The 57,671-nt window shown below is 28.3% G+C and carries 53 protein-coding genes and 1 other annotated feature (1 of these 54 running past the window's edge); of the genes, 13 read left to right on the forward strand and 40 right to left on the reverse strand.

Translation table 11 applies throughout. The features are described from left to right. Positions 1 to 139: 139 nt before the first annotated feature. Positions 140 to 2,779 carry a valine--tRNA ligase gene (locus tag ACQ3F0_RS10450; RefSeq protein WP_428865183.1) on the reverse strand — a complete coding sequence of 880 codons (2,640 nt, stop codon included), beginning with the start codon at positions 2,777 to 2,779 and terminating at the stop codon, positions 140 to 142. A gap of 88 nt (positions 2,780 to 2,867) precedes the next feature. After that, positions 2,868 to 3,076, reverse strand: a binding site (T-box leader). 266 nt (positions 3,077 to 3,342) lie between these two features. Here ACQ3F0_RS10450 and ACQ3F0_RS10455 point away from each other — a divergent pair. Beyond that, positions 3,343 to 3,873, forward strand: coding sequence for a serine/threonine protein kinase (locus ACQ3F0_RS10455; RefSeq protein WP_428865184.1), 531 nt, complete (start codon positions 3,343 to 3,345; stop codon positions 3,871 to 3,873). A gap of 41 nt (positions 3,874 to 3,914) precedes the next feature. Here ACQ3F0_RS10455 and ACQ3F0_RS10460 read toward each other — a convergent pair whose 3' ends face one another. The 3 genes from ACQ3F0_RS10460 to ACQ3F0_RS10470 form a co-directional block, all read right to left on the reverse strand. Next, entirely contained in the window at positions 3,915 to 5,033 is a 1,119-nt protein-coding gene (locus ACQ3F0_RS10460) for a DUF3810 domain-containing protein (RefSeq protein ID WP_428865185.1), read from the reverse strand. Positions 5,034 to 5,139: 106 nt separating this feature from the next. Continuing rightward, positions 5,140 to 5,691 (reverse strand): DUF3298 and DUF4163 domain-containing protein, encoded by a 552-nt coding sequence (locus ACQ3F0_RS10465; RefSeq protein WP_428865186.1) that lies wholly within the window; start codon positions 5,689 to 5,691, stop codon positions 5,140 to 5,142. A gap of 1 nt (position 5,692) precedes the next feature. Then, complete coding sequence (locus ACQ3F0_RS10470) at positions 5,693 to 5,914, reverse strand: hypothetical protein (protein WP_428865187.1); 222 nt, start codon at positions 5,912 to 5,914, stop codon at positions 5,693 to 5,695. Positions 5,915 to 6,191: 277 nt separating this feature from the next. Here ACQ3F0_RS10470 and ACQ3F0_RS10475 point away from each other — a divergent pair, with 277 nt between their 5' ends. From ACQ3F0_RS10475 to ACQ3F0_RS10490, 4 genes are all read left to right on the forward strand, one after another. Further along, positions 6,192 to 7,205 carry an ABC transporter substrate-binding protein gene (locus ACQ3F0_RS10475; protein WP_428865188.1) on the forward strand — a complete coding sequence of 338 codons (1,014 nt, stop codon included), beginning with the start codon at positions 6,192 to 6,194 and terminating at the stop codon, positions 7,203 to 7,205. 224 nt (positions 7,206 to 7,429) lie between these two features. Further along, entirely contained in the window at positions 7,430 to 8,203 is a 774-nt protein-coding gene (locus ACQ3F0_RS10480; RefSeq protein ID WP_428865189.1) for an ABC transporter ATP-binding protein, read from the forward strand. Then, positions 8,190 to 8,987: an ABC transporter permease gene (locus ACQ3F0_RS10485; RefSeq protein WP_428865418.1), complete on the forward strand. Its 798-nt coding sequence runs from the start codon at positions 8,190 to 8,192 to the stop codon at positions 8,985 to 8,987. The genes ACQ3F0_RS10480 and ACQ3F0_RS10485 overlap by 14 nt, the downstream gene beginning before the upstream one ends. A gap of 155 nt (positions 8,988 to 9,142) precedes the next feature. After that, positions 9,143 to 9,514: a tetratricopeptide repeat protein gene (locus tag ACQ3F0_RS10490; RefSeq protein ID WP_428865190.1), complete on the forward strand. Its 372-nt coding sequence runs from the start codon at positions 9,143 to 9,145 to the stop codon at positions 9,512 to 9,514. On the opposite strand, the gene ACQ3F0_RS10495 is transcribed toward ACQ3F0_RS10490, so the two are convergent. The 5 genes from ACQ3F0_RS10495 to ACQ3F0_RS10515 all read right to left on the reverse strand — a co-directional run bounded on the left by ACQ3F0_RS10495 (position 9,515) and on the right by ACQ3F0_RS10515 (position 14,993). After that, positions 9,515 to 10,690 (reverse strand): transglutaminase domain-containing protein, encoded by a 1,176-nt coding sequence (locus ACQ3F0_RS10495; RefSeq protein ID WP_428865191.1) that lies wholly within the window; start codon positions 10,688 to 10,690, stop codon positions 9,515 to 9,517. Then, positions 10,683 to 11,519 carry a recombination regulator RecX gene (recX, locus tag ACQ3F0_RS10500; protein ID WP_428865192.1) on the reverse strand — a complete coding sequence of 279 codons (837 nt, stop codon included), beginning with the start codon at positions 11,517 to 11,519 and terminating at the stop codon, positions 10,683 to 10,685. The genes ACQ3F0_RS10495 and recX overlap by 8 nt, the downstream gene beginning before the upstream one ends. Positions 11,520 to 11,523: 4 nt before the next feature. After that, positions 11,524 to 12,768 (reverse strand): M16 family metallopeptidase, encoded by a 1,245-nt coding sequence (locus ACQ3F0_RS10505; protein WP_428865193.1) that lies wholly within the window; start codon positions 12,766 to 12,768, stop codon positions 11,524 to 11,526. A gap of 98 nt (positions 12,769 to 12,866) precedes the next feature. Further along, positions 12,867 to 14,447 (reverse strand): glycoside hydrolase family 57 protein, encoded by a 1,581-nt coding sequence (locus ACQ3F0_RS10510; RefSeq protein WP_428865194.1) that lies wholly within the window; start codon positions 14,445 to 14,447, stop codon positions 12,867 to 12,869. 21 nt (positions 14,448 to 14,468) lie between these two features. Then, positions 14,469 to 14,993, reverse strand: a complete 525-nt coding sequence (locus ACQ3F0_RS10515; protein ID WP_428865195.1) for a DUF4912 domain-containing protein — start codon at positions 14,991 to 14,993, stop codon at positions 14,469 to 14,471. 242 nt (positions 14,994 to 15,235) lie between these two features. Here ACQ3F0_RS10515 and ACQ3F0_RS10520 point away from each other — a divergent pair, with 242 nt between their 5' ends. Continuing rightward, positions 15,236 to 15,931, forward strand: a complete 696-nt coding sequence (locus ACQ3F0_RS10520; RefSeq protein WP_428865196.1) for a L,D-transpeptidase family protein — start codon at positions 15,236 to 15,238, stop codon at positions 15,929 to 15,931. Between the two features lie 56 nt (positions 15,932 to 15,987). Here ACQ3F0_RS10520 and ACQ3F0_RS10525 read toward each other — a convergent pair whose 3' ends face one another. Both ACQ3F0_RS10525 and ACQ3F0_RS10530 read right to left on the reverse strand, forming a co-directional pair. Continuing rightward, positions 15,988 to 16,401 carry a hypothetical protein gene (locus tag ACQ3F0_RS10525; protein ID WP_428865197.1) on the reverse strand — a complete coding sequence of 138 codons (414 nt, stop codon included), beginning with the start codon at positions 16,399 to 16,401 and terminating at the stop codon, positions 15,988 to 15,990. Between the two features lie 19 nt (positions 16,402 to 16,420). Further along, positions 16,421 to 18,781, reverse strand: coding sequence for an AAA family ATPase (locus tag ACQ3F0_RS10530; protein ID WP_428865198.1), 2,361 nt, complete (start codon positions 18,779 to 18,781; stop codon positions 16,421 to 16,423). A gap of 280 nt (positions 18,782 to 19,061) precedes the next feature. Between ACQ3F0_RS10530 and ACQ3F0_RS10535 the strand changes: the two genes are divergently transcribed. After that, positions 19,062 to 19,904 (forward strand): PHP domain-containing protein, encoded by an 843-nt coding sequence (locus tag ACQ3F0_RS10535; RefSeq protein ID WP_428865199.1) that lies wholly within the window; start codon positions 19,062 to 19,064, stop codon positions 19,902 to 19,904. A gap of 108 nt (positions 19,905 to 20,012) precedes the next feature. On the opposite strand, the gene ACQ3F0_RS10540 is transcribed toward ACQ3F0_RS10535, so the two are convergent. From ACQ3F0_RS10540 to ACQ3F0_RS10570, 7 genes are all read right to left on the reverse strand, one after another. Beyond that, on the reverse strand, positions 20,013 to 20,156 hold the full coding sequence (locus tag ACQ3F0_RS10540) for a hypothetical protein (RefSeq protein WP_428865200.1): 144 nt from the start codon (positions 20,154 to 20,156) through the stop codon (positions 20,013 to 20,015). Positions 20,157 to 20,262: 106 nt separating this feature from the next. After that, positions 20,263 to 21,678: an aminopeptidase gene (locus tag ACQ3F0_RS10545; RefSeq protein ID WP_428865201.1), complete on the reverse strand. Its 1,416-nt coding sequence runs from the start codon at positions 21,676 to 21,678 to the stop codon at positions 20,263 to 20,265. Positions 21,679 to 21,715: 37 nt separating this feature from the next. Continuing rightward, positions 21,716 to 22,657 (reverse strand): magnesium transporter CorA family protein, encoded by a 942-nt coding sequence (locus tag ACQ3F0_RS10550; RefSeq protein ID WP_428865202.1) that lies wholly within the window; start codon positions 22,655 to 22,657, stop codon positions 21,716 to 21,718. Between the two features lie 134 nt (positions 22,658 to 22,791). Further along, positions 22,792 to 23,340, reverse strand: a complete 549-nt coding sequence (locus tag ACQ3F0_RS10555) for a 5-formyltetrahydrofolate cyclo-ligase (RefSeq protein ID WP_428865203.1) — start codon at positions 23,338 to 23,340, stop codon at positions 22,792 to 22,794. Continuing rightward, a complete protein-coding gene (gene hprK, locus ACQ3F0_RS10560; protein ID WP_428865204.1) occupies positions 23,324 to 24,247 on the reverse strand; it encodes an HPr(Ser) kinase/phosphatase in 924 nt (307 codons plus the stop codon). The genes ACQ3F0_RS10555 and hprK overlap by 17 nt, the downstream gene beginning before the upstream one ends. A gap of 210 nt (positions 24,248 to 24,457) precedes the next feature. Next, the gene (locus ACQ3F0_RS10565) at positions 24,458 to 25,006 is read right to left on the reverse strand and encodes a flavodoxin family protein (protein ID WP_428865205.1); all 549 of its coding nucleotides are present in this window, start codon (positions 25,004 to 25,006) and stop codon (positions 24,458 to 24,460) included. 28 nt (positions 25,007 to 25,034) lie between these two features. After that, positions 25,035 to 26,216: an FprA family A-type flavoprotein gene (locus ACQ3F0_RS10570; RefSeq protein ID WP_428865206.1), complete on the reverse strand. Its 1,182-nt coding sequence runs from the start codon at positions 26,214 to 26,216 to the stop codon at positions 25,035 to 25,037. Positions 26,217 to 26,501: 285 nt separating this feature from the next. Between ACQ3F0_RS10570 and ACQ3F0_RS10575 the strand changes: the two genes are divergently transcribed. After that, positions 26,502 to 27,338, forward strand: coding sequence for an SDR family oxidoreductase (locus tag ACQ3F0_RS10575; protein ID WP_428865207.1), 837 nt, complete (start codon positions 26,502 to 26,504; stop codon positions 27,336 to 27,338). A 513-nt stretch (positions 27,339 to 27,851) separates the two neighbouring features. Here the strand turns inward: ACQ3F0_RS10575 and def are convergent. From def to ACQ3F0_RS10650, 15 genes are all read right to left on the reverse strand, one after another. Beyond that, complete coding sequence (gene def / locus ACQ3F0_RS10580; protein ID WP_428865208.1) at positions 27,852 to 28,322, reverse strand: peptide deformylase; 471 nt, start codon at positions 28,320 to 28,322, stop codon at positions 27,852 to 27,854. A 202-nt stretch (positions 28,323 to 28,524) separates the two neighbouring features. Beyond that, positions 28,525 to 29,205 carry a V-type ATP synthase subunit D gene (locus ACQ3F0_RS10585; protein ID WP_428865209.1) on the reverse strand — a complete coding sequence of 227 codons (681 nt, stop codon included), beginning with the start codon at positions 29,203 to 29,205 and terminating at the stop codon, positions 28,525 to 28,527. 2 nt (positions 29,206 to 29,207) lie between these two features. Next, positions 29,208 to 30,590, reverse strand: coding sequence for a V-type ATP synthase subunit B (locus ACQ3F0_RS10590; RefSeq protein ID WP_428865210.1), 1,383 nt, complete (start codon positions 30,588 to 30,590; stop codon positions 29,208 to 29,210). Next, entirely contained in the window at positions 30,583 to 32,358 is a 1,776-nt protein-coding gene (locus ACQ3F0_RS10595) for a V-type ATP synthase subunit A (RefSeq protein WP_428865211.1), read from the reverse strand. Before ACQ3F0_RS10595 ends, ACQ3F0_RS10590 begins: the two co-directional genes overlap by 8 nt. A gap of 18 nt (positions 32,359 to 32,376) precedes the next feature. Next, complete coding sequence (locus ACQ3F0_RS10600) at positions 32,377 to 32,685, reverse strand: V-type ATP synthase subunit F (protein WP_428865212.1); 309 nt, start codon at positions 32,683 to 32,685, stop codon at positions 32,377 to 32,379. Next, positions 32,678 to 33,679, reverse strand: a complete 1,002-nt coding sequence (locus tag ACQ3F0_RS10605; RefSeq protein ID WP_428865213.1) for a V-type ATP synthase subunit C — start codon at positions 33,677 to 33,679, stop codon at positions 32,678 to 32,680. The genes ACQ3F0_RS10600 and ACQ3F0_RS10605 overlap by 8 nt, the downstream gene beginning before the upstream one ends. A gap of 13 nt (positions 33,680 to 33,692) precedes the next feature. Beyond that, a complete protein-coding gene (locus ACQ3F0_RS10610) occupies positions 33,693 to 34,289 on the reverse strand; it encodes a V-type ATP synthase subunit E (protein WP_428865214.1) in 597 nt (198 codons plus the stop codon). 18 nt (positions 34,290 to 34,307) lie between these two features. Further along, entirely contained in the window at positions 34,308 to 34,796 is a 489-nt protein-coding gene (locus tag ACQ3F0_RS10615; RefSeq protein ID WP_428865215.1) for a V-type ATP synthase subunit K, read from the reverse strand. 37 nt (positions 34,797 to 34,833) lie between these two features. Next, entirely contained in the window at positions 34,834 to 36,780 is a 1,947-nt protein-coding gene (locus tag ACQ3F0_RS10620) for a V-type ATP synthase subunit I (RefSeq protein WP_428865216.1), read from the reverse strand. Continuing rightward, the gene (locus tag ACQ3F0_RS10625; RefSeq protein WP_428865217.1) at positions 36,767 to 37,093 is read right to left on the reverse strand and encodes an ATPase; all 327 of its coding nucleotides are present in this window, start codon (positions 37,091 to 37,093) and stop codon (positions 36,767 to 36,769) included. The genes ACQ3F0_RS10620 and ACQ3F0_RS10625 overlap by 14 nt, the downstream gene beginning before the upstream one ends. Positions 37,094 to 37,386: 293 nt before the next feature. After that, entirely contained in the window at positions 37,387 to 39,120 is a 1,734-nt protein-coding gene (locus ACQ3F0_RS10630) for a B12-binding domain-containing radical SAM protein (RefSeq protein ID WP_428865218.1), read from the reverse strand. Further along, positions 39,117 to 39,629 (reverse strand): class I SAM-dependent methyltransferase, encoded by a 513-nt coding sequence (locus ACQ3F0_RS10635; protein WP_428865219.1) that lies wholly within the window; start codon positions 39,627 to 39,629, stop codon positions 39,117 to 39,119. Before ACQ3F0_RS10635 ends, ACQ3F0_RS10630 begins: the two co-directional genes overlap by 4 nt. A 276-nt stretch (positions 39,630 to 39,905) precedes the next feature. Then, positions 39,906 to 40,616: a zinc dependent phospholipase C family protein gene (locus tag ACQ3F0_RS10640; protein WP_428865220.1), complete on the reverse strand. Its 711-nt coding sequence runs from the start codon at positions 40,614 to 40,616 to the stop codon at positions 39,906 to 39,908. Between the two features lie 68 nt (positions 40,617 to 40,684). Then, complete coding sequence (locus ACQ3F0_RS10645) at positions 40,685 to 42,007, reverse strand: PQQ-dependent sugar dehydrogenase family protein (protein WP_428865221.1); 1,323 nt, start codon at positions 42,005 to 42,007, stop codon at positions 40,685 to 40,687. A gap of 358 nt (positions 42,008 to 42,365) precedes the next feature. Continuing rightward, positions 42,366 to 42,920, reverse strand: a complete 555-nt coding sequence (locus ACQ3F0_RS10650) for a ferritin family protein (RefSeq protein ID WP_428865222.1) — start codon at positions 42,918 to 42,920, stop codon at positions 42,366 to 42,368. A 351-nt stretch (positions 42,921 to 43,271) separates the two neighbouring features. Between ACQ3F0_RS10650 and ACQ3F0_RS10655 the strand changes: the two genes are divergently transcribed. The 3 genes from ACQ3F0_RS10655 to spoVB all read left to right on the forward strand — a co-directional run bounded on the left by ACQ3F0_RS10655 (position 43,272) and on the right by spoVB (position 47,749). Beyond that, positions 43,272 to 44,519 carry a dicarboxylate/amino acid:cation symporter gene (locus tag ACQ3F0_RS10655; protein ID WP_428865223.1) on the forward strand — a complete coding sequence of 416 codons (1,248 nt, stop codon included), beginning with the start codon at positions 43,272 to 43,274 and terminating at the stop codon, positions 44,517 to 44,519. A 143-nt stretch (positions 44,520 to 44,662) separates the two neighbouring features. Further along, the gene (locus ACQ3F0_RS10660) at positions 44,663 to 45,838 is read left to right on the forward strand and encodes a LysM peptidoglycan-binding domain-containing protein (RefSeq protein ID WP_428865224.1); all 1,176 of its coding nucleotides are present in this window, start codon (positions 44,663 to 44,665) and stop codon (positions 45,836 to 45,838) included. A 387-nt stretch (positions 45,839 to 46,225) separates the two neighbouring features. Beyond that, complete coding sequence (gene spoVB, locus ACQ3F0_RS10665) at positions 46,226 to 47,749, forward strand: stage V sporulation protein B (protein ID WP_428865225.1); 1,524 nt, start codon at positions 46,226 to 46,228, stop codon at positions 47,747 to 47,749. Between the two features lie 33 nt (positions 47,750 to 47,782). Here the strand turns inward: spoVB and ACQ3F0_RS10670 are convergent, their stop codons facing one another. The 5 genes from ACQ3F0_RS10670 to ACQ3F0_RS10690 all read right to left on the reverse strand — a co-directional run bounded on the left by ACQ3F0_RS10670 (position 47,783) and on the right by ACQ3F0_RS10690 (position 54,850). Then, complete coding sequence (locus ACQ3F0_RS10670) at positions 47,783 to 49,387, reverse strand: putative polysaccharide biosynthesis protein (protein ID WP_428865226.1); 1,605 nt, start codon at positions 49,385 to 49,387, stop codon at positions 47,783 to 47,785. A gap of 12 nt (positions 49,388 to 49,399) precedes the next feature. Further along, positions 49,400 to 50,362 (reverse strand): RluA family pseudouridine synthase, encoded by a 963-nt coding sequence (locus tag ACQ3F0_RS10675; RefSeq protein ID WP_428865227.1) that lies wholly within the window; start codon positions 50,360 to 50,362, stop codon positions 49,400 to 49,402. Positions 50,363 to 50,626: 264 nt separating this feature from the next. After that, the gene (locus ACQ3F0_RS10680) at positions 50,627 to 51,805 is read right to left on the reverse strand and encodes a M20 metallopeptidase family protein (protein ID WP_428865228.1); all 1,179 of its coding nucleotides are present in this window, start codon (positions 51,803 to 51,805) and stop codon (positions 50,627 to 50,629) included. A gap of 349 nt (positions 51,806 to 52,154) precedes the next feature. Beyond that, complete coding sequence (locus tag ACQ3F0_RS10685; protein ID WP_428865230.1) at positions 52,155 to 52,454, reverse strand: hypothetical protein; 300 nt, start codon at positions 52,452 to 52,454, stop codon at positions 52,155 to 52,157. Between the two features lie 188 nt (positions 52,455 to 52,642). Further along, a complete protein-coding gene (locus tag ACQ3F0_RS10690) occupies positions 52,643 to 54,850 on the reverse strand; it encodes an ATP-dependent helicase (RefSeq protein WP_428865231.1) in 2,208 nt (735 codons plus the stop codon). A gap of 248 nt (positions 54,851 to 55,098) precedes the next feature. On the opposite strand from ACQ3F0_RS10690, the gene ACQ3F0_RS10695 reads away from it, so the two are divergent. Continuing rightward, the gene (locus ACQ3F0_RS10695) at positions 55,099 to 56,574 is read left to right on the forward strand and encodes a nicotinate phosphoribosyltransferase (protein ID WP_428865232.1); all 1,476 of its coding nucleotides are present in this window, start codon (positions 55,099 to 55,101) and stop codon (positions 56,572 to 56,574) included. Between the two features lie 118 nt (positions 56,575 to 56,692). On the opposite strand, the gene ACQ3F0_RS10700 is transcribed toward ACQ3F0_RS10695, so the two are convergent. Further along, positions 56,693 to 56,908, reverse strand: a complete 216-nt coding sequence (locus tag ACQ3F0_RS10700) for a hypothetical protein (protein WP_428865233.1) — start codon at positions 56,906 to 56,908, stop codon at positions 56,693 to 56,695. A 282-nt stretch (positions 56,909 to 57,190) separates the two neighbouring features. Here ACQ3F0_RS10700 and ACQ3F0_RS10705 point away from each other — a divergent pair, with 282 nt between their 5' ends. Then, positions 57,191 to 57,541, forward strand: coding sequence for a hypothetical protein (locus tag ACQ3F0_RS10705; protein ID WP_428865234.1), 351 nt, complete (start codon positions 57,191 to 57,193; stop codon positions 57,539 to 57,541). Positions 57,542 to 57,563: 22 nt separating this feature from the next. On the opposite strand, the gene ACQ3F0_RS10710 is transcribed toward ACQ3F0_RS10705, so the two are convergent. Further along, a protein-coding gene (locus ACQ3F0_RS10710) for a serine hydrolase (RefSeq protein WP_428865236.1) crosses the window boundary here: on the reverse strand, positions 57,564 to 57,671 show its 3' end. Its footprint extends 1,137 nt past the window's final position; the window shows 108 of its 1,245 coding nt (coding positions 1,138-1,245); the start codon falls outside the window, past its right edge; its stop codon occupies positions 57,564 to 57,566.

Here is a 57,671-nt window from a genome sequence, read left to right on the forward strand (position 1 = left end):
TATAATCTTCACAAGCTTTAATCTTTAATGCTTTACTATACTTAAGTTTTCTTCCCATAAAAAAACACCTCCAAAGTAGATTTGTAATTTAATTAATTACAGTGTCTACCTTGGAAGTATCATATCATTTAGGCTTTTTTTACTTAAGTGCTTCTATTCTTTCCAAAACAGAATTATACATTTCTCTATATTTTTCTCCCTTTTCTTTTTCTGCATTTACTACAGCTTCAGGAGCTTTACCAACAAATCTTTCATTTGAAAGTTTCTTTTCAACTCTATCTATTTCTTTTTGTAATTTTTCTTTTTCTTTATTTAATCTTTGAAGTTCTTTTTCAACATCGATTAAATCAAGAAGTGGCATAAATAATTCTGCACCTTTTGTTACAGCAGATACAGCATTTTCAGGAGCTGATTCTTTAGAAGCAATAAACTCTACTTCTGAAGCAGAAGCTAGTGTTTTAAAGTATGCACTTCCAGCCTCAAATCCGTCTTTTCCTTCTGTTGCATATATATATATTTTTGCTTTTCTAGAAGGTGGAACATTCATTTCAGCTTTTACATTTCTTAAAGCTTTAATAGCTTCAATAACATAATTCATATGTTCAACAACTTCTGCATTGTCAAACTCATCCTCTGTTTCAGGCCACTTTGAAATTGTAATACTTTCACTTGTGTTTGGAAGATTACTAAAGATTTCTTCTGTTATATAAGGCATTGCTGGATGTAATAATTGAAGTCCTGTTTTTAGTACTTTATTTAATACATTAAGCGCTACCCCTTTAGCTTTTTCATCTTCTCCATATAAAACTGGTTTTGCAAGTTCTATATACCAGTCACAGAACTCAGTCCACATAAAATCATATACCTTTTGAGATGCAATACCCAATTCATATTTATCTATATTATCAGTGATTTCACCAACAACAGTATTAAGTCTAGACAATATCCATTTATCAGCTAAAGTATATTCTTTACATTCTTCATATTTTTCCATTAAGTCAGTATCAAGATTCATCATTACAAATCTTGAAGCATTCCAAATCTTATTAGCAAAGTTTCTTGCTGATTCAACTTTTTCTTCAAAGTATCTAATATCATTTCCTGGAGCATTACCTGTAAGAAGCATAAATCTCAATGCATCAGCACCGTATTTGTCAATTACTTCAAGTGGATCCACACCATTGCCTAATGATTTAGACATTTTTCTTCCTTCACTATCTCTAACAATACCGTGAATATAAACAGTATGGAAAGGAATTTGTTTCATGTTGTGTAATGATGAGAATATCATTCTTGCAACCCAGAAGAAAATAATATCATATCCAGTAACAAGTACATCAGTAGGATAGAAATATTTTAAATCTTCTGTTTGTTCTGGCCATCCAAGAGTTGAGAAAGGCCATAGAGCAGAACTAAACCATGTATCTAAAACATCATTATCTTGTTTTAAATCTGAACTTCCACATTTAGTACATTTTGTAGGCTCATCTACCTGTACAATTAATTCTCCACAATCTTGACAATACCAAACTGGAATTCTATGTCCCCACCATAATTGCCTTGAAATACACCAATCTTGTATGTTTTCCATCCAGTTATAATACGTCTTTGAGAATCTCTCAGGTACAAATTTCACTTCACCACTTCTAACAACTTCTAATGCTGGTTCTGCAAGAGGTTTCATTTTTACGTACCATTGTGGAGAAGTAATCGGTTCAAGTACTATTCCACATCTGTCGTGAGTTCCAACATTATGATTGTGTTCTTTAATCTTTACTAATACTCCCTCTTTTTCAAGATCTTCAACAATAGCCTTTCTAGCTTCATATCTATCCATGCCTGAATATCTTCCATAACCTTTAACTATAGTTGCATCATTATTCATGATATTAATTTCTTCTAACCCATGTCTTTTACCAACTTGATAATCATTAGGGTCATGTGCTGGTGTTATTTTAACAGCACCTGTTCCAAAATCCATTCCAACATAATCATCAGCAATAATAGGTATTTTTCTACCTACTAAAGGCAATACAAGCATCTTACCAATTAAATCTTTATATCTTTCATCTTCTGGGTTAACTGCAACTGCTGTATCTCCAAGCATTGTTTCTGGTCTTGTAGTTGCAATTTCTAGATATCCACTACCATCTTCTAATGGATAATTAACATGCCAAAAGCTTCCTTCTTTTTCTTCGTACTCAATTTCTGCATCTGAAATTGCTGTTTGACAATTTGGGCACCAGTTAACTATTCTATTTCCTTTATAAATTAGACCTTCATTATACAATTTTACAAAAACTTCTCTAACAGCAGCACTTAAATTATCATCCATAGTAAATCTTTCTCTTGTATAGTCTGCTGAAATTCCTAAACTTTTATATTGAGTTTTTATTCTCTCTCTATATTTATCTGACCATTGCCAAACCTTTTCTAAAAACCCATCTCTACCTAATTCTTTTTTGTAAATGCCTTCATTTAGTAATTCTTTCTCTACTTTTACTTCAGTAGCAATACTCGCATGGTCTTCCCCTGGTAACCAAAGAGTTGAGAATCCTTGCATTCTTTTCACTCTAATCAAATAATCTTGTAATGTTCCATCTAATGCGTGGCCCAAATGTAATTGACCAGTGATATTTGGTGGTGGCATCATGATAGTATAAGGCTTTTTAGTTTCATCAACCTCTGGTGTAAAATACCCTTTTTCTTCCCAATTTTTATATATTCTTTTTTCAAATTCTTTAGGGTCATAGTTCTTTGCAATATTTACTTCTGACATTATATTTCCTCCTTCATTTATGTTCTTTAGTGCATCCCACATTATGTCCTGTTAAATAAAATAGGACATAATAAAAAGCTGACATCCAATAAAGGACGACAGCGCGCGTTACCACCTTAGTTCTGGAAAATCCAGCTCTCAATAAATTAACGATTTTAACCGTCTTTGCTTACTATTATTTCAGCAAAGAAACTCCAAAGCTACCTTCAAGACATTTTGTATAGAAAATCTTTCAGCCGATGGATTTTCTTCTCTAAATACTCTTATATCTTTACTCCTCTTTATCTTTGTTTTTGTATATTCATTTAGTTTTTATAATGTTTATCTATATATTATAACTTTATTTTGTTCTCTGTCAAGCAGTTTTAAAAGAATTTATTATATCACAAAAATATTTATATTGAATATTTTGATAATATAGGCTTTTTTTAGTTATATATTGAAAGAAATGAGTTATTAATTAAAATAATTACTTCCACAATTTATGACTTACAACAAATAATACTTCACAGTATACTCAATACTCAGATAAATTTTTATATTAAAAAGAATGAGGTTAAAACATGAATTATGAATACCTTAATAATAAATTATTGCAAGAATACACATTAATCCATCATAGTAAAAAAGAAAAAATTTACCTTTTACCAGATAAAAAAGTTTTAAAAATAACTAAAAACCTTAAAGACTGTAGAAGAGAATATTTAGTTTTAAGATATGCATACAGGTGTCCATTGTTTCCAAAAGTATATGAATATAGATCAGGATATTTAATAAGAGATCATGTTGATGGAATTTGCATCATAGATTATTTAAAGAAAAACACTTTTGATAAAGAATTAGCATTATCCCTAATTAATATTTATGATACTTTTATTAAACTTAAGTTCACCCGGCTTGATACTGGTGTTTCCCATATTTTTATTACTAAAGATAAGCAAATAAGATTGATTGGTCTAAAAAGTAGTTGCTGGTATAATGAAAACTATCCTAAGCATATGTTAAATGGGTTACACAGATTAAAAGTCTCAAAGCGCTTTTTTAGAATATTAAAAGATGAAAGACCGGAATTATATGATATATGGAAAAAATAGCTGATATCTTTGAATTTATATAATAAAGATATCAGCTACTCTTATTCTCTTCGCTCTGCTAATAATAAATCAACCATTCTACCATAGCTACTAACACCATTTTCTTGCCCATTGGATTTTAGATATGAATCATTAATTTTAGTAGATGCTTTTTCTACTTTTCCTTCATATTGCCCCCAGAATTGGTTTAAGTATATTAAGTCTCTTTTAACTCCATCTGAATAATTCTCTTTCAATAATGAATATTTATCATAATCTGTTTGCCTTAATGCTTTCATAGAATAAATTAATGCCAGTAATGAACCTGAATATTTAAAATCAAAATCTGGATGATACATACAAGTTAAATAAGCAATATAATTTGCTTCATCTTCTCTTGCAAATCCTCTTTGATGTGCCATCTCATGAAGAACAGTTGCTGGTAACATAAAATCTGTTGCTGCAACATTCACATTAGCTTCCCCAGTAAAAGGAAAATAAACCCCAGTTATACCTGTATAACACATCTTTTCAGAAAGTAAAACACGTTTTGGTTTACCATATTTACCACCAATTACTTGAAACTTTTCTGAAGCTAAATCGTACCCAATATTTGATCTTTTAAAAACATCTTTATATCCTTCTTGAAGCTCCATTATCCCACGTTCATCTTCATATACATTATCTCTTAAATTATTAGTTTGAATAATTAAGTCAGAACACAAATCATACAACTCCTCTACGGAAGAAGGTTGTACTTTATATCCTGTAATTATTGAAAAAGGAAGCCTATTATAATTGAATCCCCATAGAATCAAGAATAAAAAATAAATAACTGAAATTATACAAAACACATTAATTATATATAATTTTAAACTCTCAATAAGATTTTCTTTTTTTACAGAAATATTATAGAAAAATTTTATAATCATTATAATTAGAAAACCAATAAAACAATATAGAGCTACTTCTGCTAAAGAAAATGGTAAAATTCCTGTAATAAGACTTAGTGCTTGCCTCATAGGTCTATTAATGCCATTTGAATATATTCGCTCTACAAAACCCCGATTTTCCCCTGCTAGTTTATTCAATATAATACCTAAAGGCATAAGAATAATTAAACATATTCTAATAACATTCTTTTTAGAATGTAATACTTTTGCTATAAATGTCGAACTCATTTTACCAACTCTTTTCTAATGAAATATCACATAAATAAATGGTAGTGTTTAAATAAATACTACCATTTATTTATCTTACTTTCAATCACACTAAATTTATCAGCTTTTATTTAAGTATATCGTTTATTTCTTCAAATTCTACTTCTAATAGTAAAGCTCCAGCTGCATAAGGAGTATACTCACCCTCTTGATAAAAAATAACTATCCTTGAATCAGTTAAATAATATCCTTGTTCTTCCTCTATTCCTTTATACTCATCAAATAATTTAAATTCTAACTCATCTACCTTTTTATTTAGAATTTCATTTAAAGCACTTATATAATTTCCATCTTCTTTGAATAAATGCTCTAACGTAATAAGCTCTCCAGTTTTCATATCAAATGTAATACCATCTAAATAGTTACTAGGATGTGCCGCTCCTTCCATAAAATTAGAGGATAAAATCTTTATACTTAAAATATCATTTGATTTTTGTGTTATTTCATAAGTTACAGTCAGTGTTTGTTTAAAATCTTCCTCATCTTCTCCTTCTGTTCCAATACTCTCGTCTTTTAAAGAAAATCTTTCTTCTATAATGTTTTTAATCTTGTCAGCTACTTGCTTATCCGATAAGTTTAAAACTTCTGGATAACTTATCTCAAATTCATAGTTTCCCATATTACCTTTTTCTTTTTTTTTCTATAATCTCATAACATATCTCTTCTGATACTTCTAATTCTTCTTTTATTTCACCTGTCTGATCGTCTTTTACTTCTAATTTTTCATTTGTATTTTGTTTTTCTACTTCGATTTCTGCTTTATTATCATTACCGCATCCAGTAAACAACAATGAAGCTACCATAATTAAACTTAAAAATATTATTACTGATTTTTTTCTCATACTATACCCCTTTTGATTATTTATTTTATTCATACTTACATAATATCTAAATTTAATTACTTATACATCAAACTAAAGTATTAGATAAAAAAGTTTTCAATTTCTAACATGTTGAATTCATCTTAATCACCCATGCTAATTAAAAAATTAAAGGGACTATTATTAAAAATATAACGGTGTAAACACAAATCAAAATAAAATATGCATTAACAAAAAAAATATCACCTCATATATTATATAGTAAACTAAATTATTAGTATCTACGGAGGTATACTTAATGAAGAAAAAAGTTAAAATTTTAGCTTTATTCCTTACTGTTTTATTTTCACTCTCTTTACTTACATCTTGTAACAATAAGCAAAATACTCAACTTCAGACTATAAACCTTAATGAAGTTGTGCGCTCAGTTTTCTATGCACCTATGTATGTTGCTCTTAATAAAGGATTCTTTGAAGATGAAGGTATGACTATAGAATTATCAACTGGACAAGGTGCAGATAAAACCATGCAGCAAGTTTTAAGTGGTGCTTGTGATATAGGTTTTTGTGGACCAGAACAAGTTATTTATATCCATAATCAAGGACGTTCAGATTACCCTGTTTTATTTGCTCAACTAACTAAAACAGATGGATCATTTTTAGTTGGACGTACTGATGAAAAAGATTTTGAGTGGGAAAGTTTAAAAGGCAAAACTATAATCGGAGGAAGACCTGGCGGTGTTCCTGAAATGACACTTGAATATGTTCTTAGGAATCATGGAATTACTCCTCATGAAGATGTAGAAATCATTACAAATCTTGCTTTTACGGCAACAGCTGGGGCATTTAAAGCAGGTACAGGAGATTATGTTACACTATTTGAGCCAACTGCGAGTATGTTAGAATTTGAAGGCACTGGTTATATAGTAGACTCTATTGGAGAAAAAGCTGGTTCTATTCCTTATACATGTTATTTTTCAACCAAATCTTACATGGATTCCAATCCAGGCGTAATTCAACGTTTTACTGATGCAATTTATAGAGGTCAGATTTGGGTAGATACTCATACAGACGAAGAAGTAGCAAAAGAAATTCAACCATTTTTCCCAGGAAGCGACTTAACGGTCTTAACAAATGTTGTTAAAAACTACAGATCAATAGATGCTTATGCAAGTGATCCTATAATGAATGAAGATGATCTAACAAGACTTATGGATATCATTCAAAGTTATGACCAGGGTCTAATACCAAGTAGACCACCTTTTGATGATATGGTTAATACCACTTTTGCCGAAAAAACAACGAGCAAATAAGCGCTGTTCGTAAAAGAAATAAAATCAAACTAGTGACGGTTGACAATGTTCAGTTGACAGTAAATGATACCTTTCGCGTTAGCAAAAGTACCTTTTTCCAGTTAGTAACGCTAACAAAGTCTTAGTGAAAAATTTTGTAAAAAAAATTATCCTTCACTGTCAACTGTCAACTGTCAACTATAAATTACATATTACATACACTGTAATTATAAGGAGTTGATTTTATGAAAGAACTTAATGTTTCACATATATATATGAATTACCATACCATAAAGGCTCAAACTGAAGCACTGAAAGATATCTCATTTTCAGTTTCTCAAGGAGAATTTATTAGTATTGTAGGGCCATCTGGGTGTGGAAAATCTACACTTTTAAATATCATTGCTGGTTTATTACCACCATCTAGCGGACAGGTTGTTATAGATAATATAGAATCTAAAAATATTTCATCTGAAATGGGATATATGTTTCAAAAAGATCATTTATTTGAATGGCTAACTGTTTGGAAAAATGTTCTTCTGGGGTTAAAAATTCAAAATAATATAAATAAAGAAAATAAAGATATATTAAAAAAACTACTCCAAAACTATAATTTATGGGAATTTAAAGATCACTATCCATCACAATTATCAGGTGGAATGAGACAAAGAGTTGCGCTCATTAGAACTTTGGCTTTAAATCCTAATATTCTATTGTTAGACGAGCCTTTTTCAGCATTAGACTATCAAAGTAGATTAAAAGCTAGTGATGAAATATACAAAATCATCAAAAAAGAAAACAAAACAGCTTTAATGGTAACTCACGATATAGCTGAAGCAGTATCTATGTCAAATAGAGTTATCGTACTATCTAAACGTCCTGCTTGTGTAAAAGTAATAATACAAATAAACTTTGAAAATAACTTTCCAACACCATTAAAAAGACGGTCATCGAACCAATTTAAAACATATTTTAATTCTATTTGGAAGGAGTTAGATGAAATTGATGAAAATAAGTGAAGAACATAAAGTATTTCTAAAAAAAGTGAAGAAAAGAAAAAGAATGATTACTATTACAAGACTAGTTATTTTAATTGCTTTTTTTATGATTTGGGAAATAGCTGGAAACCTTAGGTGGATAGATCCCTTCCTTACAAGTACTCCATCAAGAATGGTTAAGAGTTTACTTCAAATTTATGGAGAAGGAACTCTCTTTAAACATATAGGAATTACTTGTTTCGAAACTATCCTAGGTTTTATATCTGGAACTATTCTCGGAACACTTATAGCTATACTTCTATGGTGGTCTGATTTTGCATCAAAAGTCCTTGACCCTTATTTAGTTGTACTAAACGCATTACCTAAAGTTGCTTTAGCACCTATTATCATCTTTTGGGTTGGAAATGGCTTGAAAGCAATAGTAATAATTACTTTACTCATTTCAATTGTAGTTACAATAATAAATATCCTAAATGGTTTTAAAGAAGTAGATAAAGATAAAATAACACTTCTGAAAACATTTGGAGCTAGTAAAAAACAGATACTGAATAACTTAATTATTCCAGCTTCTGTACCGACTATAATTTCTTCTCTTAAAATTAATGTTGGTTTATCCTGGGTAGGTGTTATCATGGGAGAATTCTTAGTTGCCAAAAATGGATTAGGTTTTCTTATAATCTACGGTGGTCAGGTTTCTCAATTAGATATGGTAATGATGAGTATCATTGTACTAGCTGTCTTAGCTTTTGTAATGTATGAAGGAATTTCTTTTTTTGAGAAAAAAATTAATACAAAGTATTATTAGCATATAATATTAATACATGTCCAAAACTCTTATTCATGGTGAGTTTTAGACATGTATTTCATCTTAAAAATTTTGAAAAATTTTCAAATTCAAGAATATTATGTCCAATTTTTGTCTATTATTTTAAATAGGTAAATATTTATGGTGGTGATATAATGAAAAATTTTGAAAAAGGTAATTTGTTTTATAATAATAAAAAATATTATGAGGCTATTGAAAATTATAAAAAGGCTTTAATTCAAAGCGAAAATAATACTACAATCTTATATAACATTGGTGTATGTTTTATTAAATTAGAAAAATATTTTGATGCAATCGAATTTTTTAAAAAAGCTATCACTTCTAATAACAATTTAAACTTAAATTATAACAGCAAGTATTTCTATAATTTAGGATTTTGCTATTCAAAATTAAATAATAATAAAAAAGCTTTAATTTATTTTAATACTGCTTGGGCATTAGATAATTTTGATAATGATTGTAAAGAAGCAATTGATCTAATATTGAGAAAGTATCCAAAAACTTAATTACCACTCTCCTGCAATTTCTGCTCCTCTATGGTCCAAATTAAATAACGGAGAATCAAAATAGTTTCCCCCTTTATAGAAGGTTGGATCAACATTTATCCACTGATTTTTAACAGGGTCATATATTTGGTTCCATGCATGACTAACCCATTTCCCATCACTTTTACCATCACCTGTAATTATTCTAACCTTTATGTCATTTGCTATACTCATTGTAGCAAATAAGCATGCGTAATCAAAACACACTCCTTCTCTTGTATAGAATGTATTAACTGTACCAGATTCTACGTTAAATTCATTTCTTAAGATTTTTTCCGCTTTATCATAATCATATTCAATATTTGAACCAATCCATTCATATATTGCTTTGGATTTATCAACAGAATTATCATATTTGTTTGCAAGTTTTTTTGCAAAGGTATCAATCTCGTCATTAGATCTGACACCTTCCTCTAAAGTAATTCCATTGTAATAGACTATAACCTTTTTATTACCAGATACTTCATTACTTTCTTCCACCCTGATTTTAAACGAATTATTTATAATAATAGGAATCTTCTGTACTAGCTCAGTCTGTGAAATAGGATAAACCACTTTACTGTTTACATAGTTATAAATCTTTGATTTTTCCACAGCTTTAGTAAATTTATCATTCACTTTAAAATATACTCCAAGATTTAAAGCTACTACAAATATTAAAATCAAACAAATAGTCGTTGGTATTTGAAACAAAGCACCTGCAAATCTCTTTGTAGCTTCACCTTTTTTCTTTAGAAACATTTGAATTCCATCTAATACTAAATAAACTGTAAAAGAATTTATTAATTTTAATATTATGTCAATTATTATATAACAGATAAAAATTATTATAGGCATAATAATAATATATATAGTTATTGGTCTTTCTTCAATGAAACTAAGTATTGCTCTAGGAGTTTTTTCATAAATAACACTATATATTCCTTCCAGTTTCATAATATATATATTCTTTGTTATATTAGCCCCTAGTATAATGCCTATTAAAAATGCAATATTGCTCCAAAAGTCCTCTACTTGATTTTTTAAATCATTGGAAGAAAAACTTGTAAAAATACCTTTTAATATAGGAAATATTGCTACTATCATAAGTATAATATCTATTGGATTTTCCAAAAATTCTATTGTTATTTTACTCATATTCATCACCAATTACTTTTTTTATGACTCTTTTTATCTCATCCCAATCATAACCTTTTCGTAACAAAAACTGTGATAATTTTATATAAATCTTTTTATTATCAGTTTCATTTTTTAACAATTGTCTATATTTTTTTTCTGCTATTTGCAACAATTGATGATTAAAACCCTCGTCATCCATACTTTCATTATTATCATTATTAACAGTATCAATTAGCGGAGGTAGTATTTCATTAATTATATCAAATGAATACCCTTTAGTTGCAAGGTAACTTCCTACTTTGCTATATAGTACTCTTTTGCCATATTTATTATTAATTCCTTTTAATTTCTTCTGAGCCACTTTTTTTGCTCCATGGATTTCAATATCAGTATTTATTATTTTTAGTTTATTTTCAATTACTTTTTCTTTTATTCCTTTTTTAATTAAATCATGCTTTATTTTATTTTTTCCAAATTTTTTAATTTTATCATTAATATACATATTACAGTACTTTTCATCATCTACGAAACCATACCCTTTTAGGAATTTAATTACTCTTTCAATGGTTTCATCATTATATTCACTTCTTAATAATTTATCCCTAATATCCTTTTCTGTTTTATATGCTCTTTCAATGCTTTTCATTGCACTTATTTTTGCTTTAAGGTAATTATCTTCGTTAATTACCTCTTCTAAATATTCAGCATCAATTTCTTTATCTTTTTCTAATTTATATTTGTAAATTAATTCCTCATTACAAGAAAAAGCATATTCATCGTTTATATAAACATTTACTCTCTTGTTATTTCTTTTTCCATATTCCATTCTTGTAATTTTGTTCTTCATTCAATCATTCCTTTTTTGACGAAATAATATGTAATGTTGGATTACAAAGTACTTTTGCAGCTATGCTTTGGATATCTTCTACATTAATCTCTTCCAAATTTTTATCATAGTTCTCATATTCAGAAACATTTCTTTCATCTAATACTAACGATAATAAATAATCCCCTAGTTCGATAGTATCCTCTAATGTAGAAGTTAGTGATGTTTTAAAAATTTTCTTCATTAATTCAATATCATCTTTTGTATATTTAATTTTCTTATTTTTAATATCTTCGAAACTTTTCTCTATTATGTCCATTGCTTCATCCATATTTTCTTCATTAACAGATGTGTAAAAATATATAAGTTTAATATTCTTACTGTTATCAATATCTGAATAAATATCATAAACTAAACCTCTATCTTCTCTAAGTTTCCTAAATAAAATAGAATTTTGACTTTCGCCTAATTTATAACAAAGAATCCTCAATGCTAGTTCTTCTTGATATGTTAACCCGTGAAATGTAAACAGATACGCTATATTAACATGTTCACAATCTCTTTTATAAGTTTTTTTAATTAATGGAATATTATCTTCTACTAAAATCTTTTCTTTCAACATTTTTTTATCTTTCCAAGGTAAAAAATGTGTTTCTACCAATTCTTTTATATATTGATGTTCAAAGTTAGAAATAACTATCATAACTGAATTTGAAGGTACATAGTACTTTTTATAAAACTCAATTATTTGACTTCTTGTTAATTTGTTAATATCACTTTTTTTTCCTAAAGTATCATACTTTAAATTGCTCTTTTCAAAAGCTAATTCTATTGCTTTTTGAATGCATAAGTACTCTAAATCATCTTTTTTGGAACCAATTTCAGAAATGACAACAGATTTTTCTTTTTCAATTTCTTTACTATCAAATACTGAATTTAATACCATATCTGAAAGTAATTCTATTGATTTACTTATCTCTGTATTTAATGCATTTATAGTGTATACTGTACTATTATATTCAGTATATGCATTATATTCTCCTCCAATAAGTTCTAGTTCTCTGTTTAATACTTCATTATTTCTTTTATTCGTCCCTTTAAATAACATATGCTCAATAAAGTGAGTAATTCCCTTTTCAGCCTTCTCTTCTAATAGCGCTCCTACTTTTATTCCTAAGTTTAAAGAAAATAATTCTGTGTCTCTTTTAACAGAAATAAGTTTTAACCCATTTCCCAATATTTGTTCATTTATATCTAAAGTTTTTTTCATGTTTTCTCCCCTAATAACAAAGTTTATTCTTAAATATTTTAACACAAGGGTGACATTAAAAAAAGAAATTCAATATTTTGAATTTCTTTTAAAACTTCCTAACTGGAATATAGCGAATAATCAATATTAGCAAAAATATTGTCTGTCTTTTCTATCTGTATTAACCATTCATTATTTATATTATTATTATTTATCTCTTTATATAATCTATCAAATCTCCCTATATGAGTTGTTACTCTGTTAGTAGCATACTGAAAACTTGTATTGTTACTTATAATAAATGACCAATCTGATGCTTCTGCCAGCATTAGTTCTCTAGCAGCTTGATTTAAAGCTCTCTTTTGAATTTCAGTTGGATTTTCAAAAAAATTTGCAAGTTCTATCATTGCTTCTCCACATCTATGTAGTTCTTTTACAATCCAATCATTAGAAGGATTCAACCATACTGAAAAATCTCCATTTTTACCCCAACTTGATGGTGTAGGCAGAGAATATTGCACTAATGGATTCTCTTTAAGGTACTCTGAAGGAGTAACTAACTTTACTTCATTTCCTTTTTCATATTTTAATTTTAATATTTCTCTTATAAAATCAGGACCTTCAAACCACCAGTGACCAAATAATTCCGTATCGTATGGACATGTTATGATTGGTTTAGCCTCCATATGTTTATAAACATTATCTATTTGTGTATTTCTACTATTTACAAAATGTCTAGCATGCTCTTTCACCCTATCTATGGCATTTTTTCTATTGTAGATATCCTTTTCTTCAGTATTACCAGTAATTTTATAATATTTCATACCAGTATCAACTCTAATTCCGTTTTGATTTATATATGGCGCTACGTAAGTCATATCTAATTCATGTCCAATATCTCTATAAAACTCACGATAATTAATATCTGCAGGATATCCAACAATATTACTCCATACTTGCTGAGAAGCTTCAATATCTCTCCCAAACAAACTAACTCCTGTTGGTGTCACTATTGGTGCATATGTTCCATATCTAGGTTTAGGAGATGCGTTCAAAATTGCAATATTTTCAGCAATAAAATATTCTAGTCCATATTCTTTTATAATAGAATCTATATAATATGTATATGCACATTCTGGAAGCCAAATTCCCTTGGGAGGATGACCAATGTATTCAGTATAAGATTTCACTGCAGTAGCTATTTGAGCTTTTACTGTCTCCTTATTAATCATGAGTAATGGCAATAATCCATGAGTTGCTGAACACGTTATTATTTCTAAAACACCTATTTTATCAAATTTTTTAAAGGCATTCATTAATCTATTATCATATTTTGTGTATGTTCTAAGTAAATTATTAAATCTCTCGTAATAAAATTTAGCTATTTCATTTAAGCCTTCATTATTTTCTGTTCTCCTAATTTCTTTCTCTGCTAGTTCTATGGATTTATTTAAATATTTAATAAACCTGTTATTTATATATTCATCTTCTAACATCTCCATCAGAGTTGGTGAAATAGACATTGTAATTTTAAAGCTCACACCTTCTTTTAGTAAGTCATCAAACACCATAATTAGAGGTAAATAAGATTCATTCATTGCCTCAAAAAGCCATCTTTCCTCTAATTCATCTTCAACATTAGGATTTCTCACAAAAGGCATATGACTATGTAAAATTATAGAAATATATCCTTTACACATAACAATTACTCCTTTACATTATTATCTAGATGAAGTATTTTCATAAACTTTAAAAATATTTCTATAATATTCATCAAAATAATCAGTTTTATGAATATCTTTTTTAAAAATCAAGTCAGATTGATTCTTATTGTTAGTAAAACTAGATGGTATGATAATGTCTTCACCATTTATATTTGAAGTATCCATAAAATATAAAGATTCATTATCTGCCGTTCTTTCTCTAGGTGTAGAGATTATATTAGATTCTGCTAATTCTATAAATTTACCACTAGCTAGTATCCTTCCAAATTTTACATAAACCTCTATATTGTCTTCTAAAAGATTAATATAATAGCTCTCTTCATTTTTATTAATATTAATAGTTTTTATTTCATCAGATACACCATCATTAATTTTATAAACTTTTATTATTGGTTTTGAATTTTCCCAAGCATTATTTCCATAAGCATTCTGAAATTCTTCCTGTGTTTCTGGTGAGATGTTGTAATAGCAAAATACTATTCTAGGGCTTTGTATTAATAATTTCACTGATAACTTTTTCATATTCTCTATTCTTATCTCTTCCACCTTCTTAATCAAATCATTTTATAAATAATCACATTTCATCAAGAAACAATTCCTATATTAATCTTAATTGTATAAAAATCTCTATAAATTATTATACATTAAAACAAAATTCATGTCATTTGATTAAGTAAATAACATGAATTTTCTACCTTATTTATCAATTAATAATTTAATAAAAATTTTATTTGTGGAAAAAATAATCACAGGAGTTGATTTATATGAGGCCAAATAAAATTCTTAACAAAATTCTTATTTTTGCTGTTATTGTTGGTATTATGACAGGTGAATTCACTAAGGTATATGGATATAAAATCAAAGAAGATTATGATCCTCAAAAACCAACAACAATAATATGTGATATCTGCGATGATATAATGTATGTTTTCCAAGATAACAAAGTTATTAGAAGCTATTCGATTTCGGGCGGTAAACCTTCTACACCATCTCCTATTGGAACTTGGACAATAATCAGTAAAGGTACTTGGGGCGAAGGATTTGGTGGTCGTTGGATGGGATTCAATGTTCCTTGGGGAAAATACGGTATACATGGCACTATATATCCAAATTCTGTTGGTTGGAATTCTTCACATGGTTGTATTAGGATGCATAATAAAGATGTTGCTGAACTGTATAAGATAACTAAACATGGTACCAAAGTAATCATTTGGGGTGGTCCATATGGCAATTTTGGTTCATATTTAAGAACAATTAAACCTGGTATGCGTGGTTCAGATATCTATGAGTTACAAGTGATACTTAAAGAAAAGGGCTATTATAACGCTAATCCTGACGGACTTTACGGTGACTACTTCAAAAATACAATTCATAAATTTCAAAAAGACAATAACTTAAAAGTAACTGATTCAATCGGATGGAGTTTTTATGAAAAATTAGGAGTGGATTTAATAGAATAATTTGCTATGCAAATTATTCTATTATTTTTCAGTATATAATATCAAATGAAGCGTTCCTAAGAGGCATTTATTCTTATCCACTCCCATAAATCTGGATTATTTTCAAGACATTGTGGACCCATAATACTTCCTTTTAGTCCATGTTCTCTCATAGCACTAAAAGTTAAAGGACTTGCAACATCACTCGGAAATCTTTTTAAAACCTTCAACATCATAAATTTCTTTTTTGGAGACTTTCCCTTAATCTTTATATATTTTTCAGCTTTATCAATAACCATTTCCATGGGTAATTCAATATCATCAACTATGCATTTAAATAATATTTGTTTGAATGGAACTCCTGAATAAATATAAACTATATCTCCTACTACAACTTTACTACTCATTGGCCATGGTGTTACCTCTTCTTCAGTAAAAGCACCTATAACATCATAGTATTTAGGATTTGCAGGATAAACCCAATTTCTCATCTTTATCACCTCTTAAAATTTACTTTAGAATCTTATTATACTTTTGCAGTTTTAAAATAATTCTCTCTTTTATAATCTCCATTGTATCCTTATTATGAACTTTAAAAGATGCATCAAATAAAATATCAATACAATCCTCAATTGTTTTAACCGTATATATATGGAACAGTCCTTTATCGACTGCCTCAACAACTCTATCTTCTAATACAAGATCATTAATATTTGACTGTGGTATTACAACTCCATGTGTTCCATCTAATCCTCCAATATCGCAAATATCAAAATAACCTTCTATTTTTGCGTTAACTCCACCTATTGGTTGAATTTCCCCTCTTTGATTAACAGAACCTGTGATAGCCATACTTTGCTTGATTGGTATATTACTCAAACTAGAGATTAGTGCTAGTAACTCAGCAGCAGAGGCACTATCTCCCTCTATTCCTGAATACAATTGTTCAAAAACTATACTTGCATTAAATGCTATTGGTACATCCTGTCCCACAAATTCACCAATAAATCCTGAAAGTATCATAATTCCTTTACTATGTATACTTCCACTCATGGATGTTTCTCTTTCAATATTTATTATTCCTTTTTTTCCTGCATATGTCGCAACTGTTATTCTATGTTGTTTTCCTACAATTGAATCTCCATAATCAATAACAGATAATCCATTTATTTGTCCAACACTTAATCCTTTTAAATCTACTATATATAAATTATTTCTGTACATATCTAAAGTTTTTTGTCTATACAAATCATGCATTTGATTATATTTAGTAATAGCATTTTTGATATCATCTCTATCTATTATTTTTTTACCTGATTTTTTAGCATAAACACTGCTCATGTCAATGATTTGTAGCATCTTACTCATTTGTGCTGTAAAATAATTTTGATTACTCACTTGTCTTGAAGAATATATGAGAATTTCTTCCATTCCATCTTTAGAAATTGGATAAATATTGTACTTATTAACGTAATTGCTAAAAAAACCTAATATACTAATTATATTTTTTTCTTCATTCTTTATTTGATAATCAAACTCAGCTTTAATTTTAAACAATTTATTAAATTCATAATCATTTGATTGAAGCATAGAATATACATAATTACTACCTACTAAAATCACCTTTATTTTTAATGGAATTCCTTCAGGTTTTATAGATGCAATAGGAACCATAGTTACATTGTTTGAAATAAACTCAACATTAATTTTTTCCTTCATTATTGCTCTTTTTAAATATTCCCAACATTGAGCATTTTGAAACAATTTTTGTGCATTAATTATTAAATATCCACCATTAGCTCTATGAATACTTCCTGGTCTAATTTTAGTAAAATTAGTACTAAGATTACCTTTTATATTATCAAATTCTATTTTTCCAAACAAATTGTTGTATTCAGGAGAATCTTCATAAATTACTGGCGCACCGTTGTTTTCATCATTACTGATCATAACATTAACATGGAATTTCTTAAAATATTCTTCAATAAGTTTTGTCTCTACTCCACTGTCACTTTGCTCCTCTCCTATGAAATATCCAATATTTTGAATTATGTCTTTTTTCATTAAATCTAAATATTCTTTTATCTCATCTCCACCCTGAAAATCTTTTAATATGTTATTCAATGTATCTCCTATTATATTTTCTATAAGCTTCTCATCTAGCATGTCCAATTCATCATTTAATTTTTTATTAATTTCTAAAATTTCTTTATTAACTTCAAAAGAAATAAGTTTTAAATCATTTAGTTTTTCATTAATGTTCGTTTTTTCTATTCCAGATAAATTTTCATAAACCGTAGCTTCCATTTCTTTCTCATTGTCCAAAGGAATAAAAATAAATTCTTGTTCCTGTCCCTGTTTTACAGCAAAATTCAACTCTTTTGCTTTTGAATAAAGATTATCAGTAATGTGAATTATTTCTTTTTGATATTTAGAAAGTATTAAATTTTTCTCTTTTTCATAACTTTTATCACTAAATATTACTGGTGCTTCATCCTTGATCTTTTTTATAAAGTTTGTAATACTATTTTTGAATTTATATGCTTTATGGGTTGGAAGTGATATAGCTACTGGCTTCTTCTCATCTTTGAAGTTAAATACGTAGCACCAATCATTAGATGCTTTTTGATTTTTTGCATATTCCTCTATTTTCCTTACTATATAGCTTGTTTTACCTGTACCACTATGTCCTGAGATAAAAATATTATAATATTTGTTATCCATTTCAAGACCTAAATCAATAGACTCTATAGCTGTCTTTTGCCCTATTATATTGGTATATGGACTGATATCTTCTGTAGTTCTAAAATCTGGCATGCCATGGATATTTAACATTAAATCTTCTTTTTTTAATTTATTATACTTTGTCATTATTCCACCCCCATTTGTTAGTTAATAGTTGTAAGATGATAATTGTAAGTTATTGTTATCTTTTGAATAGAAAAAGTACCTTAACTTACCACTTAGAATTTCCACCTTACAACTAATTTCTATAATACTATTATATATAATTATTAATAAATTTTCATGAAAATAATAATATTTTTAATATACAATTTAATCATGCTATAATATAGTTATGGCTTAAAAGGCTTTATAAATATACTTCACTCTTAATAAACAATATGAAAATACTCAGGAGGTTCATTAAATGATTAAGAAAGGTGATTTTCATCTTCATACAAATGCTTCTGACGGAAAGCTTTCGCCAACAGAGGTTGTAAAGCTGGCTAAAACAGAAGGTTTAGATATAATAGCTATTACAGATCATGATAACACTAATGGACTTGAAGAAGGGCTTTTAGCTAGTAAAAATCAAGACATTAAAATAATACCAGGAATTGAATTAACAACAACGTATAATAATGAAAGCGTTCATATCGTGGGATACTTTAGAGATACTAGTTATGACACCAAGGATTTTCAAGATTTCTTAAAAGATTTACAAAATAGAAGAGTTACACGAGGGAAAGAAATAACGAATAGACTAAAGAAATTTTTTAATATAGAAATTAGCTTCGAGAAAATTTTAAAAGAAACAAATGGACTAATAGCAAGACCCCATTTAGCAAGAGCTATAATTGATGCTGGATACGACTTTAGTTGGGATTATATATTTGACAATATCATAAGTAACGACAGTCCTGCCTACGTACCAAACAAAAAAATAGAAGTATCTGATGGAATATCCTTATTAAAAAATTTAGGAGCATTTGTTTCCCTTGCTCACCCTACATTACTAAAGAAAACGCCTGTACGAAACTTATTAGAAATGGGTTTCGATGGCATTGAAGGCATATATCCATTAAATAAAAAAAATGAAGAAACTAAATTCAGATTATTAGCCAAAGAATTTGGAATTCTTTTAACCGCAGGTTCAGATTATCACGGCTTAGACAAAAATGATAATAAACATGGCTTTATCGGATGCTGCCCTTTAATCGGTGACGATCTTACTAAGTTTTTAAAAGTTTTAGGGACGGTTCATAAATAGTAGTACCTTGTGAACTTATACTTTTTTAATTAACTTAAGTTAATAGTTAGCAAATTTAAAAAACACCTCAAATTTTGATAAGAGGTGTTTTTCTTTATATAACTTGTTCTATTTATTTTTTATTTCATCTAAAATTCTTTTAATTATTTTACTTAGTAAACCCAAGCCAAATAAAATAAATATCAAATATATAATTTTAGAGTTTGATGGGTTTTTTAGAAATTCGTATAAATCATCTAGATTAATCTCCATAGAATCATCACCATAAAATATTAATTAAATTTTATAACATTCCATAAATCGCTATTATTTGTGAACCGTGCCCAATTTAATTTAAAATAATAAAGTCAACAAGCTGTTATGCTTCCAACAAGAAAGCATAGTAACCTCGCATTGTTTCGTATACGTCAGCTTTAGATACAACTTCCCATGGTGAATGCATATTTTGAACTGCAACTCCACAGTCTATAACTTCCATACCATATTTAGCAAGAATGTACGCGATTGTTCCACCGCCTCCTTGATCAACTTTTCCAAGTTCAGAAGTTTGCCAAGAAACATTGTGTTTTTCCATCATTTTTCTAATTTCAGCTATAAATTCTGGGTTAGCATCATTACAACCAGACTTTCCTCTAGAACCAGTATATTTATTAAATACAATTCCTTTTCCAAAATACGCAGAGTTTCTTTTTTCCATTACTGATGGAAAATTAGGATCATATGCAGCACTGACATCTGATGATAGCATTTTTGAATTTGCAAGAGTTCTTCTTAATTTCAAATCACTATAATCTCCCATAAGATTCATTACTTCAGCAACAGCATTTTCAAAAAACAATGCTTGCATTCCTGTTGAACCTACGCTTCCAATCTCTTCTTTATCAACTAGTAAAGTAACAAGAGTTTTTTCACTTTCTTTAATTTTCATCATTGCTTCAAAAGATGTATATGAACAAACTCTGTCATCATGTCCATACGCCATAACCATACTTTTATCTAATCCAAAATGTCTTGCTCTTCCAGCTGGTACAACTTCCAATTCTGCTGATACAAAATCTTCTTCATCAATATCATATTTTTCATTTAGTAAGTTCATGATATTCATTTTAACTCTATCTTTTTGTTCTTTATCCTTTAATGGAATACTTCCTATCAAAATGTTTAAATCTTCACCAGTAATAGCATCAGTTAGTTTCTTTTGCATCTGATCTTTTGCTAGGTGAATCAATAAATCTGAAATACCTACAACAGGATCATTGTCATCTTCCCCAATAACAACATTTACTAATGAACCATCTTTTTTAATTAATACCCCATGTATTGCTAAAGGTATTGTAACCCATTGATATTTTTTTACTCCACCATAATAATGAGTCTCAAACATTGCTAATCCAGTATCTTCATATAAAGGATTTTGTTTTAAATCTAATCTTGGAGAATCCAAGTGAGCTCCCAAAATACTTAGTCCAGTTTCCATAGGCTGTTTTCCTATAAGGAAAAGAACAATGCTCTTTCCTTTATTGTTGTAATATACTTTATCTCCTGATTTTAGTTCTGTATTACTATATATTAATTTATTTAAATCTTTATAGCCATCTTTTTCCGCTAGCATAATAAACTCATTGACACATTCTCTTTCTGTTTTACATTTTGACATAAACTTAATATAACTATCATTCAATTCATTTAATAATTTTAAATCACTTTCATTATATTTTTCCCATGCTAATTCATAGTTTTTTTCTAAACTTTTGATATCTTTGTTTTCTGACATATATTTTCCCCCTGAAATTTATATATATTTTTTAAAATTAAATCCATTTCTTTTTCTTGAAAATGAAAAGAAGACCTACAGCAATTAATATCATAATTACCACTGTAAAATAATAACCATACTCATAATCTACAAAAGGTATCTTTTTATAATTCATCCCTTGCATTGATGTAAAAAGATTCAATGGTAAAAAAATTGAAGTGATTATCGTAAATATTTTCATTAAGTCGTTAGTTTTATTTGCTATTTCTGATTCAAAAGCTTCTCTTACTAGAGCTAAATCGCTAACTAAATTTTCTAATGCTAGCATAAGTTTGCTTATTTTATCATTTATACTTTTAAAATACTTAATGTCTTCCTTTTCAATTATCTGATTTTCATTGCTAACCAGACTATCTCCTATGTACCTTAAAGGATATAAATTTTTTCTAATTTTATAAACTTGTCTTCTAAGGTGAATCAACGTATCTGCATGCTCTTGTCGAGGTTTTTTTAATATAGCTATTTCAATTTTATCTGCATCAGATTCTAATTTTGAAATTATATCATAATTATTTACGATTATTCTATCAATAATGTAGTATAGCACATACGCTGGCTTTGGTTTGTTTTTGAGTATAAAACAATTTTTCAAATTCTTAATATCCAAAAACAACTCATCTATTATACTTATGTTATCCTTATATAAAGTAATAATATAATTGGAACTTAAATATATGTTTAATTCTTTACATTGTATTTTTTCATTAATCAGTTGCAGAACGTTTAGTGTCAAAAACATATATCCATCATAAAAAATTATTTTACAAGGTTTAGATCCTTTACTTATACATTCAAGGACACTCTCATTATCAAGACTAAACTTATTAACTAATTTATTTATATCATCTACTTTTGTAACAATCCAAAAGCTTGAATTATTAATTTCAAAGTTTTCACTAAGTTCTTCAAAATCTTTATTTATATCAAAAACTTTCATGTAATCACCTTATAATAGTATCCCTCACGTAATAGGTGATTATACAGAAGTTCGGCTTAAGAATTAGTTCTACTTTTCTTTCAAAAATATGCACTCTTCAAGAAAAAGTTTTTATTGTGAAGTGTTCGAAGCTCCTAATCTGTTACAATCCCATCTAACATTACATCATATTCATTAACAGGAACTTGATCAACTACTTGAAAACTATAAGCTAACCCCATTTTGTAAGCCTTCATATTTCCATCCTGAAAAAACTTATCATAATATCCGCCTCCATAGCCAAGCCTTCCTCCATTTTTATCAAAAGCAAGTCCAGGAACTATAATTAAATCAATCTTGTCTTCTGCAAATTTATTAGCTTCCGCTATAGGCTCTAAAATACCATAATTACTCTTTTTCAATTCATCTAAAGAATTAATTTTTATTGCTTTCATAGATTTATTTATACTATTAACTTTAGGAACATAAACCGATTTTCCCTTAGCTAAAGAATATTTTATTAGCTTATGTGTATTAACTTCATTCTTAAAACTAACAAATGTAAATATACTTTTAGCATCTAAAAAAGTTTTATCATAAATAATCTTTTCGAAAATAATTTTATCTTTTATCTTTTTATCTTCAATATTAATATTCTCTCTAAGATTCATCATTTCTTTTCTTAATTTATTTTTTGCTTTCAAGCTCAATAACTTCACGCATCCTTCTATCTATAGTATCTACTGGAGACTCTTTAGAATTTAAACTATATCTATAATTTGCTGCAGCAGCCTCAATAATTACAGCTACATTTCTTCCTGGTCTAATAGGTATTCTTATTTTTTTCACAGGAACATTTAATATTTCCATATATTCATTATCTATACCAAGTCTATCATAATTTTCATATTGTTTCCATTGTTCTAAATAAATTATAAAATCAATATCTTTTTCATCTAAAACTGAACTCAAACCATAGAGAGACGGTACATCAATAATACCCATACCTCTAACTTCCATCATTCCTTTAGTTATATATGGCGATCCCCCATGTAGTTTTCCGTCTACTTCTTTTATATCAACAGCATCATCAGCTACTAATCTATGCCCTCTTTTTATTAGTTCTAGCGCAGTCTCACTTTTTCCTATTCCACTCTCTCCTACAATTAGTATTCCAATACCATACACATCAGCTAAAACACCATGCATTCTTAATTCAGGAGCTAATTCTTTTTCAAGATAACTCATAGTCTTACTGATAAATTTAGTCGTAGCCATATTACTTCTAAGTATCCATGTTTTAGTTTCTGTAGCATTTTCTATAACTTCATCATGAGGTGGTAAATCTCTATTAAAAACTACACACGGTGTCCTGAATTTAAAAAATTTTCTTAATCTTTTTCTTCTAATTGGTAATTGCATTGTATCCAAAAAGCTCCACTCAGCTTTTCCAATAACTTGAACTCTCTCATTTGCATAATAATTATAAAATCCTGCTAACTGCAGTCCAGGTCTATTAACATCAGCAACAGTAATTTGAACATTATCTTCACCTTTCACAACTACTTCTAAATCTAAATCCTTTACAAGTTTTTCAATATTAACTGACACGTATTTTCACTCCTAAATTCCGTTGATTTTATTCAAAATATTACTCTAGCTGGCAATATCTTAACTTTCTTTATACTTACATATTCTATTTTACATTAGATGCTCTCTTACTTCTATAATTATGTAGAAAAATTTCTTCCTTATTGTTAAAAATATAACCTTAAACAAAAAAACAACCTTATATTTATAGGTTGTTTCAATAATAATTTTTTAAAGCATTTTCGAACAAGCCACAACTTCCTCTACAGCTCTTTTATTATCATTAAATTTAATTCTATCTGTACTATGAACAAATACCTGACTAATAACCTCACCGTTTAAACTTTTCATTAAATAATCAAAAGATTTTTCCATACCTATAAACATATCTTCTAAAGGTGCTCCACAATTCAGTAAAAGTATACCTCTTTTTTTCTTAAATTTATACGACTTTTTCTGAGAGTATTTATAACTCCAATAGATTTGAAATCTATCAATTATTGTTTTTAATGGAGCTGGAAATCCTCCAAAATAAACAGGTGATGCAATCACAATGTTATCTGAATGATTTACATAATCATAAATATCAGACATATTATCATTTATTGAACATTTAAGCTCACTTGTACTGCAATATTTACAATCTACACATGGTTTTACACTTTCTTTATATACATTTATCACTTCATATGCTCCTGGAATATTTTTAACAAATGCCTGAACCATATCCGATGTATTTCCATCCTTTTTGGGAGACGCCATTAGAATAAGTGTTTTCATATATTCTCCTTCTTATATAAACTATACCTCAACTTAAAATGTCTATAAATTTTTCAATAAACTGATTTGCTACCTGGAATTCTCTGTTATCAGGTACAAATTTAAATCTATATCCATTATCTACTGTTTTAAACTTCATTGTTTTTAATCTTTGAGTAATCATTGGAACTGCCTCTCCACTCCATCCATATGAACCGAAAGCTCCAGATATTTTCCCTCTATTAGGAATTACATCAATAGAAGTTAACACATCCCATACTGGGTATACAGCATCTTGATTTATTGTTGGACTCCCTATTAATAGTCCTTTTGATTTATTTATTTTCTCCAATAATACTTCTTTATTTTCAGAAGTAATCTCAAAAAGCTCAGTTTTAATATTATTATCACTTAACTTTTCAAAAAAATATTTAGCCATTTTTTCTGTATTACCATATGCAGAAACATATAAAATTAGTACCTGCTCTTTTTTTTCTTCTTCAATTGATAATTCTTTATATATATCAATTACATTCCATAATCTTTCACTCAAATGTATAGGTCCATGACTGGGAAGTAAGCTATCTATATCCAAATCTTTAATTTTACAAATTGCAGCACTAACAAATTTTTTGAAAGGAGCCATTATAACTTTATAATAATAGTAGAATTCATCTAAATACTCATTTTGCTTTTCTTCAATAATTCCATCTTTTGGACAAAAATGTGCTCCACCAAAATCACATGTAAAAAGTGCTTTTGCTTCTTTTATGTAAGTAAACATTGTATCAGGCCAATGAATATTAGGTGTTGATATAAAATTCAATGTATACTTTCCTGTACTTATTTCTTTTAGTTTCAAAGAATCTTTTCCATTAATATCATGATTTAAAATATCTTTCAAATAATTTAATCCTGCAGAAGTTGCAATAATTTCTATATCAGGATATTCATCTAATAATTTTTGAACTGATCCAGTATGATCTAATTCAGTATGTTGAATTATTAGATAAGAAACTTTTTTATCACCAATAATACTTTTTATTCTTTTTAAACTTTCATCAAAAAATCCATCTTTCACACAATCAATAATAGCAATTTCATCATCATTAATCAAGTAAGAATTATATGTAGTACCGTTATTTGTTTTCATTACTACATCAAATACTTCTAACGATGGATCTTTTACCCCAACCCAATATATATTGTCTATTACGTTTATAGCTGTCATTAAAATACCTCCAATATTTCATAAACTTCATATATTTAATATTTCCCTTATCCAAAATATATAAACATTTTAGTTAACGCTGTATGTTTTTTAATAGTACTGCAAAGAAAAAAAGGACATTGCATATTACTAGCTTTATTTAAATAAATATAGTATAGAGAATATATTATGAACTTTATTTATACTTGTATCAAAATCTCTACGTATTAATGAAATTTGGACATGAATAAATAAATAGTTTGAATTGAAATCTCTATACTGAAAAGAAATGTTGGAGGTGCTCCTATGAAAATACTTATTGCATCAGATAATCCTTTAGGAAATTACTTTTATAATTATTTTAAAGATAAGTTTAATGTATCATTTATTGAAAATATCAATACTATTCTATTTAAAAGACATAAGCTAATTAAATATATCAAAAATTCAAACCCTGATTTTATTATAAATAATTATGAACTGAATGATATTGAAAAATGTGAAATAAGTGAATCAAAGGCTATGAAATATAATTCAATATCTGCATTAAATATTGCATATGCATGTAACACACTATCAATTCCTCTTGCCTTTATATCTTCAAATCATGTTTACGGAAACAGTAAAGATACTCCTTATTATGAAACTGATAAATGTAATCCTATCAACAAATATGGTAAAAGTAAATTAGCTGCTGAGAGACTAATCAAAACACTTAGTCAAAAATATTTTATTTTTAGAACTGGTTGGATTTTTGGGGAGGAAAATGATTTAATTTCAAAAATTGTTAATAATAAACAAAGTTCAATATTCATGTGTTCTACTGAAATTGGTAGTCCTACATATGTACTTGATTTATGCAAAATTATAGAGAAATCTATTGGTTCAAATTGTTACGGAATTTATAATTGCGCGAATCCTGAACCTATAAAAAAATCTTTATGGATAAAATTTATTATGGATAATTTAAATTGTAAAAAAGAAATTATTGAAATTCCTTCTAATTATATTTCAAACACAGCACCAAGGCCTCAATATTCAGCTCTTAACACTTATTTATTAAAGAATTGTTTTGAACTATCTTTTCCCAATTGGAAAGATAGGACTTTTGAATCATTACAATTGACAAATCCTAAAATTTAATTTAAAATTAAACTATACCCTATAAGGGTATGGAGGTGATATTTTGATTAAATTAGGGCCAAAGTTATTAACGGATTTAAAAAATACCAATAAATACTTAGTATTAAATTTAGTTTCTCAATGTTCAGGTGGTTGAGCCGCTGTTCCAACAAAGAGTCTTAGGTTTGAGACTCATAATAAACCATTTAATAACACAAAATTATTTAATGAGTTTGAATATGAAGGAATTAAGATTTTTGTGCACAAAGCATTGAAACTAAATAAAAACGCAAAAGTATATCAAAAACTGAAACTACCTTTACTAGGCAGATTTTGGGGCTATGAAGGCATAAGTCTTTAAAATAACATTAGCACTAAGGACAATACTCCTTAGTGCTAATGTTATAGAGATTCTACCGTGAAATTCGATTTATACATGTACCAAAATCTCGGGTACTAACGAGTTATGGTACATGTATAAATTAATTATTGAACTGAGATATCTATATTTTAATGTTAGTAAATAGTTTGTACTTACTTTTCTTCTTTGATTTTATAAATTCTTTTAGCGTGGTCCATATATAGAATACCATCAAGATGATCCGTTTCATGACATATTGCTCTTGCAAGTAGACCTGTGGCTTCAATTCTTACTAACTTGCCTTTTTCATTTTGTCCAGTAACAATTATTTTTCTAGGTCTCACTACAATACCTTCATATCCTGGATAACTAAGACATCCTTCAATATCTTCATACTTACCCATTTTTTTGACAATTTTAGGATTAATAAAAATTATCGGGCCACTTCCATCTCTTAAATCAACAAGAAAAACTCTTTTCAAAACACCTATTTGAGGTGCCGCAAGACCAACGCCATCACCTTTATATAATGTATCTTTTAAATCTTTAATTAGTTTTTTATCTTCTTCTGTAATCTTTACTATCCTTCTACTTTTTCTTCTTAGCGCTCCATTTATATCAGTCAATATTTCTTTTACTGCCAAAATATCACCCCTGGTTTTAGTTGTAAGTTATCGTAATAAAAGTACCTTATTAATTATATAACACTTTATTCTATGAATAAAGTGTTATATAATAATAAAAACTTAGTTTAAAGATTTTATGAAAGAAAATCCACTTAATTTACAACTTAAAGCTTAAAATTTATAACTAAAAAAAGCTCTGCAGCTACTCTGCAGAGTTTTTTTAGTTTGCTTGTTTCTTTTGAGCTTCTGCAATAGCTTGCGCTTCTGCAGCTTCCATCATGCTCTTAACTTTCATAAGTCTTACAAGCGCTCCTCTTTCATTCTCATCAAGTTTCATTTGAATATACTTAATTGTTTCCTGCAATTGAGGAATTGTCATATATTCAAGCGCATTAACTCTTCTTCTTGTCTTTTCAATTTCATCAGCCATCAACTGACAAGATTTTTCAACTTCAGCAAGTTCTAAGAGTTTAGGAAGAATACCATATAATTTTTCAATTGCTCCATCAAGTTCTGCAGAAGTGTTTGCAAAACCATAAGGGTATATACTTCCTTCATCCCCTTCCAGTTTTCTCTTGAACTCCATTTGGGGAACATTAACACTCATTATATTCTTAGTTGATACATCTACTGAAATTTGTTCTTTGGGATAAGCTATAGCTTCTTCCAAAAGTTCTGAAGACATTAATGCTCTCGCCATGACAAAATCCTTAAAGGAGCCACCTAACATTTCCTCAACACTTTTTCTAAGTTGATGATTGTACTTAACAAGGTCAATGAACCTTCTCATAAGTTCATCTTGTTTGTCTTTCAATAATTTATGTCCCCTTGTTGCTGTAACTAATCTCTTTTTTAGCCCAGTAAGCTCCATTCTTGTAGGATTGACATTAAGTCTTGCCATGGTTACTCACCTTCTTTTTTATCTAAGTATTTTTCTAGATATTCGTCTCTAATTCTCTTAAGTTCTGTTCTAGGTAATATGCTTAGTAATTCCCATCCCAGACTTAATGTTTCTTCTATTGATCTATTAGCTTCAAATCCTTGAGCTACATATTGATTTTCAAATGCTTCTGCAAATTTAGCAAATGCTTTATCCGCATCAGATAATGCAGATTCTCCTAAAATAACTGCCAATTCTTTTGCTTGCTTACCTTGTGCATAAGCTGCAAATAACTGGTTCATAGTATCCGCATGGTCTTCTCTAGTTTTCTCTTTACCAATACCTTTATCTTTAAGTCTTGATAGAGATGGTAAAACATTTATTGGAGGCATAATTCCCTTTTTATATAATTCCCTTGATAAAATAATTTGTCCTTCTGTAATATATCCAGTAAGGTCAGGAATTGGATGTGTTTTATCATCCTCTGGCATTGTTAGTATTGGTATTTGAGTGATTGAACCTTCTTTACCTTTAATTCTACCTGCTCTTTCGTATAATGTAGAAAGGTCAGTATATAGATATCCTGGATATCCTCTTCTACCTGGAACTTCTTTTCTAGCAGCAGATACTTCACGTAAAGCTTCACAATAGTTAGTTATATCAGTCATAATAACAAGTACGTGCATACCTAACTCATAGGCTAAGTATTCTGCAGTTGTTAAAGCCATTCTAGGAGTAGCTATACGCTCAACAGCTGGGTCATTTGCAAGGTTCATAAACAATACTGTTCTATCAATAGCTCCTGTTTTAGTAAAATCTTCAACGAAGTATTGAGCTTCTTCAAATGTAATACCAACTGCTGCAAAAACTACAACGAATTTAGAATCCGAATTCCTAACTTTTGCCTGTCTAGCTATTTGTGCAGCCAATTCAGCATGAGGTAAACCTGCACCTGAAAAAACTGGAAGTTTCTGTCCTCTAACTAATGTATTCAATCCATCAATAGCAGAAACTCCTGTTTGAATAAATTCAGAAGGATAGTTTCTAGCAAATGGGTTTATAGGCTCACCATTGATGTCTAGCTTTTTATCAGCAATAATTTTTGGACCACCATCTTTGGGTCTTCCAAGACCATCAAAGACTCTACCAAGCATATCTTCAGAAACCCCTATTTCAAGAGGTCTTCCTAAAAACCTAGCTTTAGTTCCTTTTAAATTTATTCCTGTTGACCCTTCAAATATTTGAACAACGGCTTTGTCTTGTGTAATTTCAAGAACCTTACCATGTCTCATTTCACCATTTTGCATTTCTATTTCAACAAGTTCATCAAATGTTACACCTTTAACTCCATCAACAACCATCAAAGGTCCAACAACTTCTGTGACTGTTTTATACTCTTTAAGCATTAGTTACACCGCCTTCCGCAATCAACTGATTCATTGCTTCAGTAAGCTCAGCAAATATTTTATCAATATTGTCACGATCCTCTTCTGCAATATATTTAGCTCTGGCAATTTTATCTCTTATTTCACCCATACCTATAATGTCTTTTAGATACACTCCAGCTTCAAGAGCTTTTTCTGCTTCATGCCCAAAAGCTAAAACTAATTTAAGCATTTTATACTGCTTATCAAGTGATGCATAAGTATCAATTTCATGGAAAGCGTTTTGCATCAAATAGTCTTCTCTGATAGATTTTGCAACTTCAAGTTTTAATCTATCTTTTTCAGATAATGCATCTATACCAACAAGTCTTACAATTTCTTCAAGATTAGCTTCTTCTTGAAGTAAAGTCATCGCTTTTGTTCTTATGTGTACCCAATCTTCAGCTATATTATCATTCATCCATGCTCCAACTTTTTCTAAGTAAAGAGAATAAGAATTTAACCAGTTAATAGCTGGGAAATGTCTCTTATATGCTAATTGAGAATCTAGTCCCCAGAAAACTTTAACAATTCTTAATGTTGCTTGAGTTACAGGTTCAGATAAGTCTCCACCTGGAGGAGAAACTGCTCCAATTGCAGTTAACGCACCTTCACGTCCATCTTTACCTAGACATATAACTTTACCAGCTCTTTCATAGAAATCAGCAAGTCTTGATCCAAGATATGCTGGGTAACCTTCATCACCAGGCATCTCTTCAAGTCTACCAGACATTTCTCTTAAAGCTTCTGCCCAACGTGATGTTGAGTCAGCCATAAGTGCAACTGAATAACCCATATCTCTGAAATATTCTGCAATAGTAATACCAGTATATATAGATGCTTCACGAGCTGCAACAGGCATATTAGATGTATTGGCTATAAGAACCGTTCTCTTCATTAATGTTTCCCCTGTTTTTGGATCTTTTAATTCTGGGAACTCATTTAGAACGTCTGTCATCTCGTTACCACGTTCACCACATCCTATGTAAACAACGATTTCAGCATCTCCCCATTTTGCCAACTGATGTTGAACAACTGTTTTTCCTGAACCGAATGGACCTGGAACACAAGCTGCTCCACCTTTAGCAACTGGGAAAAATGTATCTATAATTCTTTGTCCTGTAACTAACGGATCTGCTGGATTTAATTTTTCAGCATACGGTCTCCCTTTTCTTACAGGCCATTTTTGCATCATAGTAACTTCTTTTACACCATCAACAGTTTCTACTTCACAAATTACTTCTTCTATTGTAAATTCGCCTTCTTTAATTGATTTAACAGTTCCTTCTATACCCCAAGGAACCATAATTTTATGAAGTACTACAGTTGTTTCTTGAACAGTTCCAAGAATATATCCTGCTTTTACTTCGTCACCTACCTGAACATGTGGCTTGAACTCCCATTTTTTTTCTCTGCTAAGAGGCAATACTTCAACCCCTTTTGTCAAGAAACTTCCTGCTTGCTCAGCTAACTTATCAAGTGGTCTTTGAATACCGTCAAACATTGCTTCAATTAGTCCTGGTCCTAATTCAACACTTAATGGTTCTCCAGATGTAACTACTGGGTCTCCTGGTCCAAGACCTGATGTTTCTTCATAAACCTGAATTGAAGCTTTATCGCCTCTCATCTCAATTATTTCACCGATAAGACGTTGATTTCCTACTTTTACAAGGTCATATATATTAGCTTCATCCATACCCTCAGCAATAACCAAAGGTCCAGATACTTTAATTATTCTTCCGATTTTCAAGTTACTTACCTACCTTCCCTATAAAATATTAACTCCTACAGCTTTTTCCACATTATCATTTATTCTCTGCATACCAATATTGAGAGAGCCTTGATTACTTGGAATCAATATAACAGCCGGTAGTGTCTGCTTATTATATCTTTCAATTGTTTCATCAATATCTTTCGCCACATGCTCAGTAACAAATATAACTGCGTAGTTATCTCTAGCCATAGTATCAATTGTTTTTCTTGCTTCACTAGCTTCGATTACTGGATAAACATCTATGCCAATTGCTTTAAAAGCTAAGATAGAATCTTTATCTCCAACAACTCCAATCTTAAACATAAATATCACGCAGCCTTTCTTTTATTACATCTGTAGCTATGTTATTAATTTTTCCTACCATGATAATTCTAACTATTTTAATTTCATTTTCTTTTGCATATATGTATGCCAATAAAGGTTCTGCACCAAAACTAACATATTTAGCATCTTTTATGAATTTCATAATAAAATTATCTGATAACTTTTCCAATAAATTAAGTTTACCTGTTTTGTTAAACTCCTCAATACCGAATTTTAAAATTTCATAATAATCAGTATGGTCTAACTTTGTAATAATATTTTCATTGGATTCATTCAACATTTGAATAAAGGAGTCCACATCTATTGTTCCTCCTTCAATCATAACAAATTGAAGAAATTCTCTATCTTTCTTTTGTTTCTTAACCCTAAGTAAAGTCTTAATATTTGATATATCTATATTTATTTTAATAAATTTTAATAAATAATCATCATTAATTCCTTGCGCAATAGATAGCATATTTTTATACATGTAAGTATCTAAAATAATATCAATTTTTTGAGGATCTTTTTCTTTAGAATAAATATCCTCAGCAACTTCTATTGCTTCTCTCATAATAGGATTTAAATCGTAATAATCTTTATTTTCAATAATATCTTTTAATTCTTTAACAGGTATTGTAGCTACTGGAATAAGTAAATCCGATAAATCCTTTTTTAAAGCATTTCCTTTTATTAGAACTTTGATATTATGATAGTCATACCTGATACTCATTATGTCTACAACAGCTTTTTTTGGTGATACTTTATACATAAGTTCATATAAACTTTTAAGTTCACTAGATAGAAGATTTTCATAATCTTCAGGTCTCTTCGCCATTGCCATATGATTACCATATTCAGTTTCTTGTAAAAGCTTAAAAGCTTCTAAAATACTTTTGCTGTCTATCATTCTATCAAGTTTTGCTCTATCAAGGAGTTTAGTTTCAATTGCTCTAAGCCTAGATACTGCTTGAGCATAGGCCATATTACTCATTAGCTAACCTCCCTTAGTTGAACAAAATGCTTGCAACTTCTGCTTCAAGTTCATCTCTATAAGACATTACTAAAGCTTCAAAGGTACTATTTATTTCTATTCCGCCTTTAGCTAATATAAATCCACCTTTAATGTCTCTTCTTTCAGAACCTAATTTCAAAGCACCTAATTTTCCAGCTTTCTTTAATTCAGTATTTAATTCCAGAATAAAATTAGGAGTTACCGCATTATTATTCATTCCTACAATTATTTCTTCATCGCCATCAATTTGCAGCGATAATATACTATCTTTAATAAATTTGAGATATTGTTCATTTGAAATATTTGAAAGTTTTTCAATTGCTTCAACAAAAACTCTATCTAAAACTTCTTGTTTTGCTCCAAGTTTCATATTTCTAACTTGAAGTTCAGCATTTGATATTACTCTTTCACTTCTTGTTTTTGATTCTATTTTCGCTTTCTCTATAAGTAAATCACCTTTTTTTTCTGCATCACTTACATTTTTATTAATAATCTCATTTTCTGCAGCTTTTGCTTCTTTAAGAATCTCTTCTGCTTTTTTATTGGCATCATCAATAATTTTTGATGTCAGATTATTTATATTAGACATATAATCACTCCAAATCAACTAAATATTCATTATAATGAACAATGATACAACAAAGTTAAGTAATGCATACGTTTCAACCATTACGGCATAAATAACACCTTTCATTACATGATCAGGTTTTTTTGCTAATATTGATACTGCTGCTGCTGCAGTTTTACCTTGAGAAATTGCAGAACCCCATCCAGCTATTGCTATTGGAAGAGAACCCATGAATATAAAGAATCCTTGCTCTAGTGTTGGATTAGTCCCACCCATTACACCAACTTTAGTTAAAATCATTAAAGCAATAACGAAACCGTATAAACCTTGTGTACCAGGTAAAACGTCTAGAATAATTGATTTACCAAATTTGTCTGGATCTTCTGTAATAACTCCTGATGCTGCTTGCCCTACTAATCCTATTCCTTTTGCAGAACCTATACCACTTAATCCAGCTGCTAAAGCTGCTCCTAATAACGATAAAATTAACCCTCCATTGTTATTTGCTAAAAACTCAATAAATTTCATAATTTTTTCCTCCTAAACAATTTTTGTGATTTGTTATTTAGTTATTTTTCATATTTATATACTTATTTGAAGATTTGAAAGGTTTAAATTTCTTTCCTCCACCTTCATAAAATTTATTAAAGAATTCAAGATACTGAAGTCTTGCTGTGTGAACATAAGATCCTAAAGCATTAATTGCTAAGTTAAACAAATGTAAAGCTACAAATAGAATAGGACCAATAATATACACTGCGGGAGCTGGAATCAATTTAACAATCATGTTCAATGCTGATGCAATAAAACCAGTGGCTAAACCAAGTGCCATAAGTCTTGAATAAGATACAACATCACCAAAATATCCTGTTATACCATAAACTCCATAAACTCCTCCACCAATTTTTCCACCAATACTCTCTGCGTCTCTACCTTGAGTTAAGAATAATCCTATTAGTCCAGCAATCAATAATATTTTTCCTATTGGAGTAGCTGGTACTAAAGCCATAAGTATAGCACCTACTAAAGTTACAACCCATAACCCTACATCAAATAAAGCATCAATTGGTTTATTATTTCTTAGTAAAACATACGCTTTTATTCCAAGTCCAACAAACAAGTGTACCAATCCAAAAACTACTGAAAGTATCAAAACAAAGTTTATTTCTTTACCAGCATCAATAAGTTTAGGAACTGTTATACCAAATAAAACTGTCGGTGCATCTCCAAACCATCCACCATAGATTATTCCCCATATTGTAGTTGAAATTCCTAAATACAATAAAAGTTTAGCAAAGTTCTTCTGAGCTTTTTCAAGGGGTAATACTGCAAGAGCTATTGCAGTACCTGCAACCATAATCAGTCCGTACCCAGCATCAGATAGCATCATGCCAAAGAAGACAAAGTAAAAAATTGATAATATTGGTGTTGGGTCAACTTCATTATAATGAGGTAAAGAATACATTTCTGTTATACTCTCAAAAGGTTCAACAAAACCATTATTCTTAAGTTCTATTGGAACATTATCTGCTTCAGAAGCTTCTGAAAATTCTAAATAATACTTATCTTCTAGAGTTCCTTCAATAATATTAATTAATTCATCGTTACTTTCAGTGCTACTCCATCCTTCAACAAGAATGATGTTTTCACTTTTAACAAAATTCTCACATGCTTTTGCTCTACTTAGCATATTATCAATATGCTCATAAACAATTAAAAGTTCGTCTAGTTCTTTCTTTTTCATTGAGACTTTGTTTGAAATATCTTCAATCTCTTTGATTATTAGTTCTATTTCTTTTTTATGAGACTTAATAACCTCTAAAGGTGTCTTATCATATGCATAATTTGCTTTACTAAAACCATATTTCTTAACAATTTCATTAGCTAATTCTTCATCCTCTTTAGGAACTACTATGATAAGATATAAATCATTTTTATCTTCACTGATAATTTCAATGTAAGAATTGTTTATTTGTTCAGAAAATTCTTTCTGAAAAAATTCAATTGAATTTTGTGGTATTGTACCAATAAACCCAATTGTCAAACTTAAATCTTTCAAATCATTAAAAGGGGCATCAAATTCTACCCATGGTTTTACTGCTTCTATTTCGCTTTGAAGTTTTGTTTCTTTGTTATGTAGAAAATTAAGTTTTTCATCAATCTTCTTTAGATTTTCATAAGTTAATTCCCAATTTGATGATTCCATGAAATTCTCTACTTGATCAAAAGTGAAAGTTCGTTTACCTTCTTTAAGTGATTTTAGTCCACTTTCCTTAGGAATAAATTTTTCTAAGAAATCAATAGAAAACTTAACTTTTGATAACTGACTCTCAATTTTATGAATTTCATCATTTTCAGCAGCAGTTTTTAAAAATGGGAACTCTTCTTTACTTAATTTCTCATGAAGATTTCTAAACTGTACTCCTTCAAATTTCTGCAAATTCTGAAGCAACGTTTCTTTTTGTGATTCAAAAGCATAAAGGTTAAATTTGTTCATCTTAACTATTGCCATTGATATTCACTATCCTCTCGATCACTAAATTAACAGCTCCATCAATTTTTTCTTGAGGAACATTCAAAATCTCATCTTTTTCAATATTCCCTTTTTCTAAAATAGGTTTTGAGTTTGCTTTTGCTTCTTCTACAGCTTTATGAATAATATCATTTGCCTCATTCTTTTTGCTTGAAAATATTTTTTTGTACTCTTCTAACCCCTTTGTCATTGCATTTTTAGTGCTTTGAGCTTTATCAGTCTGAGCTTTTTTTATAATTTCATTTGCTTTTGCTTCAGCTGATTTTATTTCGTTTAAAGCTTGTTTTGCCAAATCCTCACCACCTTTACATAAAATTCTGAATTTTCTATTCGTAGATATAACTAACCCACTAAGTTATATCCACTAACCCACTAAGTTATAACAGCTAACTCAATATAATTTAACTCCTAATGCTTAATGTGGTATTGAAAACAGCTTAACTGTTTTTATTATACTACATTACCTATATAAATTTCAATAATTATTTTGTTGAATTTTTAGAATAATTGCATTATATATATATTAACACTTCATTTTTCTAACAAATACTCACTTTACTAAATTTTTAACAAACTTTTTCCATTTTAAAATTTATTTTGTACGTATTCTGTAATTTCTCTAGGAGAATGGAATCCTTCATTATCATACAAAAAACAACTACTCTCTTTCACGATTCTATTATTCCTTATAAATTCATAAATATCTATTGAGTATTTTTCTATATGAATTTTATTCTTATTTAATTCTGGATACTTTTCTAAGATTATTCGCTTTATCTCTTTTGATTCCTCGCTATTAAATAATCTTTCTAAAAATTCAGGAAGCCATCTTTTTTTGTTAAACATAAGATAGTCATACTTTATTATTTCTTTAAGAATTTCCTCACTTTTTCCTAAAACTTCATCATTAAAATCCATAAATATTTTATAATAATCTGAATTTGAAATATTTCTATTTAAATATCCTTTAATTTCGAAAAACTCTCCTAGTTCATAATAAAAATCAAAAGGAGTTGGGAATTTCATTAGAAAATACTTCAGTATATTAGAGAATTTCTTTGAATTATAGTATTTATCCACAACGTGCTCTACTCTTTTAAGTTTTATTAATTCCCAGTATCCAATATCTTTTGTTTTCAGTATCTCATAAGGTGGATATGGTGAATAAACCATTCCCCATTTTTCAGCTTCTTTTTTCATAGGCGTTCCATTTAAAATTTTCAAAAATCCCAATTGAATCTCTTCGGGTTCCATACTATAAATATCATTGAATGATCTCTTGCAAGATTCAAAATCCTCTCCCGGTAATCCCGCAATCAAATCTAGATGTTGTTTTATATTTTTTAATATTTTTACTTCTTTAACCTTTTCGCTTATATGCTTGGTGTTTACTTTTCTATTTATATTGTCTAATATGTTAAAGTTCGTCGTTTGAATGCCTACTTCAAACTGAAATCTTCCACTTGGTGCGTTAGATAGCAATTCTATTTCTTCATCTGTTAAAAGATCCGCAGAAATTTCAAAATGAAATAGAGTGTTTGTATTTGCTTCTATGAGAAATTCCCAAATTTTCATAGCAAATTTTACATTACAATTAAAAGTTCTATCGACAAATTTCACTAATTTAACCTTTTTTTCGATGAAATAATTCAATTCTTCTTTGACTAAATCAAAATCCCTAAATCTAACTTTTGAATCAGTAGATGAAAGACAATATTTGCAGCCAAAAGGACATCCTCTAGATGCTTCATAGTAAACGATTTTATTATCAATACTATTATCACCTATATAAGGAAACTTTACTTTATTAATATCTATTATATCCCTTTGTCCTGTAAATTTTATTTCATTATCGTCTCTATAATAAATTCCTCTGATTTTCTCCAGTCCATATAATCTATTATTCCTTTTTTCGCTTTTAATATTTGCAATTTTTAATTCTAATAATTTTTTATAGGTTTCTTCGCCTTCTCCAACAATTATTATTGCTCCTTTATTTTCATTCAAAAAGGAAAAGCCATCATAACTTACTTCTGGTCCACCAAATATAATTTCTATATCAGGAGAAACCAATTTAATAAGTTTAGATAAAGCTTTAACCATTTCAATATTCCATATATAACATGAAAAAGCAATAATATCTGCTTTTTCTTTTAATAATTCTTCAAAAATTCGTTCTTTTCTATCATTAATTGAAAACTCTCTTAACTCACATTGATAATCTAAATCCTCAGTATAAGCTTTTAAATATCTTATTGCTAAATTTGAATGAATATATTTTGAATTTATTCCTACTAACACTACTTTTAAGTCACTCATGTTCCTATCCCTTTCTTTTGTGCTTTTACAAAATGCATCCCATTAGATTCTTTGGAGGTTATTATCGAAAATTTATCTTTTAATAATTCTTTAGTTATTTCTGAATTGCTTTCTTTGAAAATATTATAATCTTTATGTAATATGCTTTTTATTTTTCTATAAGGTAATATAACCTTAATATTAACATCAAGAATTTCTCCTTTACGCTTATCAATATCCCAAATATATAAAAATCCATCGTCATCTAGATAATTAAATATCACATCTAATAATTTTGTTTTTCTACTTTTTGTTAATAATTCGCTTAATGTTATAAACAATGCACATGAATGGTATTTATTATTACTATCATTTTTTAATTCTGCATTATTCTCAAAATAATCAATATTAATATTGTTATTACTGCACCTACATATATTATATATAATTCCGTTATTATCATACCCTATATCTAAAACATTTCCATCGAATCTTACATTTTCCATATTTATAATTATATCACCTTTCAAGCTATTACACCTCATTTTCACAAATATTTATATAAAGTTATTCCATAGAGTATTCATTAATAAGCTTTTAATTTCATTACTTTATAAGAACAAAGGCATATATAGCGTAAAAGTCCTTCCACTTAACTAAGAAAGTCTAATTCATTTTCTTTTCCGCTATATATGCTTCTTCTACCCACTGATGGATAGAATTTATAAATTCCTATACAATAAAAAATTCTATAAAAAAAAAATAATTCCTCCATAATTAGGAAAAATTATTTTTTATTTTGATTATTATGTTAAATATTTCTTTATTTCACTTGAAAATTTCAACATAAGGCCTGCTGTAGTAACTTGCGCTTCTCTCAAAATTTCTTGTGAAATTTTTTTGTACCTTAAATCAACATTTTTCACATAATCATATTTCATATCTATCTTATTAGCAAACAAAGCATTATTCTTTACATAGTCACAAGTATTTTTATAATTTTTTATTCCTTTTTGAACTGAATAAGGATAGTTACTTAAAATTTTACTAATAATCCATAGTTCAAAATTTCTATGCTTATTTAACAAATGATTATTTACATGCTGAGGAACTGTAGCATCTTGAACTAAGTGACAAGCAGCTCCAAAATAAAACATACCTCTACCAACATCTCCTGCATCAACATATGCTAATGCTTTGTTATAGTATTTTAAGCATTCGTCTAAAGCATTAGAAAATCCATATAACCCCTTTTGTTTTTCGTAATGATAAAAATGATTTGTACTCCTAAAATCTTGATCAGCCCAAGTAACCCCTTCATTTAAAAATTTTAAATACTTTTTAAAAAGTTTGTATTCATCTAAATAACCTTCATTTTTTAAAATATTAACCGCTTTATCATTGATATATTTATGTGTAATACATTGAGTTTTAAGTATAATTTTTTTTATAGGATTAACTGCAAACATTATGCCTCTTACTGTTTTTCCATAAGTTAATTCAATTTTTTTTTTCATTTAAAGAATCTCCATTTCAAATAAGAATTTTGTACTATTTATACTTATTATTTCATTTATTGATTTGATTAATTTAACTTACTTTTATTAGATTTAACTACAGTATATATAAAATAACATACCAAAACAAAAATAAATAAGATTAATATCCAAAATATTATTTTATAAAACTTTATACTATCATTAATATTACTCTCATTATAAATCTTATACAAAGTTCCATCTGCCTCGTTTAAAATATATAAATTTTTATTATAAAATTTCATAGAAGCTATATTACCTTTTTTTTCTAATTTAATTACTTTACATAATGTTAAATCATTATCCAAAGAATATATAGCCTTTTCTTCCATATCATAATAATAAATTTCATCAATATTTCCTATATCCCCATTTTTATCGATTGCTATGCTTTCTAATGAATTTAGGCTTTTATGCTGATATAGTGGTGCTGGCGGATTAGTATTTGGTGGATTTTTAAGGATTGGTAACACAATTTTATTATCTGTACCTATAAATTTAGGAGAACTAACAGGATCTCCTCCACTATAATCTGGCCACCCATACCATTTTTTCGATTTTATCTCATATATATAATCCAAATCACCTTTTATAGGTCTAAGTCCTCGATTTTCCATACCACCTACTGAAGCAATCAATTTAGATCTACTATTAAAATCCATTCCTTTTATATTTCTAATACCCCAAGCAAAAGTTGCACTGTCTTCTGTATTCAAATTATAAATTATTATAGATGCATTACCTGGACAATGTCCTGATATAACCTGTTCTTCTAAAGTTTTTGAATTTTGTGCAACAAATGCCCCTCTTTTAGGATCACCAAAATTCATACCCGCTAGTGTAATGTCATAAGGTGATATATCATGTCCACTCATATATATTTCAGTCCATAAATTATCTTCACCAACTACCCCTGAATTTGTACTAGCCCCTATTGATATGTATAAAAGGTCTTCACTTACTCTAATTAAACTTTTATTGTAGTCTCCCCAATTGGGCAAATCCTTTATTAATTCGCTAAGTTGGTTACTTCTCAAATCTAACTCAAAGATAGACGTATTAGATGAGAAATATAGTTTATTTTTATAGTATTCCATAGAAAATATATCCAGCTTTTCATCTTTAATAATATTATAACTCTTCCCATCATTTCCAACAAACTGAATTCTATCTTTATAAGCAATATAGCAATTATTTTCTTCATCATAAATAAAATCTCTAGCTTCGTGAATTCCTTTATAAACTAAATCATAACTCAATTTATCAGAAAACACTTTCATAGAATAGTCTTTTGAAATATAGTCATTCAAAAAAAATATTATAAAACTACAAATTATTATAATCAATAACGACTTAATAAAGTTTTTCATATATCCTCCTATAATTTAGTTTTTTATTAAATTTATATTTTATAAATGGAAATATATGAATGATTATTTAAATATTGAAATAAAATCGAACTAAAACAGTGATAAGTTACAAGTGACAAGTTAATGATGATTTTCTTTCAGAAAATCTTTAACTAAGCCTTTGTTAGCTTTGCTAACTGGAATAAGGTACTTTTGCTACGCAAAAGGATTCTTTATATCTTTTGTTTAATTAAAAGATTTCGTTTACGAAGGATATCATAAACTTGTCACTATAAATTTCAAAGCTTGCTTGGCAATTTATAATTTTTTTGTATAAAAAATAGCTATGATAAACAAATTATCATAACTATTTTTTATCCTATTCCGTTATAGCAATGTGATCAGCCTCGACCTGAGATAATGCTTTAAAAATCAACTTTATATTAGAAGAATTAATTTTTAAAATGTTCTTATTATAAAACTCAACAGCATGTCTTTCTCTTATATTTGCTTGTTCTAGCAAAATACTCTCATCATTATATTTCTCATAATCAATTTTTTTCAAAACTGGCAGTTTATCAAACCCACCTAACTTCTGATGAATTCTTGCATGCATAAATTCTATGCGGCTTAAATCACTGAACTTATTTTTTATTTCAGTTCTTTTCGCCATAGACGCTGCCTCTTTATAAAATTCACAATTAAAAACTTCTAGCTTCATTGCTTTCTCAAATATTTTAATTGTTCCTTCATCTAATGTCTCATCAATTTTAAATATTTCTTCTTTTGACCCTAAGTATTTACTATCAACGCCACAAAATGGACAATATTTTATATCGCTGTTTTTATTTTTATCTATCATGCTATTTTCGTTTAAATAATAATTTTTTTCGTTTATCTCTAACCCACAAATCTTACAATATAATTTTTCCATATAATCTCCTTAAAAAATATAGTATATAGATATCTTAGTTCAATAATTAATTTATACATGTATAAATTAAATTTCACGGTAGAATCTCTATAGTATGCTTATATATATTTTATATAAAAAAGTTAGTAATTTCTACTATTTAAAATAAAATTATTACTATTATTTTATAAAGTTAGTATAATATTTCAATATAAATATTAATATATTAATATTTATTTATATTTATTGATGATTTTCAAAAGTTTTTATTGTTTTTTTGCTATTTTTTATTATAATTATATGTATGCAATGATTTAACAGCAAAATATTGCAATTATTTTATACTAATAAATTTATAAAGGAGTTATTTTTATGCAAAAGAAAAGTTTTTTTAAGAGTTTAGGTTTATGGATTATTATTTCAATGTTTTTAGGTATTTTAGTTGGTTTTACTATGCACAAATACCCTTCAGTTTTGGGTCCAATATACCCATTTATTAAAATTGTTATACTTCCAATAGGACCTGTATTTATGCAACTAATTAAAATGGTTATTATCCCATTAGTAGCTACTTCAATTATAACTGGAGCTGCATCAATTGGTAATTCAAAATCTGCTGGTAAAATTGGTGTAGCTACATTTACTTATTATCTTGCTACCACTGCAGTAGCTGTTTGTATAGGATTAATATTTGGACAAGTATTTCAGCCAGGAGCTGGTTTAGAAAAAACTGCAGTAGAAGCTATGTTTTCATTAGAATATGCTGATAAAGGTGATATTCCTGGTTTCTGGGCAACAATAAAAGGAATAATTCCTTCAAACCCTATTGATTCTCTTGTTCAAGGTAATATATTACAAATTTTATTCTTTAGCTTATTCTTTGGATTTGGTATTTCAACTATTGGTGAAAAGAAAAAAGAGTCAGTTTTAACATTTTTCGAAGGAGTAACAGATGCACTTATATTTATAATTCTTAAAGTTATGTATGTTGCACCTATTGGTGTTTTTGCTTTAATGCTTGATGCAACTATTAACTTTGGTTATGATGTTTTAGCATTAATAGTTAAACTATTAATAGTTTATATTTTTGCACTACTTCTTCATACATTTGGTTTCTATGGATTAATGATTAAATTATTTACCAAAGTAGGTGTATTAGAATTCTTCAGAAAAATATATCCTGCTCAATTATTCGCTTTATCAAGTGCTTCTTCAATGGCAACACTACCAATAAATAAAGAAATTTGTGAAGAACAATTAGGTGTTTCAAAAGAAACAACATCTTTTGTGCTTCCATTAGGTGCAACCATTAATATGGATGGTAATGCAATATACTATGCCTTAGCTGCTTGTTTCTTTGCTCAATTGTTCGGGGTAGAATTAGGACTTTCTCAATACTTAGCTATAATATTTACTGCTACAGTCGGTTCTATTGGTCAAGCAGGGGTTCCAGGTCCATCTCTATTAGTTGTTGCAGTTTTATTAGCAGCTAATATTCCTGTAGCAGGATTACCTCTATTATTTGGAGTTGATAGACTCTTTGATATGATGAGAACTGCTGTTAATATTACAGGTGATGCTTCATGTGCTACAATAGTAGATAGATTAAAAGATAACTAAACATTTTTTTACACTAAAGACAATCATTGTAATTAATGACCGTCTTTTTACATTCGATTCCTTAGTTACCACCAACCTCCTATTTATTTCAAATGTTCTTTTTGGCATAATGTAACTACATTCGAAATTTAGAGGAGGTTTTTATGAATCATAAGAAAATAGCTACTTTAATTGCCACTCTATTGTTGTTAGGTAACACAATTACTGCAAAAGCAAGTATAATAAATCATACAGTTACAAACGGAGAATCATTATGGAAAATCTCTCAAAAGTACAGTACAACAACAGATGAATTAATTGAATTAAATAATCTTGCATCATCAAACATTTATATTGGCCAAACTTTAAAAGTAAACGATACCTCTATAAAAGAATATACTGTACGCTCTGGAGATTCATGCTGGAAAATTTCACAACAATATAATATTTCAGTAGACAAATTATTAGAAATAAATAAATTGGATTCAAGTAACATTTATATTGGACAAGTACTTTATGTGCCCGCAAACATTAGCAATGATAATAAATCAAATAACAGTAATTATACTGTCCAATCTGGGGATTCTTTATGGAAAATTTCTTTAAAGTTTAATGTTTCAGTTACAGAACTACAAAATTTAAACAATCTAAGTTCTTCTTCAATTTATATTGGACAAGTACTAAAGATTCCAACCTCATCAGAAATAGCTGAAGATATTCAAGTTGAAACAGCAAACTACACTGTTAAATCAGGAGATAATTTATGGAATGTAGCTCAAAAGTTTAATACTTCTATGGACGCAATATCCAAAAGTAATATGTTAGCTACAGATATATTAATGCCTGGTCAAATAATCACAGTACCTATAAACTCTACTGAAGTAGTCTCTCCAGCAGGTATCTCAATGATGAAAAAAAGAACAAATGATTATTACGGAGACCTATATGATTGGAACAATGCAAGAAGATTATTTACCGTAGGCCAAACTGCAATATTAAAAGATTTAGCATCAGGCATTAGCTTTAATGTTAAATATTATGGTGGTTCAAATCATGCCGATATTGTAACTCTAACTCAAACAGATACAAATAAATTAAGACAAATTTTTCCATCATGGTCATGGACTGCTATGAAACCTATGGTTTTATATTTCGAGCAAGGTGGAAAACAACATCAATTAGCAGTTAGTGTAACCGGTATGCCTCACTCATCAACTGACATTTATAATAATGGCCTAGATGGTCATATTGATATGTACTTCTATAATTCAACCAGTCATGTTAATAATACTAAAAGCGATACACATCAAAATAATTGTTTGAAATCAAATGGACAATAAAAAATTATATATAGCTATAAAGTCACTCCGCTTCACTAAGAAATTCTAATTCGCTTTCTTAAATACCTGCTAAAAAACTCTAACTCGCTATTACTGCTCAAACAAGAGTTTTTCTTAACGCATGAATTACGAAAGCGAGAAAGAATTTCTAAGCTTGCTACAATGACTTCTACTCTATATATAATTTTTACACCTACCAAAGGATGGAAAATATAAATTCCATTGATATAATTTTTTATAAATCAATAGCTAATCTACTATACAATCTTAGATTAATGTAAAAATAATAATATAATTTATATTTTCCTGAATAGAAAAAACTGAAAAGCATAATATAGACAACCCTTTCATATTTATAGGTATTGAACAATATGAAAGGATTCCTTTATGGTTAAAGATAGATTTCTGAAAAATTCTATAGTTCTTACATTGACTAATTCTACAACTGGCATTTTGAGATTCGCTTTTTCTATAATACTATCTAGAGAATTAGGTGCAGAGGGTATGGGATTATACTCGTTAATAATGCCAATATATGACCTATTTGCATGTTTAATATGCGGTGGTATGGTTACATCTGTATCAAAACAATCATCATCTTTTTTGAGTAAAAGAGATGGATATCACCTACATAAAACAATAAAAGTTACGTTACTATTTGATTTCATATGGTCCTTAATTATCATAGTTATGTTATTTCTAAATTCTAATTACATATCCTTAAAAATTATAAAAGATAGTAGAAGTCTACATAGTTTATGGTTTATAGCTCCTGCATTGTTATTCGTTGCATTATCTTCAATAATTAAAGGTTATTTTTATGGTACCTATGACGTAAAAACACCAGCTATAATTGATATATTTGAAAAAACAGTTAGAATAATAGCAGTTTTATTTGTTATTAGTTACTTCTCATTATCAGGAATTGAAAATACTGTAACTGCAGTTTATGCAGCATTATCTTGCGGAGAATTATTAAGTTTTCTCCTATTATATTTCACTTATAAACATAAAAAGTATAAAAATGATTTAATTTATAAAAAGAATAAAATATCTAATGAAAGTGGAGCTCAACTACTATTCAATGTTTTAATTATGTCAATTCCATTATCTATAAATGGTTTTCTTTCAACTGGTATTTCAACAGTATCTACTCTTATTTTACCTAGAAGATTAGTTATTGCTGGTTTTAATCATAGTTCTGCATTGGCAGTTATTGGAAAATTTTCTGGAATGGCATTATCAATAATATATTTCCCATTAGTAGTAGTAATGTCAATGGCTATCGTTCTTATTCCTGATATATCAGAAAGTCTTACAAAAAAAGATCATTATAATTTAAACAAACGATTAAATCAAGTATTAAAAATTTCATTACTGTTAGGATTATCTACATTAGCAATTTGTGCAAGTATCCCCGCTGAGTTAGGCAAATTATTTTACGATAGAACTGATTTATGTTCATATATAATATTTGCTTCATTGTCCGCTCCTTTTACATATTTATCTGCTACCTCTTTTAGTATATTGAATGGTCTAGGTAAACAAGGTGTACTGTTAAAAAACTCAATAATAATGTCAATAGAAGAATTGATTCTTTTGTTCCTTTTAACCTCAATCCCAAGCATAAATATTTTAGGTTATGGAATAAGTTTAATCATCACATCAATCACAGCGTATTTTATGAATATCCATGAGATTAGCAAGAAATGTACTATTGAATTTAAGTTCGAAGAAATTTTCTTATATCTACTTATTACTATTATAGTTTTCCTTTTATTAAATATTTTGAATTCTATAATACCGACAGTTTATTTCAAATTTAAGACAATTTCATTAATATTTATAGGTTTCATTTCTTTCTTTATATTATCATTATCTTTAGTTAAAAGTATTGTAAAACAAAAATAAGAAATGCCGCAAATAATTGTGGCATTTCTACTATTATTCGTATAATTTATTCATTAATAATTTAGGAATAAATTTCTTAAACTTAAGTGGAAGATCATCGATATCTTCTTTAGTTATTCCTTTTGTGAAAACAAGACCATACATGTATGCTATTACACCCATACCTATAGAAAACAAACTAGCAACCGCATTATTTAATCCAGGTGAAATTAAATTTTCTGCTAAATTAAAAATAACTGAGAATGTTCCTAAAACAATGATTCCCATAAAAACTGATGCTAATAGTGGTTTTGCAATATGCTTTAGTAATCTTACTCTTATCTTTAAAAGTTTCTTTATTAATTTATAATTTAATATTAAAGGAATTACAAACATTACTAAGTTTCCAAAAACTGCGCCTACTATATTTATTTCTGGAATACCAACTAAAATATAATTTACAACAATTTTACCTACTATACCTATAATTATATATAGTGTAGATAAATACATTTTTCCTATACTTTGTAAGATTGTAGTTTGAATTAACACTATAGAATTAAATATCAATACAATGGATCCAAAGTATAGTAAATTTTCTCCTCCAGAAGCCTGTAGTAAAATGAACATTGGTTTTCCTAAAACAGCTAGTCCTATCGCAGATGGAACTGCTACTAAAAAACAAAATCTAAAAGCATAGTTTATTTTAGTTTCAACTGCTACCCTATCTTTCAAAGCTGATGCACCTGATAATGCTGGCAAAATTGACATTTGCAATGCTGATATCAAAGCAATTGGTACTCCTAATAGTGTTCTATACTTTGATAGTAGTCCCCAACTTAAGTCTGTCTGTACGATTGAGTAACCAATAGATAACAATCGAGATTTAACATTCCACATATCTATTATATTTCCAGAATATTGAAGTCCTACACATACTACTATTGGGACGGCATAAAACAATATTTTCTTAAATATTGCTTTATTTGAGCTATTACTCTTATCAATAAAACCTTTAGGCACTTTTATAACTTTGTTTTTCTCATACATATATATCATATATATAGCAGATAAAAAAGCCCCAATTGATGTTCCTAGAGTTCCTCCTGCAGCACCTGCTTCAACCCCATACTTTATAAATATTGCAGCAAAAACAAGAGTAAAAACTGTATTTGCTACTTGCTCTAAAACTTGTGAAATTGCAGTAGGTTGCATATTCCCTCTTCCTTGAAAATATCCCCTATAAGCAGATAAAATAGATGTAAATAGTAAAGTAGGCGCTAAAGCCATTAGTGATAATGTTGCACGGGATGACTCAAACATTTCGGCAAATTGACTTGCAAATATAAATAATATAACACTAGACAAAATCCCTAGAACAAACATAATCAAACGAGCAATTTTAAAACTCTTAATAGCATCCTTATATCTTCCCATAGCCATTTGTTCTGATACTAATTTAGAAATTGCAACAGGTATTCCTGCGTTTGCCAAGACATAAACCCATGTGAAAATTTGATACGCAGAAGAATAAACTCCCCATCCATCTTGAGTTATTATCTTTGTTAAAAATGGTATGTATAACAAAGATAATAATTTAACTATTATTGTAGCTGCTGATAAAACAGCAAATCCTTTTGTAGTAGACTGCTTCTTCATCTTTATTCCCCTCTAAAGTCTAAGCGCATCTCTTTTTATCTTTTTGAAAATTGGTGGTAAAGCTTCTGTAATAACTTTGTTTTCTAAATAAGATAGATGCTCAGGACAGTTTTTAAATTCTAATTTATAAGCATACAAAAACTGAAACTCTAAACCAAATTTATTATTAAAATAATTATTTACCTCTTTATCACCATATTTTTTATCTCCAACTATTGGATTTCCCAAATAAGCTAGATGAGCTCTTAATTGGTGACTTCTACCTGTTAATAATTCTATTTCAACATATGTGAATAATCCAACAGAATCCTCTACCTCTACTTTCATAGCTATAGATTTAGATCCCTCTTTATATGTATTAGATATCTCTGACATATTATTAACTTCATCTTTTTGCAGATAAGCATTAAATTCTTTACTTTTTATTCTTCCTTTTACTAATGAACGATAATATTTCTTGATTTTTCTATCTCTAATCATCTCATTAATTGCTTTTTGAGATGAATAATTTTTACCAAATATAACTAAACCCGAAGTATTTCTATCTAATCTGTTACATGGAGCTGGTGTATATGTTATGTCTTTATCAGGATCATACTTTCCACCTTGGAACAAATAAGATAAAACATAATCTGTTAATGCCGGTTCTCCATTCTTCTTATTAGCATGAACTAATACCCCTGGCCATTTTTCTACAATTAATATGTTTTCGTCTTCATAAACAATTTTCATTGCAGAAAAATCAGTCTCTATAAACGTTTTTGTAGTAACTTTTTTATCACTTACAATGTATTTTGCTTCAACTATATCTCCTAAATTCAAAGAATAATTTTGCTTAGCTTTCTTACCATTTACTCTTATATCTCCTTTTCTGATAGCCTTAAATATTTTACCTAAAGGAACATCCTTTAACCATTTACGTAAAAATTTATCTAGCCTTTGTTCTGCTTCATTAGGTCCGATTTCAAATTTCATAATTGCCTCCTATAGGTCGGCTTAGGAATTAGTTCTACTTTTCATTTAAAAATATGAGGCTTTAATCATTATTTAAATGAAATTAGTAGAACTTATTCATAAACGATCCTTTTCTTAATTATTAATTATATATAAACATATACATAGTAGTTTATCTACTAGTTGACAGTTTACAGGTTGCACTTAACAGTAAAGGAAGCCTTTCGCTTCAACAAAATAATATATCTATAGTGAAGTGGTTTGTCTTTACAATCGCAAACTTTATTATATACTATAACCGTTCAAAAAATCTACTACGGATTTACATTGTATTGCTATTCCTGTTACCATACACTCTTCATCAACATCAAATTTACTGTTATGTAAAGGGTAAATTATATCTTTTGATTCATTTCTAGTGCCAAGGAAATAAAATGCTGAAGGTTTCTCTAGTGAGAAATATGCAAAGCTTTCAACTCCCATTGCTGGATACTTTAATCCAATTACGTTTTCTTTACCTATAACTTCTTCTGCAGCATTTTGGAGAATATCAATAGTTTTATCATCATTATATAAACATGGGTAACTTTCATCTATTTGAATTTCACATTTTGCCCTCATTGATGTACAAATACCCTCTGTTATTTCCACTAATCTATCTTTTACATATTTTCTATGTTCCAAAGTCATAGTTCTCATTATGCCTGAAATTTCCACAAATTCAGGTATAATATTTTGAGCTGTTCCCCCTTTGATTGTTCCTATAGATATAACTGCAGGATAAACAGCAGATATTTCTCTTGATACTACATTTTGAAGAGTTGTTACAACATTAGATGCTATTACAATAGGATCTATTGATCTGTGTGGATATGCTCCATGGCCTCCTTTACCAATAATTTTAATAGTAAAAGGATTGGAGGCTGCATTTACAACATCTCTTTTTATTCCTATTTTCCCAACTTCAATCTCTGGTTCTACATGAATCCCAAAAACTGCACTAACTTCTGGATTATTTAATACCCCTTCATCAATCATTGTTTGAGCTCCACCTGTAGTTTCTTCAGCTGGCTCAAACAGCAATTTAACATTCCCTTTTAAATCTTCTTTCATACCATTTAATATTTTAGCAGCACCCATTAATATTGCTGTATGAACATCATGACCACAAGCATGCATTTTATTTTCACTTCTCGATATATATTCTGTTTCTTTTACCTCTTGAATTGGTAAAGCATCCATATCCGCTCTCAATGCAACAGTTTTATCCCCATTTCCTTTTATAATAGCACATATTCCTGTTTTAGCAGTTTCATAATACTCGATGTTTTCTTTTTTTAAAAACTCTTTTACTTTTTCACTAGTTCTGAATAAATCAAAATTTAATTCAGGATACATATGTAAATCTCTTCTTATTCTTATAACTTCTTCTTTAATATTATTTGCTTCTTCTAAAAAATTCATTTTATAGCCCCCATTTTTATAAATTGCGAACAAAATAGTGACAAGTGATAAGTTACAAGTGACAAGTTAATGATGATTTTCTTACAGAAAATCTTTAACTAAGACTTTGTTAGCTTCGCTAACTGGAATAAGGTGCTTTTGCTACGCAAAAATAATCATTTATCTTTTGTTCAATTAAAAGTTTTCGCTTGCGAAAAGTGTCCACAACTTGTTACTTATCACTTGTAACTTGTCACTATAAATTTCGAACTTGTTCGTAATTTATTCCTATTGTATCTTTATTTTAAAAATTATTAGGCTCATATTCTTAGAATATGAGCCTAATAAAATTATATAATATCAATATTTGTTAATCAACTTTTAAAGTTAGTATATTTGAGTTTTCTGTTATATAAGGTAGTTGCTTTATAACTTCATAAACATACCCTTGTTTTTCTTCATTTAGTGATTGTGCTCTAGAAACTTCATTAAAGAAAAGCATTTTACACCAGAAATCTCTAAAATCATCTTTAGTTATAAACTTCTGATTACCTTCATTGTCGTTAATTATAATGCCATAATTAAATTCTTTAACAACATCTAAACTTTGAATGCTTCCATTAGTAATCATTCCCCATACATCATCCCACATTTTTTTAAATGATACCAAAATACCATCTCCCTTATTTATTGTTAAAATACTGACACTTATTATTTTATTATTTTATTTCATATTTTTATACCTATTTTCACGAATAAGTATAACATATTGCATTATTTATGGTCAATATATATTTAATAAGAATATATATAAGGTTTATTTAATTGATTTCCATAACAAAATACCCGCAATATGCTCTACTTTTTCTTAATTAACCCATTATTGATAATTACAGCATTGTCAAAAACTCTAATATTATTATCACAAAATTCAATTCTTATAACCTTATTATCTATTTCATTAACAATTCCATCACCAAAATATTTATGAGTTATTCTATCGCCTTTTTTAAAAGGAGCAATTTCATCTACTCCAAGATTACATTCTTTTATAAACCTTGAAGGCAAAATATTTTTCCCCCTACTTCTATTAATTATCCCTAAAAATAACTTCTTAATACTCCTTGTCATAGCAACATAAAACAATCTTCTTTCTTCTTCGATATTATCATCCAAAGAATTTTTGTGAGGTAAACTCTCTTCATTACAATTGATAATAAATACATAGTCAAATTCCATTCCCTTAACACCATGAATTGTACTTAAAATAACTTTTTTCTCATCATCTATTTTTTCTTTACTACTCAATTTATTCTTAACTTCTTCAATATGGGACAAAAAACTAACAATATTTTTAAATTCTATAGCAGATATTTTAAATTCTTCAATTATTTCCACAAAATCATTTATATCCATTTTAAATCTTTCACAATATTCTTTTATATAGTCCATATATTTTAAATCACTTAAGATATAATTTATAGCACCTTGTAAAGACATAATATTTAAGGACGAAATTTCTTTCTTTAGTTTATCTAAATTTTTCATTTGATATGGATGGATTTTCTCAAAAGACATGAGTTCATCAAAGCAATCTCCTTCTAAGTAATTATTCTTTAGCTTTTCTATATGCCCTTTACTAATATACCTAAAAGGTTTGTTAATTATTCTTATAAAACTATTTTTTTCAAAAGGATTTATAGATAATCTTAAGTACGCAATGATATCCTTACAAACGAAATGATTAAAAAAATTATATTCTTTATCAAGCATTCTAAATGGAATCCTTTTTCTAATAAAAGAGTCAATAATACTTCTACTTTCTATATTGGTTCTATAAAGAATTGTAAAATTATCATACTCAATATTAGACAATTTATATAATTTGATTATTTCTTGCGCAATAAAATTCCCTTGCTGATTTTCATCAATACTATTTATTATCTCAATTTTTGAATACTCACTTTTAAAAGCTGTCATATTTTTATTATTTCTCATTTGATTATTTCTTATAAGATTTGTAGAAACCTGTACAATAGTTTCAGGGCATCTGTAATTAACTGATAAAAAAAGTTTCTTTCCATTGTGAAAATGTTTCCCAAAATCAACCATATATTCTGGCTTTGAACCTCTAAATCCATATATACATTGATCCTCATCCCCTACTGCAAATAATGAGTTTTTTTCTCCAACAAACATCTTCAATATATCTACTTGTATATCATCACAATCTTGGAATTCATCAACAAGAATATTGTTAAATAAAGCTCTATATTTATTCAACAATACATTGTCTTTTCCAAAAATTTCTCTAATCTGAAGTTGTAAATCATCAAAATCTAGAAGATTCTTTTCTTTTTTATGATCTTCGTAATTATTAAAACACCGTTCAAAAACATCATAACTAATATTAATCTTAATATTTTTATATTTATTTCCTGCTATTTTGAATTTTGATATATTATTAATAATTTCATTTACTTTATCATCATTTACTTCATCAGTATAATTTGATAGTGTATTTTTTATTAATCTAAATACTATATGCGGCTCAATTATTTTAATTTCGCCAAAATATCTTATGAGTATTTTATAAAATAATCCATGAAATGTTCCAAAAAAAGGTGGTTTGATAAACTTATTAAATTCTTTATACTTAATTTTCATATTCATTGCTGATGCTTTTGTAAAAGTAATGACAATAATGTTTTTAGGGTTTATTGATTCAAACCGCATCAATTTAATAAATTTACGATTTTCATAATATTCTTCAATATTGTTTTCTAGATAAATTTTTTTCAAAAATTCAATATCATCTTCGGTTATCTGGTTAGGCCTTTTATCAGTATTATAAATCCTTCCAAATGTAACAAGATAGTCTGTTTTTGCAATTAAAGTTGTTGTTTTACCAGTTCCAGGACATGCAACTAAACATAAATTCTTTTCATTGGTGAATACAGCATTTAATTGTTCTTTATTCAAATTTTTGTACCTATCATAAATAATCCTATCTCTTAATTCATAATACGCATGTGATTTTTCATTACTTCTCATTTGTAATTGCATTGAAATTTCCTCTTATTTTCTATTATTTACATTTTTTTGTAGCACATTTATTCTATCATATTTTTTTATATTTTTCACCATAAAAAGAATAAAAACTGTATTTTAAAATTTTATTAACATAAAAATACAATCTCATTAGTTTTTTAATTAACATAATTATTGTAATCTTATGTATTAGGTATTACAATAATAATATTACTAAAATGATAGTTAATAAAAAAAGAAAAACTAGATAAGAGAGGTTTTTTATGAATAATGAAATTTTTTTTAATTTGAAAAATGGTAGAAACCTAACCATGTTGGTAGATTTTTATGAGTTAACCATGGCAAACGGTTATTTAGACAATAACGTTGGAGAAAAAATTGCATATTTTGATATGTTTTTTCGAAGAGTTCCTGATGGTGGTGGATATTGTATAATGGCAGGTGTTCAACAATTAATTGAATACTTATCCACACTAAAATTCACTAAAGAAGATATTGACTACTTAAGAAATAAAAATATTTTTTCTGATAAGTTTATACAGTATTTAGAAAACTTTGAATTTAAATGTGATGTTTGGGCTGTACCAGAAGGAAACCCAGTTTTTCCAGGAGAACCAATCGTAACAGTAAAAGGTCCTGTAATACAGGCTCAATTTATAGAAACAATGGTGCTATTAACTATTAATCACCAAACATTAATTGCTACAAAAGCAAATAGAATCTGCAAAGCTGCTCAGGGTAAGCCTGTAATGGAGTTTGGATCTAGAAGAGCACAAGGTTACGATGGCGCTATCTACGGCGCAAGAGCTGCCATAATCGGAGGTTGTAGTGCTACTGCCTGCACTATTGCAGAACAAATGTTTGATATTCCTGCAATCGGTACTATGGCTCATAGTTGGATTCAACTATTTGATAATGAATATGAATCATTTAAAGCTTGGGCTAAAACTTATCCTGATAACTGTTTATTGCTGGTTGATACATATAATGTATTGAAATCTGGAATTCCAAACGCAATAAAAGTTTTTGATGAAATATTAAAACCTAGAGGTTTCAGACCAGCAGGAGTAAGAATAGATAGTGGTGATATTACCTATTTAACAAAAAATGTACGGAAAATGCTTGATAAAGCAGGTTATGAAGATTGTAAAATTGTTATTTCTAATTCCTTAGATGAACATATTATAACCCAAGTTCTCTCAAATGGCGCAAAAGTGGATTCTTTTGGTGTAGGGGAGCGACTAATTACTGCTAAATCAGAGCCTGTTTTTGGTGGAGTATATAAACTAGTAGCAGTAGAAAAAGACAATGAAATTATCCCAAAAATAAAAATTAGTGAGAATGCTGAAAAAATAACTAATCCTGGTTATAAAAATGTTTATAGGTTATTTGATAAATCTACAGATAAAGCTATTGCAGATTTAATAACATTAAATAACGAAACAATTGATGATACTAAACCAATTGAAATATTTAATCCAATTTATACTTGGAAAAAGAAAAAATTAACTAATTTTTATGCTAAAAAGTTACTAGTTCCTATTATAAAAAATGGAAAACCTGTTTATGAAAATCCTTCAGTAAGTCAAATTCAAAAATTCTCCAAAGAAGAAGTTGATAAACTATGGGAAGAGGTAGTAAGATTTAAAAACCCCCATACTTACTATATAGATTTATCTCAAGACTTATGGAATTTAAAACAATCATTATTAAATAAATATGCATCTATTTATGAATAACATCTAGATAAACTTCCACGTAAGTTTATCAATTAATTTAATTTTAGAACTGAATTCTCTCTAAAATAAAAACTGCTTAACTTAAGCAGTTTTTTATATTAACAAAAATGTAATTAAACTATATTATTTTTTTTTGACTATCCACGTATAGCTTTTCTACATCAAAATATGCACTATACTTTTCCTCTATACTATTTTGTAATTCTGTATATTTTTCTCTATCACTATAGACTTGTTTAAATGGACACCCCTCTCCTTCATACTCATAAAATGGACATTTTTCAAAACACTCAATACTTTCACTATAAGTGGTCAAAAACGGACATTCATTCACGATTACGTCACCCTTTCCTAGTTAACTATAGATAAATCTTACATGAACTTAATCTATATAAGTGCAAAATCTCATGAATCAATGAATTTTGGACATATATAGATTAATAGCTAAAGTTGTTTATCTCCTTTATATTTATTATATTACATTTTTTGGTATATTTAAATATCTTTTTTCATTTTATTTACTATTTTACATTTGTAAGGATTTTTTTTTTGAATAAGGGAATAATAGCTATGTGGTATTATAGTCAGCAATCAGAAAATAAATAGAGGTGATCTTATGAATGTAACCAGTAATTCTTTAGCTTACTTTTTTTTAGGCTTTTTTTTAATAACCTTAGCTTTTTCCTTATACTTTAAGGTTTTATTTATTAGAACTAATCCTGGAAACAAACATAGAGATAATATTATAGGAAATATGAAAGACCCCATTTCTTGGAGAAGTAGAAATAATAGGATGTCATATATTTCGATATTTTGGTCAGCTATATCTTTGGCTATTTTTATTTATCTAAAATTTTTCAAAACGTCAGGATTAATAAATATAATTTATGTTTTTTCTTACATGGCTATTGCTGCTATCTCTATAATAGCTTTAGGTAAGATAAAAAAAAGAGGAAGACAAAAGTAAACCAAGAAATCATTTTCTTGGTTTACTTTATTTCTTGTATTCTACTATTTAACTCATATGTATATATTGCCCTTCCTAATTTTGCTAGAAAAGGTATACCTATATTGCTATAGTTATATTTATTATCGTT

The sequence above is a fragment of the Clostridium sediminicola genome, assembly GCF_050402865.1.
In the GTDB taxonomy this organism is placed as follows: Bacteria; Bacillota; Clostridia; order Clostridiales; family Clostridiaceae; genus Clostridium_AF; species Clostridium_AF sediminicola.

What these genes read in the sequence shown, in the direction of transcription:
- ACQ3F0_RS10545 (WP_428865201.1), bottom strand. Translation starts at nt 21,678, where the DNA reads ATGTCAGAAAACAAAGATATCAAAAGTTTAGAAAAAAACTATGAATTA.
- ACQ3F0_RS10660 (WP_428865224.1), top strand. Translation starts at nt 44,663, where the DNA reads ATGAATCATAAGAAAATAGCTACTTTAATTGCCACTCTATTGTTGTTA.
- ACQ3F0_RS10575 (WP_428865207.1), top strand. Translation starts at nt 26,502, where the DNA reads ATGAAAATACTTATTGCATCAGATAATCCTTTAGGAAATTACTTTTAT.
- ACQ3F0_RS10485 (WP_428865418.1), top strand. Translation starts at nt 8,190, where the DNA reads ATGAAAATAAGTGAAGAACATAAAGTATTTCTAAAAAAAGTGAAGAAA.
- ACQ3F0_RS10675 (WP_428865227.1), bottom strand. Translation starts at nt 50,362, where the DNA reads ATGAAATTTGAAATCGGACCTAATGAAGCAGAACAAAGGCTAGATAAA.
- ACQ3F0_RS10615 (WP_428865215.1), bottom strand. Translation starts at nt 34,796, where the DNA reads ATGAAATTTATTGAGTTTTTAGCAAATAACAATGGAGGGTTAATTTTA.
- ACQ3F0_RS10540 (WP_428865200.1), bottom strand. Translation starts at nt 20,156, where the DNA reads ATGGAGATTAATCTAGATGATTTATACGAATTTCTAAAAAACCCATCA.
- ACQ3F0_RS10605 (WP_428865213.1), bottom strand. Translation starts at nt 33,679, where the DNA reads ATGAGTAATATGGCCTATGCTCAAGCAGTATCTAGGCTTAGAGCAATT.
- ACQ3F0_RS10610 (WP_428865214.1), bottom strand. Translation starts at nt 34,289, where the DNA reads ATGTCTAATATAAATAATCTGACATCAAAAATTATTGATGATGCCAAT.
- ACQ3F0_RS10450 (WP_428865183.1), bottom strand. Translation starts at nt 2,779, where the DNA reads ATGTCAGAAGTAAATATTGCAAAGAACTATGACCCTAAAGAATTTGAA.
- ACQ3F0_RS10585 (WP_428865209.1), bottom strand. Translation starts at nt 29,205, where the DNA reads ATGGCAAGACTTAATGTCAATCCTACAAGAATGGAGCTTACTGGGCTA.
- ACQ3F0_RS10630 (WP_428865218.1), bottom strand. Translation starts at nt 39,120, where the DNA reads ATGAGTGACTTAAAAGTAGTGTTAGTAGGAATAAATTCAAAATATATT.
- ACQ3F0_RS10600 (WP_428865212.1), bottom strand. Translation starts at nt 32,685, where the DNA reads ATGTTTAAGATTGGAGTTGTTGGAGATAAAGATTCTATCTTAGCTTTT.
- ACQ3F0_RS10510 (WP_428865194.1), bottom strand. Translation starts at nt 14,447, where the DNA reads ATGTGTAAAGGATATATTTCTATAATTTTACATAGTCATATGCCTTTT.
- ACQ3F0_RS10480 (WP_428865189.1), top strand. Translation starts at nt 7,430, where the DNA reads ATGAAAGAACTTAATGTTTCACATATATATATGAATTACCATACCATA.
- ACQ3F0_RS10525 (WP_428865197.1), bottom strand. Translation starts at nt 16,401, where the DNA reads ATGAGAAATTGGGTTTATCCTGCAAATCCTAAATACTATGATGTTATA.
- ACQ3F0_RS10515 (WP_428865195.1), bottom strand. Translation starts at nt 14,993, where the DNA reads ATGAAAAAGTTATCAGTGAAATTATTAATACAAAGCCCTAGAATAGTA.
- ACQ3F0_RS10680 (WP_428865228.1), bottom strand. Translation starts at nt 51,805, where the DNA reads ATGAATTTTTTAGAAGAAGCAAATAATATTAAAGAAGAAGTTATAAGA.
- ACQ3F0_RS10695 (WP_428865232.1), top strand. Translation starts at nt 55,099, where the DNA reads ATGAATAATGAAATTTTTTTTAATTTGAAAAATGGTAGAAACCTAACC.
- ACQ3F0_RS10520 (WP_428865196.1), top strand. Translation starts at nt 15,236, where the DNA reads ATGAGGCCAAATAAAATTCTTAACAAAATTCTTATTTTTGCTGTTATT.
- ACQ3F0_RS10550 (WP_428865202.1), bottom strand. Translation starts at nt 22,657, where the DNA reads ATGAAAGTTTTTGATATAAATAAAGATTTTGAAGAACTTAGTGAAAAC.
- ACQ3F0_RS10640 (WP_428865220.1), bottom strand. Translation starts at nt 40,616, where the DNA reads ATGAAAAAAAAAATTGAATTAACTTATGGAAAAACAGTAAGAGGCATA.
- ACQ3F0_RS10460 (WP_428865185.1), bottom strand. Translation starts at nt 5,033, where the DNA reads ATGAGTTCGACATTTATAGCAAAAGTATTACATTCTAAAAAGAATGTT.
- recX (WP_428865192.1), bottom strand. Translation starts at nt 11,519, where the DNA reads ATGAAGAACAAAATTACAAGAATGGAATATGGAAAAAGAAATAACAAG.
- ACQ3F0_RS10475 (WP_428865188.1), top strand. Translation starts at nt 6,192, where the DNA reads ATGAAGAAAAAAGTTAAAATTTTAGCTTTATTCCTTACTGTTTTATTT.
- ACQ3F0_RS10670 (WP_428865226.1), bottom strand. Translation starts at nt 49,387, where the DNA reads ATGAAGAAGCAGTCTACTACAAAAGGATTTGCTGTTTTATCAGCAGCT.
- ACQ3F0_RS10655 (WP_428865223.1), top strand. Translation starts at nt 43,272, where the DNA reads ATGCAAAAGAAAAGTTTTTTTAAGAGTTTAGGTTTATGGATTATTATT.
- ACQ3F0_RS10590 (WP_428865210.1), bottom strand. Translation starts at nt 30,590, where the DNA reads ATGCTTAAAGAGTATAAAACAGTCACAGAAGTTGTTGGACCTTTGATG.
- ACQ3F0_RS10705 (WP_428865234.1), top strand. Translation starts at nt 57,191, where the DNA reads ATGAATGTAACCAGTAATTCTTTAGCTTACTTTTTTTTAGGCTTTTTT.
- ACQ3F0_RS10530 (WP_428865198.1), bottom strand. Translation starts at nt 18,781, where the DNA reads ATGACAAAGTATAATAAATTAAAAAAAGAAGATTTAATGTTAAATATC.
- ACQ3F0_RS10570 (WP_428865206.1), bottom strand. Translation starts at nt 26,216, where the DNA reads ATGACAGCTATAAACGTAATAGACAATATATATTGGGTTGGGGTAAAA.
- spoVB (WP_428865225.1), top strand. Translation starts at nt 46,226, where the DNA reads ATGGTTAAAGATAGATTTCTGAAAAATTCTATAGTTCTTACATTGACT.
- ACQ3F0_RS10650 (WP_428865222.1), bottom strand. Translation starts at nt 42,920, where the DNA reads ATGGAAAAATTATATTGTAAGATTTGTGGGTTAGAGATAAACGAAAAA.
- ACQ3F0_RS10465 (WP_428865186.1), bottom strand. Translation starts at nt 5,691, where the DNA reads ATGGGAAACTATGAATTTGAGATAAGTTATCCAGAAGTTTTAAACTTA.
- ACQ3F0_RS10620 (WP_428865216.1), bottom strand. Translation starts at nt 36,780, where the DNA reads ATGGCAATAGTTAAGATGAACAAATTTAACCTTTATGCTTTTGAATCA.
- ACQ3F0_RS10565 (WP_428865205.1), bottom strand. Translation starts at nt 25,006, where the DNA reads ATGAAAACACTTATTCTAATGGCGTCTCCCAAAAAGGATGGAAATACA.
- ACQ3F0_RS10645 (WP_428865221.1), bottom strand. Translation starts at nt 42,007, where the DNA reads ATGAAAAACTTTATTAAGTCGTTATTGATTATAATAATTTGTAGTTTT.
- ACQ3F0_RS10505 (WP_428865193.1), bottom strand. Translation starts at nt 12,768, where the DNA reads ATGAAAAAAACTTTAGATATAAATGAACAAATATTGGGAAATGGGTTA.
- ACQ3F0_RS10495 (WP_428865191.1), bottom strand. Translation starts at nt 10,690, where the DNA reads ATGAGTAAAATAACAATAGAATTTTTGGAAAATCCAATAGATATTATA.
- ACQ3F0_RS10470 (WP_428865187.1), bottom strand. Translation starts at nt 5,914, where the DNA reads ATGAGAAAAAAATCAGTAATAATATTTTTAAGTTTAATTATGGTAGCT.
- ACQ3F0_RS10455 (WP_428865184.1), top strand. Translation starts at nt 3,343, where the DNA reads ATGAATTATGAATACCTTAATAATAAATTATTGCAAGAATACACATTA.
- ACQ3F0_RS10490 (WP_428865190.1), top strand. Translation starts at nt 9,143, where the DNA reads ATGAAAAATTTTGAAAAAGGTAATTTGTTTTATAATAATAAAAAATAT.
- ACQ3F0_RS10535 (WP_428865199.1), top strand. Translation starts at nt 19,062, where the DNA reads ATGATTAAGAAAGGTGATTTTCATCTTCATACAAATGCTTCTGACGGA.
- ACQ3F0_RS10690 (WP_428865231.1), bottom strand. Translation starts at nt 54,850, where the DNA reads ATGCAATTACAAATGAGAAGTAATGAAAAATCACATGCGTATTATGAA.